60 protein-coding genes and 1 riboswitch (2 of these 61 only partly in view) are annotated in these 55,971 nt (G+C 68.1%); of the genes, 32 read left to right on the forward strand and 28 right to left on the reverse strand.

Features of this window, described 5'->3' with window-relative positions; translation table 11 throughout:
- The 4 genes from ACFYRU_RS38555 to ACFYRU_RS38570 form a co-directional block, all read right to left on the reverse strand.
- Positions 1–177 carry the start of a DUF4395 domain-containing protein gene (locus ACFYRU_RS38555; protein WP_387668658.1) on the reverse strand. It extends 270 nt beyond the left edge of the window, so only the first 177 of its 447 coding nucleotides appear in the window; it begins with the start codon at positions 175–177; the stop codon falls past the left edge of the window.
- Between the two features lie 269 nt (positions 178–446).
- Positions 447–1,367, reverse strand: coding sequence for an RDD family protein (locus tag ACFYRU_RS38560; RefSeq protein ID WP_387668660.1), 921 nt, complete (start codon positions 1,365–1,367; stop codon positions 447–449).
- Positions 1,368–1,427: 60 nt separating this feature from the next.
- A complete protein-coding gene (locus ACFYRU_RS38565) occupies positions 1,428–1,859 on the reverse strand; it encodes a thioredoxin family protein (RefSeq protein ID WP_387668662.1) in 432 nt (143 codons plus the stop codon).
- Positions 1,860–1,904: 45 nt separating this feature from the next.
- The gene (locus tag ACFYRU_RS38570; protein ID WP_387668663.1) at positions 1,905–2,318 is read right to left on the reverse strand and encodes an HIT family protein; all 414 of its coding nucleotides are present in this window, start codon (positions 2,316–2,318) and stop codon (positions 1,905–1,907) included.
- Between the two features lie 42 nt (positions 2,319–2,360).
- Here ACFYRU_RS38570 and arfB point away from each other — a divergent pair, with 42 nt between their 5' ends.
- The 4 genes from arfB to ACFYRU_RS38590 are packed head-to-tail and all read left to right on the forward strand — an operon-like array spanning position 2,361 to position 4,600.
- Positions 2,361–2,774 carry an alternative ribosome rescue aminoacyl-tRNA hydrolase ArfB gene (gene arfB, locus ACFYRU_RS38575; protein WP_387668665.1) on the forward strand — a complete coding sequence of 138 codons (414 nt, stop codon included), beginning with the start codon at positions 2,361–2,363 and terminating at the stop codon, positions 2,772–2,774.
- A 31-nt stretch (positions 2,775–2,805) separates the two neighbouring features.
- Complete coding sequence (locus ACFYRU_RS38580; protein ID WP_387668667.1) at positions 2,806–3,429, forward strand: hypothetical protein; 624 nt, start codon at positions 2,806–2,808, stop codon at positions 3,427–3,429.
- The gene (locus tag ACFYRU_RS38585) at positions 3,426–3,992 is read left to right on the forward strand and encodes a hypothetical protein (protein WP_387668669.1); all 567 of its coding nucleotides are present in this window, start codon (positions 3,426–3,428) and stop codon (positions 3,990–3,992) included. The genes ACFYRU_RS38580 and ACFYRU_RS38585 overlap by 4 nt, the downstream gene beginning before the upstream one ends.
- Complete coding sequence (locus ACFYRU_RS38590; RefSeq protein WP_387668671.1) at positions 3,989–4,600, forward strand: hypothetical protein; 612 nt, start codon at positions 3,989–3,991, stop codon at positions 4,598–4,600. Before ACFYRU_RS38585 ends, ACFYRU_RS38590 begins: the two co-directional genes overlap by 4 nt.
- Here ACFYRU_RS38590 and ACFYRU_RS38595 read toward each other — a convergent pair.
- Together ACFYRU_RS38595 and ACFYRU_RS38600 are read right to left on the reverse strand one after the other, a co-directional pair.
- On the reverse strand, positions 4,563–5,927 hold the full coding sequence (locus ACFYRU_RS38595) for a hypothetical protein (protein ID WP_387668908.1): 1,365 nt from the start codon (positions 5,925–5,927) through the stop codon (positions 4,563–4,565). The two genes, ACFYRU_RS38590 and ACFYRU_RS38595, sit on opposite strands and share 38 nt — an antisense overlap.
- A 36-nt stretch (positions 5,928–5,963) precedes the next feature.
- Complete coding sequence (locus tag ACFYRU_RS38600; protein ID WP_387668674.1) at positions 5,964–6,203, reverse strand: MoaD/ThiS family protein; 240 nt, start codon at positions 6,201–6,203, stop codon at positions 5,964–5,966.
- A gap of 132 nt (positions 6,204–6,335) precedes the next feature.
- Between ACFYRU_RS38600 and ACFYRU_RS38605 the strand changes: the two genes are divergently transcribed.
- Positions 6,336–7,049 (forward strand): winged helix-turn-helix domain-containing protein, encoded by a 714-nt coding sequence (locus tag ACFYRU_RS38605; RefSeq protein WP_387668677.1) that lies wholly within the window; start codon positions 6,336–6,338, stop codon positions 7,047–7,049.
- Here the strand turns inward: ACFYRU_RS38605 and ACFYRU_RS38610 are convergent.
- Entirely contained in the window at positions 7,046–7,357 is a 312-nt protein-coding gene (locus ACFYRU_RS38610; protein WP_387668679.1) for a hypothetical protein, read from the reverse strand. The two genes, ACFYRU_RS38605 and ACFYRU_RS38610, sit on opposite strands and share 4 nt — an antisense overlap.
- Before the next feature lie 93 nt (positions 7,358–7,450).
- Positions 7,451–9,280 carry a bifunctional metallophosphatase/5'-nucleotidase gene (locus tag ACFYRU_RS38615; RefSeq protein WP_387668681.1) on the reverse strand — a complete coding sequence of 610 codons (1,830 nt, stop codon included), beginning with the start codon at positions 9,278–9,280 and terminating at the stop codon, positions 7,451–7,453.
- A 107-nt stretch (positions 9,281–9,387) separates the two neighbouring features.
- Between ACFYRU_RS38615 and mshD the strand changes: the two genes are divergently transcribed.
- From mshD to ACFYRU_RS38635, 4 genes are all read left to right on the forward strand, one after another.
- Positions 9,388–10,305, forward strand: coding sequence for a mycothiol synthase (gene mshD, locus ACFYRU_RS38620; protein ID WP_387668683.1), 918 nt, complete (start codon positions 9,388–9,390; stop codon positions 10,303–10,305).
- A 354-nt stretch (positions 10,306–10,659) separates the two neighbouring features.
- Positions 10,660–11,142, forward strand: a complete 483-nt coding sequence (locus ACFYRU_RS38625) for a DUF6318 family protein (RefSeq protein WP_387668685.1) — start codon at positions 10,660–10,662, stop codon at positions 11,140–11,142.
- Between the two features lie 539 nt (positions 11,143–11,681).
- On the forward strand, positions 11,682–12,035 hold the full coding sequence (locus tag ACFYRU_RS38630; protein WP_387668687.1) for a PKD domain-containing protein: 354 nt from the start codon (positions 11,682–11,684) through the stop codon (positions 12,033–12,035).
- A 296-nt stretch (positions 12,036–12,331) separates the two neighbouring features.
- On the forward strand, positions 12,332–15,094 hold the full coding sequence (locus tag ACFYRU_RS38635; protein ID WP_387668689.1) for a TIGR03767 family metallophosphoesterase: 2,763 nt from the start codon (positions 12,332–12,334) through the stop codon (positions 15,092–15,094).
- A 7-nt stretch (positions 15,095–15,101) separates the two neighbouring features.
- Here the strand turns inward: ACFYRU_RS38635 and ACFYRU_RS38640 are convergent, their stop codons facing one another.
- Complete coding sequence (locus ACFYRU_RS38640; protein WP_387668691.1) at positions 15,102–16,163, reverse strand: alpha/beta hydrolase; 1,062 nt, start codon at positions 16,161–16,163, stop codon at positions 15,102–15,104.
- Positions 16,164–16,269: 106 nt separating this feature from the next.
- On the opposite strand from ACFYRU_RS38640, the gene ACFYRU_RS38645 reads away from it, so the two are divergent.
- From ACFYRU_RS38645 to pstB, 7 genes are all read left to right on the forward strand, one after another.
- Entirely contained in the window at positions 16,270–18,429 is a 2,160-nt protein-coding gene (locus ACFYRU_RS38645; protein WP_387668693.1) for an RNA degradosome polyphosphate kinase, read from the forward strand.
- Positions 18,430–18,459: 30 nt separating this feature from the next.
- Positions 18,460–19,338: an NUDIX domain-containing protein gene (locus tag ACFYRU_RS38650; protein ID WP_387668696.1), complete on the forward strand. Its 879-nt coding sequence runs from the start codon at positions 18,460–18,462 to the stop codon at positions 19,336–19,338.
- A 141-nt stretch (positions 19,339–19,479) separates the two neighbouring features.
- Positions 19,480–19,944 carry a bifunctional nuclease family protein gene (locus ACFYRU_RS38655; RefSeq protein WP_387668698.1) on the forward strand — a complete coding sequence of 155 codons (465 nt, stop codon included), beginning with the start codon at positions 19,480–19,482 and terminating at the stop codon, positions 19,942–19,944.
- A 356-nt stretch (positions 19,945–20,300) separates the two neighbouring features.
- Complete coding sequence (pstS, locus tag ACFYRU_RS38660; protein WP_387668700.1) at positions 20,301–21,416, forward strand: phosphate ABC transporter substrate-binding protein PstS; 1,116 nt, start codon at positions 20,301–20,303, stop codon at positions 21,414–21,416.
- Between the two features lie 305 nt (positions 21,417–21,721).
- A complete protein-coding gene (pstC, locus tag ACFYRU_RS38665) occupies positions 21,722–22,777 on the forward strand; it encodes a phosphate ABC transporter permease subunit PstC (protein ID WP_387668910.1) in 1,056 nt (351 codons plus the stop codon).
- Positions 22,774–23,694 (forward strand): phosphate ABC transporter permease PstA, encoded by a 921-nt coding sequence (pstA, locus tag ACFYRU_RS38670; RefSeq protein ID WP_387668703.1) that lies wholly within the window; start codon positions 22,774–22,776, stop codon positions 23,692–23,694. The genes pstC and pstA overlap by 4 nt, the downstream gene beginning before the upstream one ends.
- 20 nt (positions 23,695–23,714) lie before the next feature.
- Complete coding sequence (gene pstB, locus ACFYRU_RS38675) at positions 23,715–24,491, forward strand: phosphate ABC transporter ATP-binding protein PstB (protein ID WP_387668705.1); 777 nt, start codon at positions 23,715–23,717, stop codon at positions 24,489–24,491.
- A gap of 69 nt (positions 24,492–24,560) precedes the next feature.
- Here the strand turns inward: pstB and ACFYRU_RS38680 are convergent, their stop codons facing one another.
- Complete coding sequence (locus tag ACFYRU_RS38680) at positions 24,561–25,121, reverse strand: hypothetical protein (protein WP_387668707.1); 561 nt, start codon at positions 25,119–25,121, stop codon at positions 24,561–24,563.
- 105 nt (positions 25,122–25,226) lie between these two features.
- On the opposite strand from ACFYRU_RS38680, the gene ACFYRU_RS38685 reads away from it, so the two are divergent.
- Positions 25,227–25,715 carry a hypothetical protein gene (locus tag ACFYRU_RS38685; RefSeq protein WP_387668710.1) on the forward strand — a complete coding sequence of 163 codons (489 nt, stop codon included), beginning with the start codon at positions 25,227–25,229 and terminating at the stop codon, positions 25,713–25,715.
- 42 nt (positions 25,716–25,757) lie between these two features.
- On the opposite strand, the gene ACFYRU_RS38690 is transcribed toward ACFYRU_RS38685, so the two are convergent.
- A complete protein-coding gene (locus ACFYRU_RS38690; RefSeq protein ID WP_387668712.1) occupies positions 25,758–26,198 on the reverse strand; it encodes a DUF2752 domain-containing protein in 441 nt (146 codons plus the stop codon).
- Between the two features lie 105 nt (positions 26,199–26,303).
- Here ACFYRU_RS38690 and ACFYRU_RS38695 point away from each other — a divergent pair, with 105 nt between their 5' ends.
- On the forward strand, positions 26,304–26,996 hold the full coding sequence (locus ACFYRU_RS38695) for an RDD family protein (RefSeq protein ID WP_387668715.1): 693 nt from the start codon (positions 26,304–26,306) through the stop codon (positions 26,994–26,996).
- Between the two features lie 3 nt (positions 26,997–26,999).
- Here the strand turns inward: ACFYRU_RS38695 and ACFYRU_RS38700 are convergent, their stop codons facing one another.
- From ACFYRU_RS38700 to thiC, 3 genes are all read right to left on the reverse strand, one after another.
- Positions 27,000–27,554, reverse strand: coding sequence for a hypothetical protein (locus ACFYRU_RS38700; protein ID WP_387668717.1), 555 nt, complete (start codon positions 27,552–27,554; stop codon positions 27,000–27,002).
- Positions 27,551–28,150: a transposase gene (locus ACFYRU_RS38705; RefSeq protein ID WP_387668913.1), complete on the reverse strand. Its 600-nt coding sequence runs from the start codon at positions 28,148–28,150 to the stop codon at positions 27,551–27,553. The genes ACFYRU_RS38700 and ACFYRU_RS38705 overlap by 4 nt, the downstream gene beginning before the upstream one ends.
- Before the next feature lie 140 nt (positions 28,151–28,290).
- Positions 28,291–29,892 carry a phosphomethylpyrimidine synthase ThiC gene (gene thiC, locus ACFYRU_RS38710; RefSeq protein WP_387668719.1) on the reverse strand — a complete coding sequence of 534 codons (1,602 nt, stop codon included), beginning with the start codon at positions 29,890–29,892 and terminating at the stop codon, positions 28,291–28,293.
- A riboswitch (TPP riboswitch) is annotated at positions 29,883–30,016 on the reverse strand. It overlaps the preceding gene by 10 nt.
- Positions 30,017–30,041: 25 nt before the next feature.
- Between thiC and ACFYRU_RS38715 the strand changes: the two genes are divergently transcribed.
- Together ACFYRU_RS38715 and ACFYRU_RS38720 are read left to right on the forward strand one after the other, a co-directional pair.
- Positions 30,042–30,794, forward strand: a complete 753-nt coding sequence (locus tag ACFYRU_RS38715) for a lysophospholipid acyltransferase family protein (RefSeq protein ID WP_387668721.1) — start codon at positions 30,042–30,044, stop codon at positions 30,792–30,794.
- 101 nt (positions 30,795–30,895) lie between these two features.
- Entirely contained in the window at positions 30,896–31,420 is a 525-nt protein-coding gene (locus ACFYRU_RS38720; protein WP_387668723.1) for a hypothetical protein, read from the forward strand.
- Between the two features lie 7 nt (positions 31,421–31,427).
- Here ACFYRU_RS38720 and ACFYRU_RS38725 read toward each other — a convergent pair whose 3' ends face one another.
- The 9 genes from ACFYRU_RS38725 to ACFYRU_RS38765 form a co-directional block, all read right to left on the reverse strand.
- Positions 31,428–31,661 (reverse strand): hypothetical protein, encoded by a 234-nt coding sequence (locus ACFYRU_RS38725; protein WP_387668726.1) that lies wholly within the window; start codon positions 31,659–31,661, stop codon positions 31,428–31,430.
- Positions 31,662–31,674: 13 nt separating this feature from the next.
- Entirely contained in the window at positions 31,675–32,808 is a 1,134-nt protein-coding gene (locus ACFYRU_RS38730) for an anion permease (RefSeq protein ID WP_387668728.1), read from the reverse strand.
- Positions 32,809–32,896: 88 nt separating this feature from the next.
- Positions 32,897–33,895: an anion permease gene (locus ACFYRU_RS38735; protein WP_387668730.1), complete on the reverse strand. Its 999-nt coding sequence runs from the start codon at positions 33,893–33,895 to the stop codon at positions 32,897–32,899.
- Between the two features lie 2 nt (positions 33,896–33,897).
- Positions 33,898–34,530 (reverse strand): DUF47 domain-containing protein, encoded by a 633-nt coding sequence (locus ACFYRU_RS38740; protein WP_387668733.1) that lies wholly within the window; start codon positions 34,528–34,530, stop codon positions 33,898–33,900.
- Between the two features lie 140 nt (positions 34,531–34,670).
- Positions 34,671–34,979 (reverse strand): DUF202 domain-containing protein, encoded by a 309-nt coding sequence (locus ACFYRU_RS38745; RefSeq protein WP_387668735.1) that lies wholly within the window; start codon positions 34,977–34,979, stop codon positions 34,671–34,673.
- Positions 34,976–35,311, reverse strand: a complete 336-nt coding sequence (locus ACFYRU_RS38750) for a YidH family protein (RefSeq protein WP_387668738.1) — start codon at positions 35,309–35,311, stop codon at positions 34,976–34,978. Before ACFYRU_RS38750 ends, ACFYRU_RS38745 begins: the two co-directional genes overlap by 4 nt.
- Positions 35,312–35,322: 11 nt before the next feature.
- Positions 35,323–36,558: a glycoside hydrolase family 3 N-terminal domain-containing protein gene (locus ACFYRU_RS38755; protein ID WP_387668741.1), complete on the reverse strand. Its 1,236-nt coding sequence runs from the start codon at positions 36,556–36,558 to the stop codon at positions 35,323–35,325.
- A gap of 1 nt (position 36,559) precedes the next feature.
- Positions 36,560–36,973: a MarR family winged helix-turn-helix transcriptional regulator gene (locus tag ACFYRU_RS38760; RefSeq protein ID WP_387668743.1), complete on the reverse strand. Its 414-nt coding sequence runs from the start codon at positions 36,971–36,973 to the stop codon at positions 36,560–36,562.
- Positions 36,861–37,910, reverse strand: a complete 1,050-nt coding sequence (locus ACFYRU_RS38765) for a DMT family transporter (RefSeq protein ID WP_387668746.1) — start codon at positions 37,908–37,910, stop codon at positions 36,861–36,863. The genes ACFYRU_RS38760 and ACFYRU_RS38765 overlap by 113 nt, the downstream gene beginning before the upstream one ends.
- A gap of 53 nt (positions 37,911–37,963) precedes the next feature.
- Here ACFYRU_RS38765 and ACFYRU_RS38770 point away from each other — a divergent pair, with 53 nt between their 5' ends.
- A complete protein-coding gene (locus tag ACFYRU_RS38770) occupies positions 37,964–38,569 on the forward strand; it encodes a TetR/AcrR family transcriptional regulator (protein ID WP_387668748.1) in 606 nt (201 codons plus the stop codon).
- A 21-nt stretch (positions 38,570–38,590) separates the two neighbouring features.
- Here the strand turns inward: ACFYRU_RS38770 and ACFYRU_RS38775 are convergent, their stop codons facing one another.
- Positions 38,591–39,100, reverse strand: coding sequence for an acyl-CoA thioesterase (locus tag ACFYRU_RS38775; RefSeq protein ID WP_387668751.1), 510 nt, complete (start codon positions 39,098–39,100; stop codon positions 38,591–38,593).
- Between the two features lie 152 nt (positions 39,101–39,252).
- Here ACFYRU_RS38775 and ACFYRU_RS38780 point away from each other — a divergent pair, with 152 nt between their 5' ends.
- Complete coding sequence (locus ACFYRU_RS38780) at positions 39,253–40,215, forward strand: hypothetical protein (protein WP_387668753.1); 963 nt, start codon at positions 39,253–39,255, stop codon at positions 40,213–40,215.
- Here ACFYRU_RS38780 and ACFYRU_RS38785 read toward each other — a convergent pair.
- A complete protein-coding gene (locus ACFYRU_RS38785; protein WP_387668756.1) occupies positions 40,196–40,819 on the reverse strand; it encodes a flavin reductase family protein in 624 nt (207 codons plus the stop codon). The two genes, ACFYRU_RS38780 and ACFYRU_RS38785, sit on opposite strands and share 20 nt — an antisense overlap.
- 25 nt (positions 40,820–40,844) lie before the next feature.
- On the opposite strand from ACFYRU_RS38785, the gene ACFYRU_RS38790 reads away from it, so the two are divergent.
- From ACFYRU_RS38790 to ACFYRU_RS38820, 7 genes are all read left to right on the forward strand, one after another.
- Positions 40,845–41,768: a phosphotransferase family protein gene (locus ACFYRU_RS38790; RefSeq protein ID WP_387668758.1), complete on the forward strand. Its 924-nt coding sequence runs from the start codon at positions 40,845–40,847 to the stop codon at positions 41,766–41,768.
- Positions 41,769–41,811: 43 nt separating this feature from the next.
- The gene (locus ACFYRU_RS38795) at positions 41,812–42,525 is read left to right on the forward strand and encodes a DUF433 domain-containing protein (protein WP_387668759.1); all 714 of its coding nucleotides are present in this window, start codon (positions 41,812–41,814) and stop codon (positions 42,523–42,525) included.
- A 19-nt stretch (positions 42,526–42,544) separates the two neighbouring features.
- A complete protein-coding gene (locus tag ACFYRU_RS38800; protein ID WP_387668762.1) occupies positions 42,545–42,979 on the forward strand; it encodes a hypothetical protein in 435 nt (144 codons plus the stop codon).
- A 116-nt stretch (positions 42,980–43,095) separates the two neighbouring features.
- Positions 43,096–44,130, forward strand: a complete 1,035-nt coding sequence (gene mgrA / locus ACFYRU_RS38805) for an L-glyceraldehyde 3-phosphate reductase (protein ID WP_387668765.1) — start codon at positions 43,096–43,098, stop codon at positions 44,128–44,130.
- A gap of 217 nt (positions 44,131–44,347) precedes the next feature.
- Positions 44,348–45,001 (forward strand): hypothetical protein, encoded by a 654-nt coding sequence (locus tag ACFYRU_RS38810; RefSeq protein ID WP_387668767.1) that lies wholly within the window; start codon positions 44,348–44,350, stop codon positions 44,999–45,001.
- A gap of 674 nt (positions 45,002–45,675) precedes the next feature.
- Complete coding sequence (locus ACFYRU_RS38815) at positions 45,676–46,341, forward strand: response regulator transcription factor (protein ID WP_012918592.1); 666 nt, start codon at positions 45,676–45,678, stop codon at positions 46,339–46,341.
- Positions 46,342–46,377: 36 nt separating this feature from the next.
- A complete protein-coding gene (locus tag ACFYRU_RS38820) occupies positions 46,378–47,721 on the forward strand; it encodes a sensor histidine kinase (protein ID WP_387668769.1) in 1,344 nt (447 codons plus the stop codon).
- Between the two features lie 4 nt (positions 47,722–47,725).
- Here ACFYRU_RS38820 and ACFYRU_RS38825 read toward each other — a convergent pair whose 3' ends face one another.
- Complete coding sequence (locus ACFYRU_RS38825) at positions 47,726–48,841, reverse strand: TAXI family TRAP transporter solute-binding subunit (protein WP_387668772.1); 1,116 nt, start codon at positions 48,839–48,841, stop codon at positions 47,726–47,728.
- 191 nt (positions 48,842–49,032) lie between these two features.
- Between ACFYRU_RS38825 and ACFYRU_RS38830 the strand changes: the two genes are divergently transcribed.
- On the forward strand, positions 49,033–52,047 hold the full coding sequence (locus ACFYRU_RS38830; RefSeq protein ID WP_387668775.1) for an alpha-mannosidase: 3,015 nt from the start codon (positions 49,033–49,035) through the stop codon (positions 52,045–52,047).
- A gap of 79 nt (positions 52,048–52,126) precedes the next feature.
- Here the strand turns inward: ACFYRU_RS38830 and ACFYRU_RS38835 are convergent, their stop codons facing one another.
- Positions 52,127–52,960: an SGNH/GDSL hydrolase family protein gene (locus tag ACFYRU_RS38835; protein WP_387668778.1), complete on the reverse strand. Its 834-nt coding sequence runs from the start codon at positions 52,958–52,960 to the stop codon at positions 52,127–52,129.
- Between the two features lie 109 nt (positions 52,961–53,069).
- Between ACFYRU_RS38835 and ACFYRU_RS38840 the strand changes: the two genes are divergently transcribed.
- Together ACFYRU_RS38840 and ACFYRU_RS38845 are read left to right on the forward strand one after the other, a co-directional pair.
- Positions 53,070–54,278: a PucR family transcriptional regulator gene (locus ACFYRU_RS38840; protein ID WP_387668781.1), complete on the forward strand. Its 1,209-nt coding sequence runs from the start codon at positions 53,070–53,072 to the stop codon at positions 54,276–54,278.
- A 14-nt stretch (positions 54,279–54,292) separates the two neighbouring features.
- Positions 54,293–55,618, forward strand: coding sequence for a cytochrome P450 (locus tag ACFYRU_RS38845; RefSeq protein ID WP_387668784.1), 1,326 nt, complete (start codon positions 54,293–54,295; stop codon positions 55,616–55,618).
- A 3-nt stretch (positions 55,619–55,621) separates the two neighbouring features.
- On the opposite strand, the gene ACFYRU_RS38850 is transcribed toward ACFYRU_RS38845, so the two are convergent.
- Positions 55,622–55,971 carry the 3' portion of a DUF5709 domain-containing protein gene (locus ACFYRU_RS38850; RefSeq protein WP_387668786.1) on the reverse strand. The gene runs 151 nt beyond the window's last position, so the window shows 350 of its 501 coding nt (coding positions 152–501); the start codon falls outside the window, past its right edge — the gene reads right to left on this strand; it ends in the stop codon at positions 55,622–55,624.

Raw genomic sequence — 55,971 nt, forward strand, 5'->3', positions numbered from 1 at the left:
GCCGTACGGCGAGGCCTGGACGCCGAACGCGACCGAGATCGCGAACACCACGGCCTGCACCGCGAGCGGCCAGGCGCTGTTCAGCACGAGCGTCAGCGCCAGGACCACCGTGGTGATGGCGGCCGCGAACCGCAGACCACGTGGATCGACCTGCTTCGCCACCTGTTGTTCGGACATGACGACTCCCGGTGAAGGAGGTTGTCGAGCCGGAACCCGCCCGAGTGTGCGGGAGACGACGTACGCGGAACCGTGCTCAGCGACCGGTTCCGCAGCGCTCGGGACGCCGCCTGGTCAGCGGCGTCGACACAGCGACGAGCGCACCCGGCAGTTGTCCACTGCCCTGCGCTTGGTCAGCCATGTCGTGTAAACCACGCAACGAGACTACGGAATCCGGGCGGGCCCATCCGCCCTGGTCCCATGATTTGAGACAACTGATCACATGGTGGTCAGACGCGGACGACGTAGGTGTCCGCGACCTTGTCGTGCAGCGCCTGGTGCTTGCTGTCCCACAGCGGCCAGAGGTAGTCGAACAGCGCGGCGAAACTGGCGAACGTCCCGACCACCGGGATCACTCCGAGCACACTCAGCCCGACCTGGAACCCGTACCGCTTGGCGACGGCGCTCCCGGGCGGCGGTCCACCCGCGTACTGACCGGGCACCGGGATGTGCCGGACCGCGATTCCGAGCGCCATCTTGCCCGGCGTCGCGCCCTTCTTCGTGAGGAACAGGTACTCGTAGACGAACGCGACGAGCATCCCGAGCAACGCGCCGGGGATCAGCCATTTGTAGAACTCCGGCGGCAGACCCACCATCGGCGTCGTCCTCGTACCGGCCTCCGCGTCGCGCACAGCGTTGTGCAGGTAGTCCATCAGGACCTGGGAGTACTGGTAGTAGAAGTAGCCGGTCAGGGGCAGGCTGACAATCCCCACGATGATGTTGTCGATGATCTTCGCGGCCACCCGCCGCCACCAGCCGGACAGCGGCTGCCCGTCCGGAGCAGCCTTCGCCCCGTGACCCGCATACCCGTAGCCCTGTGGGTGGCCCTGGTTCGGGTATTGCGGGTACTGGCCGTACTGCTGTTGGCCCGGGTGCTGCTGCTGGCCGTACTGACCGTACTGGGCGTGCTGCGGCTGCTGGTACTGCGGGAGCCGCTGGCCGTACCGCGGTTCGCTCTGTGGCTGTGGCTGCACCGGCGGCTGGCCGCCGAACACCTGGCCGTGCTGGACAGGCTGACCGTACCGAGGCATGTCAGCCGGGCGTGTTCCCTGCTGCGGGCGACGATGATCCGTCCAGGCGTTGCCGTCCCAGTAACGCTGCTGGGAGGGGTCCTCGGGGTCGTCGTACCAACCTGCTGCTTGAGAGCTCACCGGGAGAGTCTCGCCTACGCCGAGGGGCGTGCGCCATCCGGTGGCACGTACCGGACGGAGTCAGCTCGGCTGACGCTCGATCGCGACGGCCAGCGCGGCGATCACGTCCGGCTTCCGGGGTGCTCCACTGGCCCGCTTCACGACCGCACCGGTGCCGTCCAGGATCAGCGTCGTCGGCGTCCGCAGGATGTCCAGCCGCCGTACCAGCTCGAGATGGGACTCGGCGTCGAGCTCGACGTGCCGTACGCCGTCGACCATGCCCTCGACCTCGGCCAGTGTCCGCCGGGTGGCCCGGCAGGGCGCGCAGAACGCCGACGAGAACTGCAGCAACGTCGCCCGTTCACCGAGCTCGCCACCGACCTCCGCGGCCGTCACCCGCTCCACGTCGTCCTCGCTCTTCCCGCGAAAGCGTCCGTCGACCCAGGCCTTGAGCACACTGAGCACCACACCGGCGACCACTGCGCCGGCCAGTACCCACAGTCCAAGACTCACAGTTACCCACGGTACGACGCTCCGTTCAGGATTCAACCGCCCGTTTCACGTACTGAGAACGACCTGCGGGTCGACCGCGAGCCGATGACGCGACCGGCCCGCCGGCCACGGGAGGGTGTCGTCGCTGTCGCCCGGGTAGCGCGGGACCACGTGCAGATGCAGGTGGTCCACGCTGCGCCCGGAGCCGGGCCCGCTGGCGTTCAGTAGACAGACCCCGGCCGCTCCCAGCTTCGCCACCATCTTCTGCGCGATCCGCTGCGCAAGGTCCATCACCTGGGCCAGGTCGAGCGGCGCTACGTCCAGGACACCGGCCGTGGTGTGACGCCGCGGCACGACGAGCGTGTGCCCTGGCGCGATCTCCTCACCCGGCAGCGGGAGGAAGGCCACGGCGGCGCTCTCCTTGGCGATCCAGCGGGCCGAGTCGGCGGAGATGAGGCCGCAGAAGACGCAGGCATCCATCTGGCGATTGTGCTCCGGTCTAATGGACCTGTGGAGAGTGGAGTGACCGTGCGATCCGGGGTGGTGGTTCCGGAGGCCGAGCTGATGTGGCGGTTCTCCCGGTCCGGCGGGCCGGGCGGGCAGTCCGTGAACACCACGGACAGCCGCGTGGAGCTGAGTTTCGACGTGGCCGGTACGACGGCGTTGAGCGACGTACTGAAGACGCGCGCGCTGGAGCGGCTGCAGTCGCGGCTGGTGGACGGAGTAGTGACGATCGCGGCCTCGGAGTACAAGTCGCAGTGGCGGAACCGGGAGGCCGCACGGGAGCGGCTGGCGGTACTGCTGCGGGAGGCGATCGCACCACCGCCCAGGAAGCGGCGGCCGACCAAACCGAGCAAGGCGTCGGTACGGCGCCGGCTCGACGACAAGAAGCGCCGCGGCGAGACCAAGCGGCTCCGGGGCCGCCCGGACAGCTGAACCGCCCCTCTTGCTGGTTAGGCTTTCCGCTGTGCAGGAAACGGGGAGCGGGGAGGAACCGGAGGAACTTCCGGAACTCAAGGACCTGAAGGTGCGGGGGCGGTCGCTCCGCACCTGGACGCTCAGCGCGGGCGTCGTGCTGCTGGCGATCTCCGCGGCGTTCGGCGGGCTGAAGAAGGCCGGCGACGAGACTCCGCACGTGGACCCCGGTACGGCGATCGACGCCGGCCAGTTCGAGGTGACCGTCGAGCGCGCGGTGATCGTGGCGGACCTGAAGCCGCTGTTCACCCCCGACCCAGGCGGCGTACTGATCGCGGTCGTGACCAAGCTGAAGGTGACCGACGACACCGGTACGACGCCGTCGCTGGACCTGATCCGGCTGATCGGCGTGCCCGGGGTGAAGGACACCGCCGGCCCGATCGGCTCGACCAACCTCCGGGACGCGACCATGAACCCGGTGCTCACCCCGGACGCCACCGAGGACGTCGCGTTCGTCTGGCAACTGCCGAAGGGCACCAAGCTGCCGGCCGAGATCAACCTGACCGTGCAGGGCTACGAGCACGAGGACGAGTCGATCCTGGACCACCACGAGAAATGGCTGCCGGACAAGATCGTCGCCGACAGCACGGTCCCGGTGAAGGACAAGCGAAAGTGACGGCCCGCAAGCTGGCGAACATCGGTCTCACGGTCGCCGTGCTGGTCGCGATCGTCGCGCTGTACCGGTGGACGCCGACGCAGAAGGACATCCAGGACCCGACTCCGGTGAAGGGCATCGTCGGGCGGGTGGTGACGACGCCGCGGTTCGACCTGACCGTGGACGACGTCCGGGTCGGCAAGAAGCTCCGGATCCCGAACTCGTCGCCGGACCGCGACAGCCTGACCGACTTCGTGGTCGTCGACGCGACCGTCGTGGCGACGCGGGAGCCGATGCACATCTTCGGCGTGAAGATCCGGGCCGCGGACGGCGTCACGTACCTGGGTTCGAACCGCAGCGGCCTCGACGAGGTCGACCTGACCGGCGCCGAGTTCTCACCGGACATCCCGGTGCGCGGCTCGTTCGTGGTCGAGATGCCGGCCGAAAAGGTGCCTGGGGCAACGTTCCTGGTGATGGAGAAGTCGATCCTGAACGACCTCGAACCGCAGGTCACGGTCCCGCTCGGCAACGAAACCCCCAAGGTCGAGGACGTCGTCAAGCTGACGAATGCGAGCGACACGTGAGCGGGGCACGCCGGGCCCGCCGCGGCTGGTTCCGGAAGAACACGGCAGCGCTCGCGGCGCTCGTCGTCGCGATCCCGTTCACCGGCTGGTGGACCACGCACAGCGACTACAAGTCCTGGTACGACGCGGAGCCCCGCAAGCCCGTAGAGGTGTCGGCAGGCGGTACGTCGTACAACGGCGCCACCTGGTACGGCGCAAGCCTCGAGCAGGACCCACAGCCCGTCGACGGCGGGCACAGCTTCGAGGACAAGCTGCCGCCCAACACCACGCGGATCCGTGTGTACTTCCGGCTGCAGGTGGACAAGCTCTCCGCGCTCGACGGGCTCGGCGGCTGCACGCTGCACCTCCGCGCGCCGGACGGGCGTACGTGGGACGAGACCGTGGTCGCTGACGACTACCAGGACCGTCCGACCGGTTGTACCGGCGGTACGGACGACAAGCCGCAGAGCTGGCGTGGTCCGGCCGCGCAGTACTACCTCAAACCCACAGCAGGGAAGCCGTTCGAGACGGTCGCGGTCTTCGTCGTACCGTCGTCGGTGGCCGGTAGCGTCCGGCCGATGATCACCTGGGCTACGAAACTTCCTCAGTACTTGGCATTCCCGAAGTAGCCGCGCTCAGGTCGGTGACCCCGTGGTCGCCGGCGGGCTGCTCGTGGACCGCACGGGTGCGCTGGCTGAGGTAGCCGGCCAGGCCGCCGATCATCCGGTCGTACGCCGCGGCGAGCAGGCTGACCTGCAGCATGATCTTCAAGCCGTCGGTGAGCAGGCTGAGCGGCTCGTCGATGACCTCCCAGAACTGCAGCGTGTGCGGGCCGAGCACCCAGAGCTTCAGCGCGATCCACACGCCGCTCGCGGCGAACGTGACGACCGCCCAGGCCAGGAAGTACCCGAGCATCGGCCGCAGGCCCGAGCGGACGACCAGCCGGAACGCCTCCACCACCGGGGTCCAGCGGTCCTTCCAGTCCGCGACCACCGAGTTCCCCGCGACCCGGACGATCCGCGGCGTCTGCTGCCAGCGGTGCGTGAGCCGATCGAACCGCCAGCGCGGTTTGTCGAGCTTCTGGACGACGCGGCCGTAGATAACCGCGGTCATCGTGATCCACATCAGCGGGAGTACCGCCGCGCTCCACAGATCGCCGATGCCGGCCGCGATGAACCCGGTGACCGAGTCCCACACCTCGCGTACCTGGTTCACGCCGAGTACGTGGTCGAGCACCCAGGTGTACCCGTCGTGCAGCCACTGCCAGACGACGCGCTGCTTCAGCCACGTCATCGGGGGCGGGATCACGGACGTGGCCTGGTAGACGACCACGAAGATCCACAGCGCCTCGAGGTACGTGACGAACAGCTTCCGTACCGGGCCTTCCTTCTCCTTCTTCCACTTCTTGAACACGAAACGGAGCAGGTACGCCGTGACGCCCAGGCCGATGGACAACCAGGTGGACAGCGACTGCAGGCCCTCTGACTGCTGTGGCGCCGTACCGCCGGTAAGAACGGTGGCCGCGACGTCGTTGACCTTCTTGACGGCCAGTTGGTACTCGTAGTTGAGCGCCTCGGTCTCGAGGAACTTGTAGGCCGCGTAGAACGCCAGGAACGGCAACAACGCCGCGGCGATCGCGTCGAGCGGCTTGTGCTCGTTACCGGCTTCCATGCCGTCCGGAGCGAGCATGCCCTCGGCCACAGCCCGCCGGTGGAACGGGAGCTCGCTACGGAGCACCAAGAACATGGTCACGTACATCGCGAGCGACACGACCACCAGGAGCGCCAGTACGGCGATACCGGCTGCCTCTGCCTTGGCCCCGGCTTGCACCGCGACCCACTGCAGACCCCGGTGCGCCAGCTGCGCCACCAGGAAGACCGCCAGCAGACGCGGCCAGGCCTTACCGAACAGGACCCCCGCCCGCCCCACCGTAGTGAGTAGCGTCCCCGACTCCATCGCCACGGCGACGAATGTACCCCGCGAAGAGCTCGGTCAGCCGCCGGCGAACGGGGGCAGGGCGTCGACCAGTGCGCCCGCGCGCAGCGGCGTGCCCGGCTCGGCGCGCTCACCGTCCAGGAGGAACGTACAGATCGACAGCACCCGGGCCAGCTCCGGCCGGTCGGTCGACACGGTGCTGACCAGATCGCGGATCGAGCCCGCGTCCGCGGTCGCTGTCGACGTCCCCGCGGCCGAACGTGCGGCAGCGAAGTACCTGATGGTCACTTCCGGCATCTGATCGGCGCCTCACTGGTCGAGTAGGTCTTCCGGTATTATGTCAGCTTGCTGCTAAGAACCAGTGTGTCTCAGGCCCCAGGCAACGACGCCGTCGGGGCCTGACGTGCACGTTCAGCACAAGGAGACGGCGTGAGCACGTTACTTCTGCTGACGAACGCGTTGCAGGCCTCCACCGAGGTCCTGCCGTCGCTCGCCCTGCTCCCGCACCAGATCCGGATCCTGCCGGCCGAGGTCGCCGCGCTCGTGGACGCCCCGGACGCCGACGCGGTGCTGCTGGACGCCCGCCGCGACCTGGTCGCGGTCCGGAGCGCCTCGCGGCTGATCCGCACGACCGGGATCGACGTACCGCTGATCCTGGTCGTCACCGAGGGCGGACTGACCGCGGTGAACGCCGACTGGGGCGCGGACGACGTACTGCTCGACACCGCCGGCCCGGCCGAGATCGAGGCCCGGCTGCGGCTCGTCATCGGCCGCCTCGCCGCGACCCGGAACGACGAGCCCGAGTCGACCCTGATCCGCAGTGGCGACGTGATCATCGACGAGGCGTCGTACACCGCGAAGCTGAACGGGCGCGCGCTCGACCTGACGTACAAGGAGTTCGAGCTGTTCAAGTTCCTCGCGCAGCACCCGGGCCGGGTGTTCACGCGCGAACAGCTCCTCCAGGAGGTCTGGGGCTACGACTACTTCGGCGGCACCCGTACGGTCGACGTGCACGTACGGCGGCTGCGCGCGAAGCTCGGCCCGGAGCACGAGGCCCTGATCGGTACGGTCCGCAACGTCGGGTACCGCTTCGTCGTGCCGCCCACGCCGACCGCCCGCGAGACGGCCGACGTGGCGGGCTAGAGGAAGAACTTCAGCAGTGTGAAGGCGAGCCCGGCCGTCGCGAGCAGGGCCGCCTTCCAGGACCCGAACCCCTGCCGGAACGCGGTCACCAGCGTCCCGATCGTGACCGGCACGAGCATCACCAGCAACGTCACTCCCGCCGCGTGAACACCGACATGCGACTGCCAGGTCAGCACCCACCCGACGGCGAACGCGAAGGTCAACCCCAGCCAGCTGCTCGTCTGGATCGACCCGTCACCAGTGCTTCGATGCCCGCGGTGCGAGGCCCGGGAGGCCCGCCGGTGCGAGGTCGGAGCAACGTGCGCCATCGCTCACCTTCCGTAAATACCTGAGTACGCAAGGTACCAGGATCCCCGGGAGGATACGAAAAAGGCCGGTGCGTACCGGCCTTTTCGCTGGCGTCAGGAACCGACGGAGATCCGGTCGGTGGCGACCGGGGTGTACGGGTCGTGCGCGGTCAGGTAGTTCGCGAACGCGTCGATGTCCAGCCCGCCGAACACCTTGTTCGTCGCGGTGGTGAAGGCCGGGAAGCCGTCGCCGCCGTCGGAGAGGAAGTTGTTCGTGACGATCCGGTACGACGTACCGTCGACCAGCGGCTGCCCGCCGATCTTGATCGAACCGGCCACGATCTTCGAACCCGCCGCCGCGGCCGGGTTCCAGGTGTAGGTGATGCCCGCGACCTGGAGCACCTTGTACTTCGCCGCCTCCGGCCCGTTCACGCCGGAGAACTGCTGCTCGAGCAGGGCCTTGAGCTGCGTCCCGGTCATGTCCATCGAGACCAGGAAGTTGTTGAACGGTTGCACGGTGAACGCCTGCCCGAAGGTGACCTCACCGTTGTTCGAGGCCAGGTCGGCGCGGATACCGCCCGGGTTCATGAACGCCGCGACCGGTGCCTTGCCGCCGGACACCACCGACGGGTCCGCGAGCTGCGCGTCCGCGATCAGGTTGCCCAGCGGCGACTCCAGCGAGTCGTCGTTCGTCCGGACCACCGACGGGGTGGTGAGGTGGCCGATCACCTTGTTCGAGATCGGGGCGACCAGCGCCTTGTACTTCGCGATCAGGTTGGCCGTCCGCTGGTCCGGGACCACGTCCTGGGTGACGATCTCGTTCTGCGCCAGCGTGTTCGTCCGGTCCACGTCACCGGTCGCGTTGTCGATGCTCAGCCGGACGTCGGTGACGATCCGGCCGAACGAGGACGCGCTGGTGACGAGGCGCGGATTGCCCGCACTGTCCTTCAGCGAGCAGTTGTACGCCTGGTGGGTGTGCCCCGAGATGATCGCGTCGATCTCCGGGTCCAGGCCGGCGTTGATGTCCACGATCGGGCCGGAGATCCCCGGGCAGCTGTTGTACGCCTTCGGGTCGGCCGGGAAACCACCCTCGTGCAGCAGCACGACGATCGACTTCACGCCCTTCTTGTGCAGTTCCGGGACCAGCGCGTTCGCGGTCTCCACCTCGTCCTTGAAGGTCAGGCCCTCGACGCCGGACTTGGTCACGATGTTCGGCGTGTTCTCCAGCGTCATACCGATGAATGCGACCTTCTTGCCGTCCTTGAAGGTCTTGATCGTGTAGGGCGCGAACAGCGTCTTCTTCGTGTTGGTGAAGAACACGTTGGCGCTCAGGTACTTGTACTTCGCGCCGGTGAACGGGTGCTCCGGGTCCGGGCAGGAGTTCTGGTTGTTCTGCCCGTCGCCGTCCGGCAGACAGCCACCGGTCTGCATCCGGAGCAGCTCGTGCCAGCCCTCGTCGAACTCGTGGTTGCCCACCGACGCAGCCTCGAGTCCCATCCCGTTCAGCGCCTCGACCGTCGGCTCGTCGTGGAACGCGGCCGACAGCAGCGGCGACGCGCCGATCAGGTCACCGGCCGCGACCGTCACCGAGTCCGCGCCCTTCGCCGCCGCGGCGGCGCGGAGCTGCTTCAGGTGCGTGGCCAGGTACACCGCACCGCCGGCCGGGATGCCGTTGATGTTGCCGCCGGACCCGGTGGCCGGCTCCAGGTTGCCGTGGAAGTCGTTGATCGCCAGCAGGTCGATCTGCGAATGGGTCGGCTTCGGCTTCTTCGCCTGGGCGGCGGCGTCGGTCTGGGCGGCGGTCTGGGCGGCGGTGTCGGGCTGGGTCGCAGCCCCGGCCTGGCTCAGGGATCCCCCGGCAGCCAAGGCGAGCGCGACGGCCGTCCCGGCGGCGAGCAGACCAGCCACCCGCCGTCCCCCCAACCGTGCTCTGTCTCGTGCCATCTCAATCTCCGTGTTCTTCGTCGATGAATCCGCTGAAGCTACCTGAGCAGCAAACCCTCTTTCCAGAACCTGAGAATGAACTCAGCTGAACCTTTTACTGTGTTCCGGTGACTCTCGAAGCCGTTCCCGCACCGTTGCCCCCAGCCACCGCCGCCGCCGTCACGGAACTCGCCCGCGCCGCAGCAGACAGCGACGGCGTCCACCCGCTCTCCGAACGCACCCTGCTGCACCTGGACGGCGAGCATCCCGGCGACGTCCACGTCCTCGCCTACGTCGGCGAGCCCGGCACGATCGAGGTCAGCGGACTGCAGAGCGCCCGCAACCTGGTCGGGTACGCCGCCCTCTCCCCCGACGGCTCCGCCGAACTGGTCGTCGCCCCGTCGTACCGGCGGCAGGGCTACGGTACGGCGCTCCTCCGCATGCTCCTGGACCACGGCGGCTCCCGTACCCGTGTCTGGGCGCACGGCCGGCTACCTGGCGCCGACGAACTCGCCCACCGGTTGGGGCTGGAGGTATCACGCGAGCTGTACTTCCTCCGCCGCCGTCAAGCTCCGCTACCTGACCCGGTGTGGCCCGACGGGATATCCGTACGCACGTTTGCCCCCGGCGCAGACAACACAGCCTGGCTGAAGGTCAACGCCGAGGCCTTCGCCGACCACCCGGAGCAGGGCAGCTGGACCGCTGCGGACCTGGCCGAACGCCTGCAACAGCCGTGGTTCGACCCCGACGGTTTCTTCCTGGCCGTCTCGTCGACCGGCGAACTGGCCGGCTTCCACTGGACCAAGGTCGAAGACGGCGTTGGCGAGGTCTACGTAGTAGGAGTCTCCCCGTCCTTCCAAGGCCAAGGCCTAGGCAAGTCCCTGACCCTCCAGGGCCTCCACCACCTCCAGGACTCCCGCAACCTCGACGAGATCGTCCTCTACGTAGACGGCACCAACACCGCCGCCCGAGCCCTGTACACAGCGTTGGGCTTCACCACCGCGGCCCTGGACGTCCAGTACGCCCCCACCAATCACAGCCAGTGACCGGCATCACAACCCCAAGTCGCGTCATAAACCCCCGCCCCCACCCGTCCCCCCATCAACCAGGAGCCGTCCGAGCCTCTAACCCCCCAGCCGGGCGGCTCCTGGCCCCCATCCCCGGTTATCCACAACTGCACCTTTTGACATCGAACCCCGCCCCACCACCCCGTTACGATCTGTGTCAACTACGGAGGGCTGACACACGTGACACACCGCAACAGGCCAACCCAATCCATCCTGGCCTGCCTAGCCACCACCACCCTGCTAACCGCCTGCACCCAAGGCAGCCCCGAAGCAGGCCACCCCAACACGTCCCCACCACCAGCTTCCACGAGCGGACCGACGACCTCCACACGAGTGACGCCGTCGCCAAGCGGCACGGCAAGCACGCCTGAGACAGCTCTTCCGTCCACACCGCCCGCGCGCCCGCAGGCTGCCGTTGGCTCAAGTCTGGCTGCCGGCGAAGCCTTCATCGGCTACTACGTCGATCTGATGAACTACTCCTACACGACCGGAGACCCGGCGGCGCTTCTCGCAGCGAGTGACAAGGGCTGCGAGGGCTGCAAGGGCATCGCCGACTACGTGCGGAAGGTCAACGCGACGAACGGGGGGCTTCAGGGCGACTACAAGGACCACCTGGTAGACGTCAAGGAGATCTATCGTGGCGAGACTGGCAGGCTGGGTGGTTCGGCTGCACTGAAGGGCGGGAAGTACGTCGAGCGCAGTACGCCCGGGGCCTCGCCTGTGTCGCAGGAAGGCAGCACCGGCACGATGGAGTTCTCACTGCTGGCAACGGGCGGCAATTGGGTGATGTTCGAGATGCAGATCAACGAATCATGAGCAAATTTGCCCACGCCGCTGCCACAACGCTTACATTTGCGATGGTGACGGCTACCGCCATCGCGATCGACCTGCGCCCGGATTACGCCGAGGCCGCCTCGTCTACCCCCACTCCAAAACCGAGCGTCAAGGGAACGCGATCGACCTGGGGCAGCACCCTCTCGGGAACCTCCGGCAAGAAGGCGCGACTGAACTCGCAGCGTCCCGGCACCACGTCGAAGTCGCACCCCAAGACGAAGCCCGTTGCTTCGAAGCCCTCGGCAACCAAACCGCCGGCCGGCCCGTCCGGCGACCGGCGAAACCTGCGGATCAACATCGGCATCTGTGGACGCATGCAGCCGGACGGGACTGTTCCTGGGCCGACCCGGTGCCAGCCCGGACGGGAGAGGGGCCGGGTCATTCGGCCTACTGTGCCGCCGAAGGTGGTGCCTCCGCGGCCGGAGGCTATTACTTGGGAGGAGGTGCGGTCGGAGACTAAGAATGTTGTGTTTCCGGGGCTTTCGGTGAAGGTTCAGCCGAGTGGGCGGACGTTGGTGAACATGGCGACGATCGTTTACACCGACGACAGCAAGGTGTCCACGACGACTGTGACGTTGCTCGGGTTCCCCGTGGTGGTCGAGGCGACGCCGATCAGCTACACGTGGGACTTCGGCGACGGCAGCCCGACGGTCACCACCAGCACCCCCGGCAAGCCATACCCGGCTGCCGACATCACCCACAAGTACAAGAAGCGTGAAGGCGTCGGCATCACCGTGACCACGAACTACGCCGCCCGCTTCAACGTCGCCGACACCGGCTGGCAGTACATCGAAGGCACCGTCCCCATCACCGGCCCTGCCACCCTCCTGCAGGTCCGCGAAGCCGTGCCTGTGCTGGTTGATCCTGGGCGGTGAGCTGCGGTGTGCACGCCCGGATGGGGGTAGCGGATCAGCGCTGCGTCAGCGGGTGATCAGGTTCGGTTGCGATTTTCGCTCGTAGGGGGCTATCTGCGAGCGGAAGGCGGATCAGCATGGGGCAAGGTAATGAGCGGGATGGTGGGAAGCTCTCGCGGCGGGATGCCATCCGGATCGGCGGGTTGTCGGCGGCGGCCATCAGTTTAGGGACTGCGGCGCCGAGCAAGGCTGCTGCAAAGGTGGCGAACGCGGCATCTCAGGCGGCCGGTGGCGCCGTAGGCCGCACAGCTGCGAGCGTGTCACCGACGGTCGCCGGCACGACCTTGGAGTCGACTGTCCGGGCGCCCGATGTCTTGCAGGGGCGGTACGGAAAGGTCATCGTCGGTCCACCAGAGCCGCATATCGTGCGTCGGGACCTGTTCACAACAGCCGCCGTCGCGGTGAACCGGCCGCTGATCGCGTTTGCACAGATGTCGGATCTGCACATCATCGACGACCAGTCCCCGGCTCGGCTCGAGTACACCGATCAGCTGGCCGACCGCGACCGGCCCGACCCGTACCCGTTCGATTCCGCATACCGTCCGCAGGAGTTTCTCACCACGCAGCTGGTGGACGCGGTGTGCCGATCAATCGCGCGGGTTGCTTCGGGCCCGGTTACGCACTTGCCTCTGTCGCTGACTCTCGTTACCGGCGACGCGAGCGACAATTGTCAGTACAACGAGACCCGTTGGTACATCGACCTGCTCGATGGAAACGTCGTCACACCAGACTCCGGAACGACGCCGTGGGACGAGAGCGTTTCCGGGGACCAGGTAGGCATCGGCCTGCATTATTGGCATCCCGAGCTCAAACAGTGGGAGCTCACTCACCGTGGTCTCGACAAATATTTCAGCGCGGGCTTCCCCGCAGTTCCGGGTCTCCTGGGGGCAGCCCGGCGATCCTTCGACGCTCACGGACTCGGCATGCCTTGGTATGCGGCCTTCGGCAACCACGACAGGAATGTCCAAGGAACGATCGGGCAAGGCACATTGGCCGGCAGCCAACTCCGGCAATGGGCCACTGGAGACTTCAAACCATCGAGCACCACGCATCAGTTCCCCGAAAACTACAGCGACTGGGGTTTTTGGGATCAAGTGACTGAAGGACTGGACTCGATCGTTCTGGGCAGCCCTCCTGGAGTCGTCGTGTCGGCCGACCCGAATCGTCGGATTCTGTCCCGAACGGAGTTCGTCCAGGAGCACTTCAAAACATCGGGCATACCAGCGGGACATGGCTTCCGAACAACCAGCCAGACCTACTACACGGTTCCCTCGGATCCGGCCGACCTGGTGCAGTTCATCTGTCTCGACACCACGATGGACGACAACTCCGACGGACATCTCGAGAGCGCTCAGCTGTCGTGGCTGGAGACCCAGCTGCGGTCGAACAGCTCACGCTTCTTCTCCACCAGTTGGAGCGTCCAGTCGCAGCCAGACGTCCACGACAAGCTCATCGTGCTCTACGCCCACCACAACCTCGACTCGATCGACAACGGTGCGGCTCTCCGGACACTGATGCTTCGCTATCCGAACGTAGTCATGTTCGTGAACGGCCACACTCACCGCAATCACATCGTGCCGTACGGGCGCCCTGCGAACACCTCGCCCGGCGGATTCTGGGAGATCACCTCCGCCTCGCATGTCGATTGGCCGATTCAGAGCCGGATCATCGAGGTGGCCGAGGGCGACGGCGTGCTGTCGATCTTCACGACAATGCTCGACATCGATGCTCCGCTTGACTATGCAGGCAACCTCGCAACGCCTCAGTCACTGGCGGCGCTGGGCCGCGAGTTGGCCGCCAACGACATCCAGGAGCGAATGCGCGCCACCGGCGTCGACCAACGCAGCGGCCAGCCGGCCGACCGGAACGCTCAGTTGTTGTTGCCGATGCCGTTCGAGATTCCGATCCAACCGGCGCGGGTCGCCATCTCCCGCGACTCGTCAGGCTGGAACAACCTTTTTGTTCTCGACAGCGCGGGCTACATCTTCGGGACCCAGGAACAGGGCCTGCTAGGCGACGGTTGGGGCGTCGGCAGCTTCGGTCAAAACTACCTTCAGCTCGATTGGCCGCAGACAAGTCTCGCGGCCGAAACCAATCCTGACGGCACCATCGAACTGTTGACAACCGAGAGCACTGGCCGTCTTGCGTACCGGCAAGGAAGCGGCGCAGCGACGTTCATTGAGCCGACGTGGTCGGCTGCCCTGACGATGGATGGTTCGCTGCACTCGGTCGGACTGGCTCGCGATTCCTCGGGAGCCATGGCCCTGTACGGCGCGAATGCAGCGGGCGCGCTGTTCAGCCGCCGGCGCCCAGCCGACGCCTGGCTCAGCTGGACACCGCTGGACGGTTCCATGCGAGTGATGGCCGCAGAGACGGGCAGCAACGGAACCGTCTGGCTCTTGGGGATCAGTCCGCAAGGGCGGGTGTTCCAACGCAGTCAGCCTGCAGGAGGAACGTTCGGTCCATGGTTACCGATCGGCGGACTCTTTCTGACCTCTATCGCTACAGCGACAGGGCAGGACGGTCGTCTGCTGCTTGTCGGTGGGGATCACCGGGGACACCTGATCCGCATGCAGCAGCTCGCAGCCGGCGGGCAAACCTGGACGACGCCCGTCGAATTCGACACGTCCGCGGTCGGACGAGTCTGGTCGGTTGCCGCTGAGCGCGGGTACGGCGACCGGATTCATGTCGCCGTACAGAACACGGCCGGCGCTGTGTACTCGACCAAGCAGACCGTGATGAACGATGTCAGCCAGTGGGGCTCATGGATCCGCCTACCCGCACTGACACGGTCGAGGTATGCAGTGCCCGACGTCCGTCACATGAGTCCGGCCACCGCCGACAGCTACTTGCGGACTCATACAGGCTACTTCCACGTCGGCACGCAGACGGCCGAGTCGACCACGGATCTGGACCTCGTTGGGAAGGTCGTCTCGCAGGCACCAGCTGCCGGCACGCTCGCTGCAGTCGGCAGCGCAGTCAACGTGCAGGTCGGCCAGAAAGCGCCTGGCCATCTCTGAGGAGCGGTCAGTGGAGGGCTGACTTCAAGTGGTCGGTGAGGTGAGCCAAGGCTTGGCGGGTGGTGCCGGGGACTGTTAGGAGGTTGGCGTGGCCGTGGGGGAGGGTCGGGTGGTGGATGTGGGTCAGGGGGTTGCCTGCGGTGGTCAGGGCCGCGGCGTACTCGAGGGCCTCGTCGCGGAGGGGGTCGAAGCCGGCGGTGGAGAGGTAGGTCGGGGGGAGGTTGCGCAGGTCGGGGGCGCGGAGGGGGGAGACGATGGGGTCGGTGCGGAGGGTGGGGTCGGGGGTGTACATGTCGCGGTACCAGATGATGTCTTCTTCGGTGAGGATGAAGCCTTCGGAGAAGAGGTCTCGGCTGGGGCGGCGGGCTACCAGGTCGAGGCCTGGGTAGAGGAGGACCTGGAGGGCCGGCTGCGGGAGGCCGCGGAGGACGGTCTGCTGGGCTACTACCGCGGCCAGGTTGCCACCGGCGCTGTCGCCTCCGACTGCTACCAGTGACGGGTCGGCGCCGAGGTCTTCGGCGTGGTCGGCTGCCCAGGTGAAGGCGGCGATCGCGTCTTCGGCGGCGGTCGGGGCCGGCGCCTCTGGGGCGAGGCGGTAGTCGACGGACAGGACCCGGATCCCGGCGTCGGCGGCGATCACCCGGCAGAGGGCGTCGTGGGTGTCGAGGTCCCCCACCACCCACCCCCCGCCGTGAAAGAACACCAGCAGACCACCCCGGGCCGCTGTTGCGTTGGGAGCGTAGAGGCGGGCGCCTAGTTGGCCGGTGGCGCCGCGGACTGTCAGGTCGGTTACTCGTTGTACTTCGACCGGCTTGCCCGGCAGGAGGCGGCAGAGCGCGCGGAAGTGGGCGCGGGCGGTGGGCGCGTCGGTCTTGGTTGTGCGCGGCAACAGGTTGTCGAGGCGGAGCAGGAACTGGATGTCCGGGTCCAGCGTGTTGCCGTCGATCTGGATCGGGGCGCCGGCGATCCGGCGGCGGACGGCGGCCGGGAGTGCGTACAGCGGGGTGAGGACGTTCGCCTGTACGGCGGTCACCGTGTCGCGCAGTACCGAGTCCAGTCGTAGGTTCACAAGACGTGACGCTAGCAACTGGAGTTCCAGGCAACGCTCCGCAGGCAACGAAAACGTCACATTGGGCAACGCGCGAACGGCTACCCGTTGTTCACGAAAGAATGGGATGCTAGGGCGCGTGGCTGGAGACTTGCTGGCATCCCACAACCGGGAGTACGACGTCGAACCGCCGTACGACATCAACGCGGCCGGCGACCTCCCGGTGGACCGGTTCTCGGACCGGGAGCTGAGCTGGCTGACGTTCAACCAGCGGGTCCTCGAACTGGCCGAGAACGACCAGATCCCGCTGCTCGAGCGGGCCAAGTTCCTCGCGATCTTCGCCAGCAACCTGGACGAGTTCTACATGGTCCGGATCGCCGGTCTGAAGCGCCGCATCGCGGCCGGGGTCGCGGTCAAGGCGGCCAGCGGCCTGCTGCCCCGTGAGGTGCTGGACCGGAGCCTGGCGAAGAGCCGGGAGCTGATGGACCGGCACGCCGAGACGTGGCGGAAGTCGGTGCAGCCCGCGCTGACCGAGCAGGGCATCGACATCCTGCGCTGGGACGAGTTGGAGCACAACGAGCGCGAGGACATGACCCGGTTCTTCCGGGACCGGATCTTCCCCGTACTGACCCCGCTGGCGGTCGACCCGTCGCACCCGTTCCCGTACATCTCCGGCCTGAGCCTGAACCTGGCGGTCGTGGTCCGGAACCCCGACACCGGCGGCGAGCACTTCGCCCGGGTCAAGGTGCCGCCGCTGCTGCCCCGGTTCGTGAAGGTCGCCGAGGGCCGGTTCGTACCGCTCGAGGACGTCATCGCCACGCACCTCGGCCAGCTGTTCCCGGGGATGGAGGTGATCCAGCAGCACACCTTCCGGGTCACCCGGAACGAGGACCTCGAGGTCGAGGAGGACGACGCGGAGAACCTGCTGGCGGCCCTGGAGAAGGAGCTGCTGCGCAGGAGGTTCGGCCCGCCGGTCCGGCTCGAGGTGGAGGAGTCGATCGACCCGCAGGTGAAGGCGCTGCTGCTGTCGGAGCTGGGCGTCACCGAGGCGGAGGTGTTCGAGCTCCCCGGTCCGCTGGACCTGCGGGGCCTGTTCACGATCGCCGGTCTGGACCGGGCCGAGCTGAAGTACCCGGCGTTCGTACCGTCGACGCACCCGCACCTGGCCGAGGTGGAGACGTCCAACCCGGCGGACATGTTCCACGCGCTCAAGCAGCGTGACGTACTGGTCCACCACCCGTACGACTCGTTCAGTACGAGCGTCCAGCGGTTCATCGAGCAGGCCGCGGCAGACCCGCACGTGCTGGCGATCAAGCAGACGCTGTACCGGACCAGTGGTGACTCTCCGATCGTCGACGCGCTCATCGACGCGGCCGAGGCCGGCAAGCAGGTCCTGGTGCTGGTGGAGATCCAGGCGCGGTTCGACGAGCAGGCGAACATCAAGTGGGCCCGTCAGCTCGAGCACGCCGGCTGCCATGTGGTGTACGGCGTGATCGGTCTGAAGACACACAGCAAGCTGTCGATGGTCGTACGCGACGAACCGGACGGTCTGCGCCGCTATGCGCATATCGGTACCGGTAACTACCACCCGAAGACAGCCAGGCTCTACGAAGACCTGGGACTGCTCACGAGTGACCGTGTCGTCACAGAGGACGTAGCGCTGCTCTTCAACCACCTGTCCGGTTTCGGTCGCAGTGCGGGCTACCGGCGGATCCTGGTTGCACCACAGTCCGTACGGCGTGGTCTGGTCGAGCGGATCGACCGTGAGATCCAGCACCACCACGCAGGCCGTCCCGCGCGGATCCGGATCAAGGTGAACAGTCTGGTCGACGAGGCCTTGTGCGACGCGCTTTACCGGGCGTCGCAGGCCGGTGTGCCGGTGGACCTGTGGATCCGTGGCATCTGCACGCTCCGTCCTGGCATACCGGGGTTGTCGGAGAACATCCAGGTCCGCAGCATCCTGGGCCGGTTCCTCGAGCACAGCCGGGTGTTCCTGTTCGAGAACGGTGGCGAGCCGGAGGTGTGGATCGGCTCGGCCGACCTCATGCACCGGAACCTTGACCGCCGCGTCGAGGTGCTCGTGCAGCTGAAGGAGCCGGATCACGTCACGGAGCTGAGCGACATGTTCGACCTGGCGATGGACGAAGGCACCGGCTCGTGGTGGCTGCAGCCGGACGACAACTGGCAGGCCAGGCTGCACGGCCCGGACGGCGAACCGCTGCGGGACCTGCAGGAACGGTTGATCCGCACCCGTGGCCGCCGCCGCGCGATCGACCCCGTCAGCTGACCGCCGGAGACCGTTTCTTAGGGTGAGGGTATGAGCAACCCGGCGACAGTTATCGCCGCGGGTGGTGTCGTCTGGCGGGAACGCGACGGCACCCGGCAGGTGCTGCTGGTGCACCGTCCCCGGTACGACGACTGGTCCCTCCCCAAGGGCAAGCTGACCATGCACGAGCACGTACTGCTCGGCGCGCAGCGCGAGATCGAGGAGGAGACCGGCCAGCACGTGGTGTTCGGTCCACCGCTCGGCGTGCAGCGGTACGCGATCCGCAAGAACGGCGGTACGGCGGAGAAGCTCGTGCACTACTGGTCCGCCGTACCGGTCGACGATGGCTCGTTCGAGCCGAACGACGAGGTCGACGAGATCAGCTGGCTCCCGGTGGACAAGGCCCGCGCCAAGCTGAGCTACCCGCGCGACGTGGACATCCTCGACGCACTGGATCGGGTAGTACCCGTCGTGGCGACCGTGGTCGTCGTACGGCATGCAGACGCCGTGAAGCGTAAGGACTGGGACGGGAAGGACACGCTCCGTCCGCTGACCAGCACGGGTACCGAGGTAGCGAAGCGACTCAGCGGCGTGCTGGCGGCGCTGGGCGTCAACAGGATCATCAGCAGCGACGCGGAGCGCTGTGTCGCGACAGTCGCGCCGTACGCCGCCACGATCGACCGCCACATCCACCTGTGGCCGGAGATCTCCGAACGTGGGTACGACGCCGACCCCGACGGGCTGCGCGGTCTGGCGGACCGGGTTTGGCGCCCGGGCAAGGTCACGGTCATCTGCTCACACCGGCCCGTACTGCCTGCGCTGTGCCGGGAACTGGGCCTGAAAGTCGGCAAGTTCGCCACCGGTTCGTTCCTGGTCGCGCACCGGCTGGCGGACGGCAAAGTGGTGACGGAGCGGTTCGGAGCACCCTAGCGACACGGCTCGGTGACGATCCAGGTACGGACGACGGGGCGGCCGGGAGACACTGGAGGTGACGGGTATGTTCCTACCCGAGGAACCGGCGCCCCACCGGGTGCCGGTCTGAGGAGAGGTTCGGGGCGCACCATGACGATGATGCGAGAACTGACACTGATCGGGATCCGGATGGAATCGCCCAACCGGGCCCCGGTGATGATGCTGCGCGAGACCGAGGGCTACCGCTACCTGCCGATCTCGATCGGCTCGGTCGAGGCGACCGCGATCGCCTACGAGGAGCAGGGCCTGCGGCCGTCGCGGCCGCTCACCCACGACCTGATGCGGGACCTGATCCAGGCCTTCGACGTGCACATCGAGGCGGTCGAGATCGTCGAGCTGCGGGACGCGGTGTTCTTCGCCGAACTGGTGCTCGCCAACGGCGCCCGGGTGTCGGCCAGACCGAGCGACTCGGTCGCGCTCGCGGTCCGTCTGGGTACGCCGATCCGCTGCACCGAACAGGTACTGCGCGAGGCCGGCGTCGCCACCCCCGAAGAAGAACAGGCCGAACTCGAACGCTTCCGCCAGTTCCTCGACGGCGTCGCCCCGGAGGACTTCTCCAGCTGACGCACCGCGCATTGGTGCGACCAATAAGTTACGAACTGTACGCCGGACCTGGCACGGCGGCGTACTACCGTGTGCCTGTGGCGGCAACCTCTGCCGTGGGGTGCGGGGATTCGATCGTTCACGTCGTCGTTGCGCTGAGCGTTACCGGAACGTGAGAAAGTTGCCGTTTACATCGACGCAGAGTGACGGCTCTTAACTCAGTTCACCTATTGGCTGCCTGTCGGCACGCCAAGCGTCGTGCACGCTACCGGAACCGTTCACCGCTCGTTCACCGGCGACGGACCGCCGCGTCACCTGGTCTCCCTACCGTCTGTGGAAGTTCAGAAGTCTGATTCCCGCAGAAGGGCAACACTCTCGTGTCCGTCAATCGCCTGTTCCGCGTCGGCTCCGTCGCCGTGGCATCCCTCGGCGTCCTCGCGCTCAGCGCGTGTGGCAGCGACCCGCAGCCGTCCGGCTCCTCGAGCCCCGACTCGTCGTCGTCGTCCGCCGGTGCCGACTGCCCGAAGGGCACCCTGAACGCAGAGGGTTCGTCGGCGCAGAAGAACGCCATCGAAGAGGTCATCAGCAAGTACAACGACAAGTGCGCCGACGTCACGGTGAACTACAACCCGACCGGTTCCGGCGCGGGTATCAAGCAGTTCAACGCGAACCAGGTGGACTTCGCCGGCTCCGACTCGGCCCTGAAGCCGGACGAGCAGACCGCCGCCACGAAGCGCTGCGCGGGCAACCCGGCGATCGACCTGCCGATGGTGATCGGCCCGATCGCGATCGCCTACAACATCGACGGCGTCTCCAAGCTGACGCTCGACGGCCCGACCGCCGCGAAGATCTTCAGCGGCGCGATCAAGACCTGGAACGACCCGGCGATCGCCAAGCTGAACGCCGGCGTCACGCTGCCGTCGCAGCCGATCTCGGTCTTCTTCCGTTCCGACGACTCCGGCACCACGGAGAACTTCACCAAGTACCTGAAGGCCGCCGGCGGTGGCGTCTGGACCAAGGACCCGGCCAAGAAGTGGACCGGCACCGGCTCCGGCAAGGAGAAGTCCGCGGGTGTCGCCGAGGGCGTGAAGAGCACCAAGAACTCGATCACGTACGTCGAGTGGTCGTACGCCGTCGACAACAAGCTCGGCGTCGCGCTGATCGACAACGGCTCCGGCACCCCGGTCGAGCTGTCCACCGACTCCGCCGGTAAGGCACTGAGCGCGGCCACCCCGGCCGACGCGTCCGGCAAGGACCTGGCCCTGAAGCTGGACTACGCGACCAAGGCCCCGGGTGCGTACCCGATCATCCTGGTCACCTACGAGATCGCCTGCACCAAGGGCCTCCCGGCCGAGAAGACCGCGATGGTGAAGAGCTTCCTGAGCTACTTCGTCAGCAAGGACGGCCAGTCGTCGCTGACCGACCTCAACTACGCGCCGCTCCCGGCCGAGATCCAGACCAAGGTCGACGCCGCGATCCAGGCGATCAGCTGATCGCGAAGCAGTACTGATGCGAGCCCCGGCCGGTCCGAGTCATCGGAGGCGGCCGGGGCTCGCACCAATGACGGCCTCGTGACAGACCAGACGTCAAACACCATGAAACTCAGGCGCTTGGAGCACCATCGATGAGTAGTCCAGACGGCACGGCACCGCCAGACCGGCCGGACGGCACGGCCCCGAACCAAGCAGATCCCGCGATCGAGGATCTGGTCCACGAGGACGCCGGCCCCACTCCGAAGTTCGGCGGCCTGGCCGCCGAGCACGCGGAGCACGAGGCGGCGCAACATTCCACCGAGGTGATGACCGAGGCCGGCGTCGAAGCCGGGAACGGTACGCCCGCCAAGGCCGAGAAAGACGGTGAGCTCGCGCTCGGTCCGGTCGGGCACCTCGGCGACCGGTTGTTCGGCGGGCTCGCCCGCGGCTCCGGCGGCCTGGTGGTCCTGATCGTCGCGTTCGTCGGCGTCTTCCTGCTGGCACTGGCGATCCCGGCACTGGCCGACGACAAGGCCAACTTCCTGTTCTCCCGGGTCTGGAGCCCTGGTGGCACCGACCCGCAGTTCGGTATCGCCGCGCTCTTCTACACCACCGTCGTCAGCTCGATCATCGCGATGCTGATCGCGGTACCGATCGCGATCGGCGTCGCGCTGTTCGTCACGTACTACGCCCCGAAGCGGCTGGCCTCGCCGGTCGCGCACGCGGTCGACCTGCTGGCCGCCGTACCGTCGATCGTCTACGGCCTGTGGGGTCTGCTGTTCTTCGCGCCGATCGTGCTGCCGGTGATCAACGGGATCTCGGCCGCGCTCGGCTGGATCCCCGTGTTCAAGAAGCCGGTCGGCGACAACGTCGGCGTGGTCTTCACGGTCTCGGTGATCCTGGCGATCATGATCCTGCCGGTGGTCACCGCGATCAGCCGGGAGATCTTCGCGCAGACCCCGATCGCGCACCGCGAGGGCGCGCTCGCGCTCGGCGCCACCAAGTGGGAGATGATCCGGATGGCGGTCCTGCCGTACGGGCGCTCCGGTGTGGTCAGCGCCTCGATGCTCGGCCTCGGCCGCGCACTCGGTGAGACCGTCGCGGTGATGATCATCCTGACCGTGCCGAACGGCAACGACCCGTGGAACTCGTCGATCTTCGCCGGTGGCGAGACGTTCGCGTCGAAGATCGCCAACAACGCCGCCGAGTTCGACTCGCCGGAGAAGACCGGCGCGTACATCGCGGCCGGCCTGGTGCTGTTCGTGGTCACGTTCCTGGTCAACTCCGCGGCCCGGATCATCGTCGACCGCAGCGCCCCGGGCGCGAAGAAGCGGCCGCGCCGCAACCGCCGCGCCGCTGCAGCCGAAGGAGCGAGCGCATGACCGCCATTGCAGAGAACAAGCCCGCGTACGAGGGGCACGCGCTCGACCTGACCGGCCGCTCGGGCGCTCGGGCGTTCAAGAACACGCTGGCCACAGTGCTGATCGTGCTGGCCTTCGTGATCGCGCTGATCCCGCTGGCCTGGATCCTGATCACCGTGATCGGCAAGGGTTACCACCTGCTGCTGAACGCCGACTGGTGGAGCCAGTCGCAGCGCGGTATCACCGTCCGCCGGGCCGGCGGCGGCGCGTACCACGCGATCATGGGCACGCTGATCATGGCGCTGATCACCGCGGTGATCGCGGTCCCGATCGCCGTCCTCGGCGCGGTCTACCTGGTCGAGTACGGCAAGGGCACCAGAGCCGCGCGGGTGGTCAGCTTCATGATCGACATCCTCACCGGTGTCCCGTCGATCGTCGCGGCGCTGTTCATCTACGCGATCTGGATCACGGTGTTCGGCTTCAACCGGGTCGGTTTCGCGGTGTCGCTGTCGCTGGTGTTGCTGATGCTCCCGGTGGTACTGCGGTCCACCGAGGAGATGCTGAAGCTCGTACCGGACGAGCTGCGGGAGGCGTCGTACGCACTCGGCGTGCCGAAGTGGAAGACGATCCTGAAGGTCGTCGTACCGACGGCGTTCGGCGGCATCGTCACCGGCGTGATGCTCGGTCTGGCCCGGGTGATGGGTGAGACCGCGCCGCTGCTGATCCTGGTCGGCTACTCGAAGAACATCAACCTGAACCCGTTCAGCGGATTCATGGGCGCACTCCCGACGATGATCAACCAGGACCGTACCGAGCTGGCCCTGCCGAACGCGGCGGACCGGGTCTGGGCGGCGGCCCTGACGCTGATCCTGCTGGTCCTCGTCCTCAACCTGCTGGCCCGGCTGATCGCCCGGTTCAGCGCCGTCAAGTCGAAATAGCGAGAGGTTTCCGATCCGATATGGCTAAGCGCATCGAGGTCAGCGGCCTCAACGTCTACTACGGCGACTTCAAGGCCGTCGAGGACGTGTCGATGACGATCGAGCCCCGCTCGGTCACCGCGTTCATCGGCCCGTCCGGCTGCGGCAAGTCCACCTTCCTGCGGACCCTGAACCGGATGCACGAGGTGATCCCGGGCGCCCGCGTCGAGGGCAAGGTGACGCTGGACCAGCAGGACCTGTACGGCAACGGGGTCGACCCGGTCGCGGTCCGGCGCGTCGTCGGCATGGTGTTCCAGCGGCCGAACCCGTTCCCGACCATGTCGATCTTCGACAACGTCGCGTCCGGGCTGAAGCTGAACGGCGTCAAGGACAAGAAGAAACTCACCCAGGTGGTCGAGGAGTCCCTCAAGGGCGCCAACCTCTGGAACGAGGTGAAGGACCGGCTGGACAAGCCCGGCGCGGGCCTGTCCGGTGGTCAGCAGCAGCGGCTCTGCATCGCCCGGGCGATCGCGGTCGAGCCCGAGGTGATCCTGATGGACGAGCCCTGCTCGGCCCTGGACCCGATCTCCACGCTGGCGATCGAGGACCTGATCGAGAAGCTGAAGGACAGGTTCACGGTCGTCATCGTCACGCACAACATGCAGCAGGCGGCGCGTGTGTCCGACCAGACCGCGTTCTTCAACCTCGCCGCGACCGGCAAGCCGGGCCGGCTGATCGAGATGGCCCCGACCAAGCAGATCTTCTCCAACCCGACCGAGAAGGCCACCGAGGACTACATCACCGGCCGCTTCGGCTGATCCACCGCTTTACCGCAACGGCCGCCGCGACGTCACGTCGTGGCGGCCGTCCTGCGTTCGGAAACCCCTTTAAACGCAGAGCGTCCGGGCATAGTTGACCCGGGCAAGCACATCGGCCACCTGGTCCGGCGAGCTGACGCCGACGTGGGTGTTGTGCGTACGGTTGCCGTACTGCACCGTGACCTGGACGAACCCGGTGGTCTTGCGTTCCTTGACCAGCAGGAACAGCAGACCGAGCAGGCAGAGCAGGAAGAAGATGATCGCCAGCACGATCGCCCAGGCCGGGATCTTCTCCTCGGTCCGGGACATGTCCATCGCCGACCAGTTCGCACCGTGGGTCGGCATCACGCCGGCCGGGGTGACGATCCGCTGCTGCTCGACGGAGATGTCGCCGATCGTCACCAGGACCGGACCGGTCGGCAGGTTCTGCGCCGGCAGCTGCTGGCCGTACTGGCCCTGGTGAGGTGGCTGCTGTCCTTGGTGGAACTGGCCACCCACCGGCGGCGGGAACGCTCCCGGCGGCGGGCCGTACGGTCCCGGCTGCTGCTGCGGCTGGGCCGGCAGGTTCGGTGCGGAGTCGGCGCCCGGGTTGTTCTGGCCCGGTGCGGGCGATTGAGGTGTCTCGGTCACGGCAGAGACCCTACGGGGTTCGTGGGCCGGAGTGGGAGCATGACGACGAACCTGTGGAAAAGATAGGCTGCGCTGATTCCACGACGTTCTCAGAAGGGAACCGCGGTGAGCACACCGACGCCACCACCCGGCGACGACCAGAACAACCCGAACGGACCGCAGGGCTACCCGGGTCAGCAGCCGGGCCAGTACGGCCAGCCTGGCCAGCCTGGGTACGGCCAGCAGCCCGGCGGCTACGGCCAGCCCGGCCAGGAGCAGCCCGGCTACGGCCAGCAGCAGCCTGGTGGGTACGGGCAGCAGCCCGGCGGGTACGGCCAGCAGCCAGGCGGCTATGCGGCGTACCCCGGGGGCGGTAACGCCGGCTACGGAGCCGCAGCGCCGCAGAGCAACACCCCGAAGATCCTGTCGATCATCGGGATCGTCTGCATCTTCTGCTGCTCCCCGGCCGCGATCGTCCTCGGTCTGATCGGCCAGAGCAAGTACCGCGAGCAGGGCCAGCCCGACACGCTCGCGAAGATCGCCTGGATCGGCGGCATCGTCGCCCTGGTCCTGGGGATCATCGGCTACGCCTCCGGCCTCACCCGGCCGAACTAGTGCTGGTTCCGGCCGGGCGGCGGTGGTTCGCCCGGCCGGTGGTCAGAACAGGTTGCGCGCGACGCCGTACACGATGAACAGTGCGACGATCGCGTTCGTCAGGCGGTCGACGGTGCGCCGGCTCAGGTGCAGCCGTGGCAGTCTGACCAGCCGGAGCGATTCGAGTGCCCAGGCAAGCACCTGGTAGCCGATGGCAACGGCACCCAGCGGGCCGAGCACGAACACCACGGGGTTGAAGTGCCACGCCCCGCCGAAGTCCCCGCGGAGCATGGCCGCGGCCATCCGCGTCGACCCGCACAGCGGGCAGTTCAGGCCGGTGGTCGCGTGCAGGATGCACGGTAGGCCGATCCGCCCGCCGGACAGCTGGTAGGCGCCTGCCAGTACGAATCCCCCGACGCCGACGGCGGTCAGGCCCCAGACGCGGCGGTCCAGCGGTTGAACCGGGCCGGTGGGGCGGAGTACGACGCTCTGCGAGACGCTCACCGGACAACGGTAACTCGCCGCGGGTGGGATCTGTCCGCGACTCTGGCACGTCGGAGCACTAGCCTGCAATTACTCCTCATTTGCACTTCGCCAGAAGGGATCGTCGTGAGCACTCCGACGCCACCACCGGGCTACGGCCCCCAGGACCCGCAGCAGCCGGGTCAGTACGGTCAGCAGCCCGGCTACGGGCAGCAGCAGCCGGGCTATGGCCAGCAGCCCGGGTACGGGCAGCAGCCGGGCTACGGGCAGGGCTACGGGCAGGGTTACGGGCAGCAGCCTGGGTACGGGCAGGCTCCTGGGCAGCCCGGACAGTACGGGTATCCCCAGCAGCCCGGGTACGGGTACGGCGGGCCGCAGGCACCGTTGGCGGACTGGCTTCCGCGGGTCGGGGCGTCCTTGATCGACGGTCTGATCAGCACTGTGCCGGTCCTGATCGGCTACGGCGTCTTCATCGCGGACGTCTTCACCAGGCAGAACCGCTACGACAACGGCCCATCGGCCTTCGCGGTCATCCTGCTCATCGTCGGAGCGCTGGCCAGCTTCGGGCTCGGCCTGTGGAACCGGGTGTTCCGGCAGGGGTCGACCGGGCAGAGCGTCGGCAAAAGCGTGCTGCACATCAAGTTGGTCGACTCCAGGACCGGCCAGACGGTCGGAGCCGGCCGGGCGTTCCTGCGCGAGATCCTCAGCGGCATCTTCAACAACGCCTGCTTCCTGGACTCGCTCTGGCCGTTGTGGGACGAGCAGAAGCAGACCTGGCACGACAAGGTCTGCAACACCTTCGTGGTGCGCACCAACTGACATTCAGTGCGAGCGCAGTAGCCCTGCGCACGTAACAGCCCACAGGACGCTGGTGAACGTGCCGATGATGAAGCGTTCGGCAACAGCCTGTGGGGTGACGGACGCCGGCTGGTCAGGACTACGGAGTTCCGGGTACCTGGCCAGCCCTTTGATCGCCAGCACGATCGCGATGCCTTCCGGCCAGCCCGCGACCAGTGCGGCGTAGATGGCCATCCGTTCGAGCGCACCGATCAGTGCGCCGCCACGTAGTACCTCACCGGCCTTCTGCGTCGACTGGGCACGGGTGTTCCCTCTGTCGGCCAAGGCCAGCACAGAGGTCGTCAGCGGGCCGCCGCCGGTCACCGCAAGCCCTCCCGCGAGCAGGAGCAGCACGTTCCACCAGCGCTCGGCCCAGCCGTCCACACCGTGGCCGGCGAGCAACAGGACGCCAACCGCAGCTAAACAGGCCAGCATGACACCGCTGATGACGATCTCGAGGTTGGATCCGGACTTGGGCACCCACGCCAGTACGGCGAGGACGAGGGCGGCTGCGGTGAGCGAAAGTACCAGCGCCGTCACGCAGCGACCCCGTGGTCGAGGAGGTCGGCCGCAAGTGCCCGTCCGCGTTGTTCCTCGGCGACACCGGCCGCTTGGGCCCGCTGGGTCACTGCCGACTGGCTGATGCCGAGTTTCACGCCGATCTCCCGCCTGGTGAGTCCATCGCCCAACAGATCCGCCACGGCCCAACCGCGTTCGCTCCGTCGTCGCAGTACGGACGCCATCAGCCAGAGCACCGTCTCCACCTGCTCGGCGCTCCGCGGGTTGGATCCCACCACGTTCACGTGGTGCGGGCTCGACTTGGCCCGGGTGACCGCCTCCCGGGCGAACACGAACGCGTCACCGCTACCGGCGCGCGTACTCCGGGGCAGCGGTTCGGTGACGTCGCCGACGCCGAGTCCGACGTACCAACTGTCGGTCCGGAGCAGCTCGACGATCACGTCGACGGTCGTCCGGGCCTCGGACAACACGCCCTGCACCTCGTCGCCGGCGGTCCGCTCGAACCGCCGCAACAGCCCGCCGCGCCGCGGCCGCCGGTTCAGGGAGCTCAGCAACTCGGGTACGAGATCACTCGTGCTTCGGCTACCCCGCTGATCTACCGTGAGAACGAAGACCATCACCAGCACCTCCTTCCGACGCCCATAAGGCTACAACCTTATTAACGCAGAGTGAAGGCCAAAACCTGAACCGCTTCACCCGGTCACTCCCCGTATCCGGCCCGGAGCGTCGCACACGCCGGGCCGGACCGGAAACCGACTCAGTCGGTGACAGGCAGGTACAACTTCTGGTCCGTGGACCTGAAGGTCTCGGACATTTCGGCGAAGCCGGCTTCGATGGCTTCGGTGGAGGTCAGGCCTCGTTCTTCGGCGTAGGCGCGGATGTCGGCGGTGATCCGCATCGAGCAGAACTTCGGACCGCACATCGAGCAGAAGTGGGCGGTCTTGGCGGGCTCGGCGGGCAGTGTCTCGTCATGGAACGAACGTGCGGTGTCGGGATCCAGCGAGAGGTTGAACTGGTCCTCCCAGCGGAACTCGAACCTTGCCTTGGACAACGTGTCGTCCCAGGCCTGCGCACCCGGATGCCCCTTGGCCAGATCGGCTGCGTGGGCGGCGATCTTGTACGTGATCACCCCGGTCTTCACGTCGTCGCGATCCGGCAGCCCGAGGTGTTCCTTGGGCGTGACGTAGCAGAGCATCGCCGTACCCAGCCAGCCGATCTGCGCCGCCCCGATCGCCGACGTGATGTGGTCGTAGGCCGGCGCCACATCAGTTGCCAACGGCCCCAATGTGTAGAACGGCGCCTCGCCGCAGAGCTCCTCCTCGAGCCGTACGTTCTCGGCGATCTTGTGCATCGGCACATGTCCCGGCCCCTCGATCATCACCTGTACGTCGTGCTCCCAGGCGATCCGGGTCAGCTCCCCCAACGTCCGCAGCTCCGCGAACTGCGCCTCGTCGTTCGCGTCCGCGATGCACCCGGGCCGCAGCCCGTCGCCGAGCGAGAACGTCACGTCGTACTCACGCAGGATGGAGCACAGCTCCGCGAAATGCGTGTACAGGAAGGACTCCTGGTGATGCGCGAGGCACCACGCGGCCATGATCGACCCACCGCGCGACACGATCCCCGTGATCCGCCGCGCGGTCAGCGGCACGTACCGCAGCAGTACGCCCGCGTGCACCGTCATGTAGTCGACGCCCTGCTCGCACTGCTCGATCACGGTGTCGCGGTAGACCTCCCACGACAGCGCGGCCGGATCGCCCTTCACCTTCTCCAGCGCCTGGTACAGCGGGACCGTACCGATCGGCACCGGCGAGTTCCGCAGGATCCATTCCCGCGTCTCGTGGATGTTCTTCCCGGTCGACAGGTCCATCACGGTGTCCGCGCCCCACCTGGTCGCCCAGACGAGTTTCTCGACCTCCTCCTCGATCGAGCTGCTGACCGCCGAGTTGCCGATGTTGGCGTTCACCTTCACCAGGAACTTCTTGCCGATGATCATCGGCTCGCTCTCCGGGTGGCAGCGGTTCGCCGGGATCACCGCCCGGCCGCGCGCCACCTCGTCCCGGACGAATTCCGGGTCGAGCCCTTCCCGGAGCGCGACGTACCTCATCTCCTCGGTGATCGTCCCGGCCCGCGCGTGCCCGAGCTGGGTCCGCGGCTCGCGGCCGGCGATCCAGTCCCGCCGCAGCGGCGGCAGACCGGCCTGTATGTCGATCTGCGCGGACGCGTCGGTGTACGGACCCGACGTGTCGTAGAGGTCGAAGTACTCACCGTTGGTGAGATTGACCCGGCGCGCCGGTACGCCGAGCTCGCCGCGATAGATCTTCTCCGACCCCGAGATCGGGCCGGTGCTGACATTGACCATCTTGCTGCTCCCTACGCCGGAATTACCCGGACAGGTTCTGCGGTCGGCGGCACCGGCCAGGGTCAGATTCCTGGTCCAGCCGCCCTCTCAGCCCACTACGGTGCGAGCTCCCGCGGTCTCTAGTTGTCAGCGCCCACCATAATCGGGTCATGAGAGACCTCGTGTACCCGCCCGTCGTCGCCTTCGCGAAGACTGCCTTCACGGTGCTGGACCTCAAGATCCGCCGCACCGGGACGGAGCACGTCCCGCGCACGGGCGGAGCACTGGTCGCGATCAACCACATCAGCTACGTCGACTTCGTCCTCGGCGGGTTCGGCGCCCTGCCGGCCAAGCGGCTGGTCCGCTTCATGGCCAAGGAGGTGCTGTTCCGGAACCGGTACTCCGGTCCGCTGATGCGCGGCATGCACCACATCCCGGTGGACCGGGAGGCGGGCGCGGCGTCGTACCGGACCGCCGTGGAGTACCTGCGGAACGGCGAACTGGTCGGAGTGTTCCCGGAGGCGACGATCAGCCGCTCGTTCGAGCTCAAGGAGTTCAAGTCCGGCACGGTCCGGATGGCCGCCGAGGCCGGCGTACCGATCCTGCCGATGATCCTGTGGGGCACCCAGCGGATGTTCACCAAGGACCACCCGCGGGACTTCACCCGGCACCGCCCGATCTCGATCAGCATCGGCGCCCCGCTCACCGTGACGGCCGCCGACGACCCCGCGGAGGCGACCGCGCGGCTGCGGACGACGATGGCCGGGATGCTGGACGAGAGCATCCGTTCCTACCCTGAGCAGCCGGCCGGTGCCTGGTGGTTGCCGGCCGCGTACGGCGGCAGCGCGCCGACCCCGGAGGAGGCCGAGCGGCTGGATCGCGAGGAGCTCGCGGAGCGGGCCGAACGGCGGAGGAGACCTTGACCCTGAGGGGCGATCAAGGGTACGAAGGCACTCGTTGACGTAGCAGGTACCTGGGGGGTCCCTGTGGTAGCTGGTTTACCAAAGCAGGCGGGGGCAGGTCCTTGTTCGATTCACCGGAAGAGCTGCATCTTTTCGAGCCCGGTGCGCTGACGCCGGCGCCGCATGTCGCTGAGCACATCCCGGACGCCGGCGCCTACTTCGTCGACTGGGCGACCCGCGGCCTGACGGTGGACCGTGCCCGCGAGGTGGAGTCCGCGGTGAACGGCCGGCGCAACCAGAACGGCTGGTTCCCGCTGGAGACGCTGGACAGCATCGGCAGCAAGGGTTTCTGGCGCGGCCCGCTGACTTACCTGGCCCGGATGACGGCCGACGACCCACGGTTGCTGCAGGAGTGGGCCACGGACGGCCTGGACAGCGAGCAGAAAGCCCGTATCGAAGCGACCGTCGACCACCTGCTCCACCAGCAGGGGCACGCTGTAGCGGCCACCTGGGCCGTCGCCGTACGCCCCCGTACGTTCTTGGACGCAGAGGTGCTCGGCGACCGCCTGCTGGCCGCATGGGAGTACAACCTCGGCTCCATCCGTACGAAGGACGTCGCCAAGGCTGTACGCCGTTGGAACCGTTAGCCGGGTACTAGTGGAACTGCGGGATGATCAGGTACAGCCCGTAGAGCACGGCGGCCAGGCAGGCCGCGAAACACAGTGCAGCGACACCCGTGTCCACCACGGACGGCTGCCGCTTGTCGTCGATCGCTACGGCACGCCGCGCCATCGCGGTGACTCCGAGCGCGAACAGCACCGCCAGACCGACACCGAAGAGCAGGCTGGCCAGTGCGACCTCACCGAGGGCATCCCACTTGATGTGCATCGTCGTACTCCTCTCAGGCCGCGGCGGGCGTGGTGGCGGGGGTCGAGCTCGGGTACTCGTTGACGTTCTCCGACGTCACCGGGCGGCGCCGGGACGCGGCGTAGATGGCGCCACCGGCCGCGACCGCGAGTACGGCGATGATCGCGACACCGAGGTTGCCGGAGTCCGCGACCTCACCGGCGAGTGCGCCGACGATCGCCGCCGCGGGCAGCGTCAGCAGCCAGGCGACGGCCATCCGGCCGGCCACAGTCCAGCGCACCTCGGCCAGCCGCTTGCCGAGGCCGGCGCCGAGGATGCTGCCCGAGCAGACCTGGGTGGTGGACAGCGGGAAGCCCAGGTGCGACGACGCCAGCAACACGGCTGTCGAGCTCGTCTCCGCGGAGAAGCCCTGCGGCGACTCGATCTCGGCCAGGCCCTTGCCCATCGTCCGGATGATCCGCCAGCCGCCCAGGTAGGTGCCGGCGGCGATCGCGAGACCGGCCGCCAGGATCACCCAGACCGGCGGCTTGGCACCGGAGTGCAGGCTGCCGGAGGTGATCAGCACCAGCGTGATCACACCCATAGTCTTCTGCGCGTCACCGGTGCCGTGCGCCAGCGAGACCAGCGAGGCCGACGCGATCTGGCCGACCCGGAACCCTTCGGTGACGGTCTTCTGCCGGGACCGTTGGGTGATCTTGTACGCCAGGAACGTACCGAGCAGCGCGACCAGACCGGCGACGACCGGGGCCGCGACGGCGGGGATGATGATCTTCTGCACGACGGTGGTGAAATGTACGGCGCTACTCCCGGACGCGATCCAGGTGGCGCCGATCAGGCCGCCGAAGAGCGCGTGCGACGAGGAGCTCGGGAGGCCGACGTACCAGGTCAGCAGGTTCCACAGGATGGCTCCGACCAGGCCGCCGAAGATCACCGGCACGGTCACCTTGGCGTCGTCGACGATGCCGCTGGAGATCGTCTTGGCCACCTCGGTGGAGATGAACGCACCGACCAGGTTCAGGACGGCCGAGATCGCGACCGCGACCTTCGGTTTCAGTGCACCGGTGGCGATCGACGTCGCCATCGCATTGGCTGTGTCGTGGAACCCGTTGGTGAAGTCGAACACCAACGCGGTGACGATCACCACGACGACGAGGAACGACAGGTCCATCGAGATCACTTCCCCTAGGCGGACGATCTGCAGCGTCGATCGACCGTAGGCTCGGTGAGTGAATTCTGAATGAACCGGTCCAGTGGAATTACTCCAAGATCAGGTGGACCAGGCCGTAGACCGCTGCGGCGACGATGCCGGCGGCGGGGATGGTCAGGATCCAGGCGGTGACGATGCCCTTCGCGACGCCCCAGCGGACCGCGGACAGGCGTTTGGTCGCACCGGCACCCATCACCGCGGAGGTGATCGTGTGCGTGGTCGAGACCGGGGCGTGCAGGCCGATCGCCATCACGTACAGGACCAGCGCCGACACCGTCTCGGAGGCGAAGCCGCGGGCCGGGTCGAGGTGGATGATCCGCCGCCCGAGGGTCCGCATGATCCGCCAGCCACCCGAGTACGTCCCGAGCGAGATCGCGGTCGCCGCGGCGATCTTGACCCACAGCGGAACGCCGTCGCTCTGCTTGGCATGGCCGGTGGTGACGAGGGCCAGGAAGATGACGCCCATCGTCTTCTGGGCGTCCTGCAGACCGTGGCCGAGCGCCATCGCGGCTGCCGACACCGACTGCGCCATCCGGAAGCCGCGCGTGGTCTTGCCCGGATTGCTGCGCCGGAACGCCCAGAGGATCGCGACCATCAGCAGGAACGCACCGAGGAAGCCGACGGCCGGCGACAGCACCATCGGGATCACGACCTTGTCGACGATGCCGGACCACAGAATCGTGCTGGTCGAGGCCAGGCCGGCACCGACCAGCCCGCCGATCAGCGCGTGTGTCGAGGAACTGGGCAGGCCGAAGTACCAGGTGATCAGGTTCCAGGTAATGGCACCGACCAGGGCCGCAATCACGATCACCAGGCCGTGTTTGCCGGTCGGCGCGGAGATGATGCCCTTGCCGATGGTCTGGGCCACCTCAGTGCCGACCAGGGCGCCGAGGAAGTTGAAGGCCGCCGCCATCGCCAGCGCCACCCGCGGGGTCAGCGCCCGGGTGGAGACCGAGGTCGCGATCGCGTTGGCGGCGTCGTGGAAGCCGTTGGTGTAGTCGAACGCAAGCGCGATGACGACGACGGCGATGACGAGCGTGAGCTCCACGCTCAGCTCTCCTTGACGGCGATCTGCTCGACCGTGTTCGCGACGTGCTCGAAGGCGTCGATCGCGGCCTCCAGCAAGTCGACCACGGTCTTCAGCTTCATCACGGTCAGCGCCTCGTACTCACCACTGAACAGCTTGGCGATCACCCGGCGATGAACCGCGTCACCGGTGTTCTCCAGCCGGTTGATCTCGATCCAGTACTCGGCCAGGTCCTTCATCGTGCGCAGCCGCGGCATCGTCTCGGCGGTCAGCTGGGCGGCCCGCTGCAGGACCTCGATCTGCTCGGCGACCTCCTCCGGCAGCTTCTCCAGGTTGAAGAGGTGGATGGTGTCCACCGCCTCCTCCATGAAGTCCATGACGTCGTCGAGGTCGGAGGCCAGCCGGTAGATGTCCTCCCGGTCGAACGGCGTGACGAAGGTCGTGTTGACCCGCCGGATGATCGAGTGGGTGGTCTCGTCGGCCGCGTGCTCCGCGTCCTTCATCTGGGCGGCGATCTGGTGGCTGGAGGCCAGCCCGGTTCCCGCCGTACTGCCGAGCAGTTCCGCGAGAATCCGGGATCCGTCCACGAGGTGGTTGGCGGACTCGGTGAAAAGGTCGTAGAACGTCGGGTCGTTCGGACGCAGACGTAACGGCACTTCAAGCTCCGGGTGAACGAGGGACAAACCGTGAACATGCTAGGGGGAACGGACCGCTGACGTGGCATCCGGCCTGGTCAACGTATCGCGTTGTTATGAACTCACCGGCGGAACCGACCACGACCGGTGACCGATCGGTTTCACTTGGTGATCACGGCGTACAGGTCGAAGAGGCCGACGACGAGCACCAGACCGGCAGCGACCCGCAGTACGTGCTGGTGGCCGAGGGCATGGATCGCACCACCTCTGGTACGGCGGTAGACGGCGCTCACGGCGGTCCAGCAGCCCAGGGACAGCACCAGAACGACGATTCCGAGGCCCGTACGGACCTGTGAGGAGCCGTGGCCGGAGGCGAGCAACAGGGTGCCGTTGGCAATCAGGCCGAGGGCGGTACGGCGCCACGCGAGCAGGGTGCGCTCCGGCTGGCGGCCCGGATCCGGTGTGCTCATCGCCACACTGAAAACACCAGGCCGATCAGGCCCACGGTCGCGATCGTTGCTCCGAGCATCAGCGGCAGCCGGCTCGCGGGGAGGGCGCCGCCGCGCCGCATCGCGGTCAGGTTGAGCTGCCAGCGGCGGAACGCGCCGGCCGTGGTGACGATTCCGGTCAGGACCAGCACGATGCCGATCACCCGGGCCGGCCAGCGGTCCGGGCCGAGGTCGAGGAACTGCACGGCGGACAGACCGCCGGCGTAGCAGGCCAGCGAGGTCCGCAGGTACGCCAGGTAAGTGCGCTCGTTCGCGAGGGTGAACCGGTAGTCGGGCTCTTCCTCCTCACTCATCCCCAGCTCACTCATCCGCAGCTCACGAGGCCGTGGTCCTGTTTGAGGGTCAGCACACGCCGCACGCTACTCGTCAGCTTCGCGGCGAAGAACTTGTCCTGCTGCGCCTTGGTCACCAGCGCGTTCACCATGGTCGCGGTCAGCCCGGACTCGGCGTTGATGACGATGTCGCCACCGGCCGCGACGAACCGGGTCGCCCGCTCGCCGACCGGTACCGACTTCACCTCGGCGGCCGAGCCGACGTCGTCGGTGATCACGACGCCGCGCCAGCCGAGGTCGCCGCGGACCATGCCCTGGATGACGGTCGGCGAGAACACGGCCCGGTTCTTCGGGTCGATCCTGGTGTACGTCACGGTCGAGATCATCACCATCGACGTACCGGCGGCGATCCCGTCCGCGAACGGCTGCAGGTCGGCGTCGCCGCGGACCGTGACGTTGTCGACCACACCGGCCGCGAAGTCGGTGTTGCCGCGTACGCGCCCGAGTCCCGGGAAGTGCTTGACCGAGGTCGCGATGCCGGCGTTCCGCATCCCTTGGACGAACGCCTTCACGCCTTGGCCGGCCTGCTCAGGGGTGTTGCCGTACTCGCGGTCCAGCTGGCCGATCGGTGCGTTCTGCGCCTTGAGTGACTCGGGTACTACGTCGGCGACGGGCGCAAGGTCGACGTTGACGCCCGCCTGCTTCAGCTGGCTGCCCCACTGCTGCGCCTGCGCCGTGAGCTTCGAACTCGACCAGGTGCCCTGCACCGTCGCGGCGGGGATACGGTCGAACCCGGAACCCTTGAGCCGCTGGATCTTTCCGCCTTCCTGGTCCGCAGCGATCAACGGGCGTACGCCAGCCACAGTGGCTGCGTCGTTCACGGCCGCCGTCGCGGCGCGCGTCGCGGACACGCTGCCGCCGGTGCCGACCAGGAACACTCCGCCGGAGTTCTGCTGCCGTACGACGGTCCGCTGGGCGGAGGTCATCCCGGCGGCGTCGATGCCGGTCATGATCAGCTGACCGGCCTGCTCGCGGAGTGTGAGCGTGTTGAGCTTCTGGTCGACGCAGTTCGGTGCAGTCGTCGGAGACGGTGTTTCCGACGGTGTGTCGGATGGTGTTCCGGCCGGTGTGGTCGAGCTGGGCTCCTCGGTCGTGGGGACTGTCGAGGACGGGATGGTGCTGGGCCCTGCTGTCGTTTGCGAACCGTTGCCACCGCAGCCGGTGACGGCGAGGGCAGTCAGCGCGAGCAGCGCGACCGGGCGCCTCACCTCAGCTCCGCTCCCAGGCCGCACGATCGACGGTGTCCCCGGAGTGCCGGGCCAGCGTTGCGCAGACGTCGTACAGGTGCTCGACCTGCTCGGGGGTGAGCGCGTCGAAGATCGCCCTGCGCACTTCCTCGACGTGGCCGGGGGCGGTGTCGATCAGCTTCTGCCGGCCGAGCTCGGTCAGGATCGCGACCTGGCCGCGGCGGTCGGACTCGATCCCCTCGCGCTTCACCCAGCCGTTCTGCTCGAGGCGGTTCACCGCGTGCGAGAGCCGGCTGCGCGAGCCGAGGGTGGCAACGGCGAGTTCACTCATCCGCAGCCGGTTGCCCGGCGCCTCGGACAGCCGGACGAGAATCTCGTAGTAGGTGTGCGGGATGCCCGCGTCGCGCTGCAACTGCTGCTCGATCCGGCTGCTCACTACGCGCTGTGCCGCGATGTACGCGCGCCAGGCCTGGGCTTCTGTCTGGTTCAGCCACCGGGGTTCCGCCATCCCCGCAGCGTACTTGTTCACCGAGCCGGATCCGCAGTACGGCGGCCGCACAGATCAGCATGCCGACAACGGCGAGCGTTCCGATGGTCTCGTGGAACAGGAGGAACGCGAACACCATTGTCGTCGGCGGGACGAGGTACAGCAGAGAACTGATGCGCGTGGCGCCGGAGAGCTTGAGGTTGACGAGGTACAGACCCCAGCCGCCACCGGTCGCCAACAGCACCAGCCAGAGGACCGCGCCGTAGAACGCCGGCTGGTCGGGCACTGTCAACCGATGGGTCGACGCCGCGAGTGCAGTGAAGAGGACAGCAGATGTGAGGCTCTGCACGGCCAGTGCGTCGAGGGAGCTTGTACTCGGCGTCCTGCGGCGTTCGAGGACCGTACCTGCCACCAGCCCGAGCAGGCCGCCGAACGGGAGCAGGAACAGCAATGGTGAGCGTGCATGGAGGTCGTCGGCCACGACGAGACCAACCCCCACGAGTCCGACGAACAGTCCGAGCCACTGACTCCGACTGACCCGTTCGCCGAGCAGCGGACCGGCGACGGTCGCGATCAGGATCGGCTGCAGCGAACCGATCAGCGCAGTGACGCCGGCAGTGATGCCGTGGTCGATCCCGGTGAAGATCAGGCCGAGGTAGACGAACTGGGTCAGGAACGCCATCGACACCTGGGTCACCAGGTCCCGCCGGGAGATCCGCGGTCGCCGAATTGCCAACACCGCTGTGGCGAGCGCGCCCGCGACGAGGAACCGCCAGGCGAGCAGGTCGAAGGCTGTCGCGTACTCCGTTCCCCATCGCGCGCCGATGAAGCCGCAACTCCAGAACACGACGAAACCGGTGCCGGCGGCCAAGCTGAGTGCCTTCATGCTCCGACAGTAACCACACCGGTCGGTATACTGTCAGTATGCTCGACCAGCAGATGAGACTCCTCGTGGACCGCCGGGTGCCGGCGGCGCCGCGGCTGACCCCGGCCGGTGAGCGGATCCTGGCCGCCGCGTCGACGCTGTTCTACGAACAGGGGATCCGGACGGTCGGCGTCGACGCGATCGCCTTGGCGGCGGACGTCACGAAGAAGACGCTGTACGACCGCTTCGGGTCGAAGGACCGGCTGATCGCGGCGTACCTGGAGGAACGGGACCGCGCCTGGCACCGGTTCCTCGACGAGCAGCTGGCGTCGCGGCAGCCGGAGACGCCCGAGGCAGTGATCCTCGCGCTGTTCGGCGCGCTGACCGACTGGCTGGCCGGGTCCCGCAACGGGTGCGGATTCATCAACGCGAGCGTCGAGCTGGCCGCGCCGGACCATCCCGCGATGCCGGTGATCGTCGGCCAGAAACAGTGGATGCGCGCCGAGTTCGAGGCCCAGGCCCGGGCCGCCGGCTTCACCGCCCCGAACGAACTCGCCGACCGCCTGCTCCTACTCCACGAAGGCGCCCTCATCACCTACCGAGTAGCCGCGATGCCCTCAGCCCCCGAGGTAGCAACCCGAGCCGCCCAAGACCTACTGACCACCTGGCCCCGAACCTGACCGACCCCCTCCACGCTTCCTTCAGCGGTCGTGCTCGCGGGAGGCGATGATCGCCGCCCGCCGGGCGAGCCGGTGACTGCGCCGGATCTCGGCTTCCCGGAGCCGCCGCCGGTCCTCGTCGGTCACCGGTTCCACCTGCGGCACCTTGCGCGGCTGCCCGTTCTCGTCCACCGCGACGAACACCAGGTACGCCGACGCGACATGCACCTGCGGACCGACCGCGTCCCACCGATCGGCGGTGATCCGTACGCCGACCTCCATCGAACTGCGGCCGGTCCAGTTCACCTGGGCGCTGAAGTGCACGACGTCGCCGACCCGGACCGGGACCAGGAACACCATCTCGTCCATCGACGCCGTGACCGCAGGCCCGCCGGAGTGCCGCGCGGCGACCACGCCCGCGGCCGAGTCGACCAGCGTCATGATCACGCCGCCGTGCACGGTCCCGAGCAGGTTGGTCTCGTTCTGCGCGGTGATGTGCGACAGCGAGAGCCGCGTCTCCGAGGTCGGCCGCGACGACGGGCTGCTGGACATTGGCGCTCCTCCGGTGGATCTGTCGGCTTCCGGTTCGCCGCAGGGTATCCGGACAGTTGTCCACAGGTCCGGATCGACGGGTTCGGCGAGGCCCGATCCTCGTACCTTCTCTGCCGACTTCCCCAGCCGCTGCACCGATCCGGAGGCCCGCGATGCCTGTCGACACCACAGAACATGCCCACGGCAACGACTACTTCCTGCCCGACCAAGTGCTGCCGCCGCTGTCCCGGCAGCAGGTGGATCGGCTCGTGCACCTGGCGCTCCGCACTGCCGCCGATCTTGGTCTCGCAGTCACCTACCAAGGCGGTGCCGCACTCGTGCCCGTCGACGGATCCTCGGACGAGCCTGTGGTCGGGCTGAGCAATCTCGCCCGGAGCGTGGCCCGGGTCGAGGAGGATCAATGGCCTGCATGCGTCGAGGAGCACCTCAAGCAGGTCATGGCGCAGCTCCGGGCCGGCCCGCCGCGGCCACCGGCCGACCCCGAGCGCGAGCTGATCCAGCGGCTCGTCCCGCGCGCGGCGCTGCCGCCCGACTGGGCGATCGATCTCGCGGACTTCCTGCCGGGCCTGCTCTCGGTCCCGTCCACGAACGACGACGGGATCATCTCGCTGTTCGTGGATCCCACCGACCTGGACCTCACCTGGTCCGACGCCGACCGCTTCGGCCTCGCGAACCTCCGCCGCCTCGAGGACCACGCCGTGACCATCGACGAAGGCGACGTACGGATCACCTTCGTCGGCGGCAATGGGTACGCCGCCTCGCGTGCCCTGGTCCTCGACACCGTGCTCCGCGAGACCCTGCACCTGGAGCACACGCCGTACGGCGTCCTCGCCGCCCTGCCGGCTCGCGACACCCTGATCCTGCACGTCATCGAGGACCTGCGCATGATCCCCGCACTCGGGCTGATGATGCGCCTCGCAGCCCGCTGCTACACCCGCGACCCCGGCCCACTGTCACCCGACGTCTTCCTCGTGCCACCGGACTTCACCTGGCACCCCGCCACCATCGCCTCCACCGGCCACGACCCCCTGCGCCTGTCCCCCCAACTCGAGTCCGTCGCCCAGCTCCTCGCGGTCCGGGAGCGGGCCAGGACCCTCAACGAGCCGGAGGCGTGAAGTGTCCGGGCCAGTCGGCGTAACGGATGCGGGAGATCTCGCGAACCTCGCCGAGGGTGCTCCACTCGTCCTTGCCCAGCCGGCCGAGCGGGCGGAGCCGACGGACCTCAGGGTGGTCGCCGTCCAGCACGGCGGCATCGATCGCGAGGTGGCGGACCTGCCCGATCACCAGCGTGCAGTCGCCGACCGGGAGCGTGGTGTGCAGGGTGCACTCGATCGCCACCGGCGACTCGGCTACCCGCGGCACGGCGACCGTCCGGGACGGCTCGGCCGTGACGCCGATCGCCTCGAACTCGGAGACCTCAGGCGGGAAGTTCGTCCCGGACGCGTTCACCTGTTCGTAGAGCGGCTCGGCGGCGAAGTTCACCACGAACTCACCCGTCGCCTCGACGTTGTTCAGGCTGTCCTTGCGCCCCACCGAGGTGAACTGCACCATCGGGGGCTGCACGGACGCCACCGTGAAGAACGAATGCGGCGCCAGGTTCAGCACGCCGCCGGCCGACCGGCTCGACACCCACGCGATCGGCCGCGGCACGACCACCGAGTTCAGCAGTGCATAGAACTCGCGCCGCCCGGCTGTCTCCGGATCCACATCGACACGCACGCCCGCAGTACATCAAACTCGGTGGATGCCGCCGTACCCAGACGCCCAACTGGCCGCCGTAGCCAGGCAACACGGCGTCGACCCCAGCGAACTCCGGGAGGTCCCCGGCGGCGTAGCCAACCGAGCCTTCACCCTCGGCGACGCCCTGTTCCTCCGCATCAGCCGCCCCGGCTACGAATCCGACCTGCACAAGGAATTCCTGGTCGTACCCACCGCCCGCGCAGCCGGCGTCCTCACCCCCGAGATCATCACCTACGACCCCACCCGGACCGTCCTGGACACCCCCTACCTCATCACCCGAAGAATCCACGGCACCGAACCCACCACCCTCCCCAAGACCCTCGCCCAACAACTAGCAACCCTCCACCACCTACACCAACCACCTGCACAGCCCGCCAACGCAACGCAGGCGGTTTGCTCGGTAGGCGTGGATGGGTTGGGCGGCTTGCCGGAGGACGGATGGGGGGACCCTTGGGGGACGGTCGAGGAGTTGGTGGATCGGGGGTACATCGATCCGGGGACTGCGACCTGGTTGAGCGGCTGGTTCACCCGGCTGGCCGAACAGATCGAGGTCGACGGGCCGAAGGTGCTGATCCACGGAGACGTTGCCGCCCACAACCTACTCGTCGGCCCGACCAACGACCTCCGCGCGCTGATCGACTGGGGCGACGCCGCCTGGGCCCCACCCGCGACGGACTTCGCCAAACTCCCGCTGACCCAGGTGGCAGACCTCATCCCCGACTACCTCAACCACACCCATTCCCCAACCACCGAACACGAACTGGCCGCCGCCACCCTCTGGTTCCACCTCTCCTGGGCCCTGTCCAAACTCCCCGCCACCCCCTGGCCCAACCAACGCCACTGGACCGCCCCCACCACCAGCCGCCTCCTCAACCTCCTCCACTTCTTCACCACCACCCCACCACCCCCGTGGTCCGACCTGGTCTGAGGCAGGTCCGCAATCCACCACCTGCCGACTCGAAGGAGACCGCATGAGCCTGGAAACTTCTGGCAAGCTTGAGGTCGTGACGAACGTTCCGACGATGCTCGACCGCGAGCTGTACTCCGTGCCCGAAGCGGCACGGCTGCTCGGGCTATCGTCGTCGACACTCCACTACTGGCTGGAGGGCGGCGAACGCCGAGGAGTGCGGTACGAGCCGATCATCCGGCCCGAACCGGTCGGCCGACGGTCGTTGACCTGGGCCGAGTTCATCGAGGCCGGCTGGCTCAGCACGTACCGGCGGCGCCGGCAGATCCCGATGTCGCAGCTGCGCGCATTCATCTCGGTTCTCCGCGCGGAGCTGGGCATTCCGTACCCGTTGGCACACAGCAAGTCCTGGGTCAGTGGCCGCACGCTGGTCCTGCAGGCGCAGGAGGCGGTCAGCCTCGCTCCCGAGTTCCAGGTGGTCAGCCGCGTCGGAACGCAACTGATGCTCACGTATGCGGGTGAGACGTTCATGGAGCGCGTGGTGTGGGACGGCGACGTCGCAGCGGGCTGGAAACCTCACACGTCGGAGTCTCCGGTGGAGGTCCGGCCCGGCGTACGGTTCGGACGGCCGGCAGTCGCGGGTATCAGCACTGCCGGGCTCTTCGACGAGGCGGAAGAAGGCGCGTCCGCCGAGGAAATCGCGGACGATTTCAGCCTCTCCGTCGCCGAAGTGCGGTGGGCGCTCTCATACGAGGAGCAGCGGCGCGCCGCGGCCTGATCGGGCCTAGGGACCACCCGTGCGTGAATCCGTGGTTCGCTACTACCTCGATGCCGACATCCTCGGCCTGGCCAAAGTCCTGTGCTCACTACGCAACGACATGACATGTCCCGGCGATCCTGGGGCGGTCCTGCACAAGAGGCGACGTCCGCCGTCGCCAATAGCCGATCCGGGTACGCCGGACGCTGCCTGGCTACCGGTCATCGCGGCGCAGGGGTGGCTGATCATCTCGCGGGACGGCAACATCCGGGAGAACTCCGCCGAACGGCGAGCCGTCCGGGAGAGCGGCGCGAAACTGATCGCGCTGGCAGGTGCCGATGCCCGGACCAAGTGGGGGCAGCTCGAAGTTGTGATGACACGTTGGCGCCGGCTCGAGGACCTGGCCGACCAGCCGGGGCCGTTCATCTATCTGGCGACCAGGAATCGACTGACCGCACTGGAGCTCGACGACTGAGTCCGCGGTTCGCGTCGCCCTATCAAGAAGCCGGGGTTCTCGGTGTTATTTGTGGGGTTTCTGCTTGAAAACAAGGGGGTTTGCACTTGTTGTTACATGGGGCAGACTGGGGTTCCGTGACTGACTACGTGGCGGCTGAGGGCCGGTATGACGACCAGATGAGTTACCGGCGGACGGGACGGAGTGGGCTGCAGTTGCCGGCGATCTCGCTGGGGTTGTGGCACAACTTCGGTGACGACAAGCCGTTCGCGACGCAGCGGGACATCCTGCGGCGGGCGTTCGACCTCGGCGTCACGCACTTCGACCTGGCGAACAACTACGGCCCGCCGTACGGGTCGGCCGAGACGAACTTCGGGACGCACTACGCGCGGGACTTCAAGAAGTACCGCGACGAGCTGATCCTGTCGACCAAGGCCGGGTACGACATGTGGCCGGGGCCGTACGGTCAGGGTGGTGGCTCGCGGAAGTACCTGCTCGCCTCGCTGGACCAGTCGCTGAGCCGGATGGGCCTGGACTACGTCGACATCTTCTACTCGCACCGGTTCGACCCGGACACGCCGCTCGAGGAGACGATGGGCGCGCTGGACGCGGCCGTGCGCTCGGGCAAGGCGCTGTACGCCGGTATCTCGTCGTACTCCGCGGAGCGGACGCGCGAGGCGGCGCGGATCCTGGGGGAGCTCGGTACGCCGCTGCTCATCCACCAGCCGTCGTACTCGATGCTGAACCGGTGGATCGAGGAGGACCTGCTGGACGCCGTCGGTGAGCTCGGGGTCGGGGTGATCGCGTTCTCGCCGCTGGCGCAGGGCGTGCTCACCAACCGGTACCTGGACGGGATCCCGACCGATTCGCGGGCCGCGCAGGGGAAGTCGCTGAACCCGGACTCGCTGACCGAGGACACCCTCAAGCACGTTCGCGCGCTGGCCGAGATCGCCGAGCAGCGCGGTCAGTCCGTGGCGCAACTCGCGCTCGCCTGGACGCTGCGCGACGACCGCGTCACCAGCGCGCTCATCGGTGCGTCGAGCGTCGCCCAGCTCGAGGACAACCTCGCGACCGTCCGCAACCTCAAGTTCTCCCCCGAGGAACTCGAGGCCATCGACGCCGACGCCGTCGAGGCCGGCATCAACCTCTGGAAGAAAAGCTCAGACGCCTGACCTGCTTCCGAGCCAACCGAACGCCCGCCGCGGGACAAGCGGCGGGCGTTCGCACGTGCAGACTGGCCAAGCAGCAGCCGGACCGGTCACGCAGCCGGACCGGTCACGCAGCGGGACGTGTCACGCAGCGGGTGGGGGGTTACGGAGCGGTTAGGGGTGGTTGCGGTTGGGGGAGGATGGGCACACGCTGGGAGGTAACCCTCTGGAGGTGGTTTTTGTGACCGCTTCGACGCTCGAAATGGCCCTGACCTACGAACATGCGCGGATCCGGGAGCTGGCCGAACCGGCTCATCATCCGGATGCGGCGCATCCTGAGCACCGGCATCAGACGGACTGGTTCTACGCGATCGCGGCGCAGCATCTGGCCGCGGCCGAGGACGTGCTCCTCCCGCACGTGCGCCGGCTCCCCGACGGCGCCGGACTGGTCACCAGGTACGTCGGCAACGCGAAGGAACTGGAGCGCTCACTGCGCTACCTGAAGGGACGGCAGTACGGTGACAGCCGGTTCCTGCATCTCCAGCACGGCGACCTGTGGCGGCACATCGACCGGCTGCTCGACGAGCACGAGGCGATGGAGGCGACGTACACCCGGCAGATCGCCGAGCAGCTCGACGACCCGGACGTGAACGCGCTGACCGAGGACCTACTGGAGGCCGAGGAGATCGCCCCGACCAGGGCGCACCCGGCGTCACCGCACACCGGGATGGCCGGCCGGCTGGCGCACCGGATGTGGCGGATGGCCGACACCGCGTGGGACAGCGCCGAGGGACGCGTGGTCCCGACCAAGTACCACGCCCACCCGAAGCGCGACTCGGCGCTCTCGCACTACCTGTACGGCACACCGATGCCGAGCGAGCAGGAGCCACAGTAGGACCGCGGCAACAAGGGCCAAGTAAGAGGAGTGGCCCGGCCCCGGCGGATGCCTCCGCCGGAACCGGGCCGGGTTCGGCCGGCTCTCACTGCGCCTGGTTGTGGGAGCCGGCCTGCGTCCTCCCCCGCTGCGCCTGGTGTGCGAGGGAGGACGGTCCGTGGGCTGGGACGGTTGCAACACCACCCGGTACCCAGCAAGTAGTCACCGCAAGCCGTCGATCGCCTTCTTCGCCGACGACGGCAACAAGTAGCAAACAGATTCCGGCCGTGATGGTTACGGGCGCGAGGTCTGGGTCGCGACTGCACGGAAAACCTCGGTAACACAGCAGAGTGATCGGCAGAATCGCTGCGAGAAAGATCACCAAGTAGAACCGCGTGCCTTGTGGTAAACGGAAGAAGACCTGTGCAAGGACGCCGACGCTGATCATTGCGCACCAGACCGAAACCACCGGATTCAGGGCAGCGCGGAGCCGCCGAGCGGGGCGTTCCTGCTCGTACTCGGCCAGTTCCTCCGCGGAGGACGTGGCTCGGCCCTCGGCATCAACACCGACAGTCATGAAGCGATTCCCTCCTGTGTCCGGAAGGTTAGTGTTGCCGAACACTGCGCGGAGTCGCGTGATTACGTCTTTACCAAGATCTGACACATCGGGCCGTGACCTGGCCTACGATCACCGCATGAGTGGCGCGGTCCGGATTCTGCTGGTCGAGGACGATCTCGATATCGCCAATGCCCTGATACCCGCCTTGCGGCGCTACGGCCTGATGGTGACGCACGTGCGGACGGCCGCGGACGCCCTGGCGGCGGATCCTGGCGACCTGGTCCTGCTGGACCTCGGGCTGCCGGACGGGGACGGCATCAACGTGTGCCGGCAGATCCGTACGGTCTCCGACGTGCCGGTGATTGCGGTGACCGCCCGGGGTGAGGCGGCCGACCGGGTCCGCGGGCTGCGCAGCGGCGCCGACGACTACGTGGTGAAACCGTTTGCGATTTCCGAGCTACTGGCCCGCATCGATGCTGTACTTCGTCGTACCGGTCTCTTGCAGCCCCGCCCCCGGGTGACTGTCGGCGACCTGACCGTCGACATCGAGGCCCGGACGGTGCAGGTGGCGGACAAGCCCATCAGCCTGACCCGCAAGGAGTTCGACGTGCTCGCAGTACTGGCCGCGCACCACGGCCGGGTGGTCCCCCGGGAACAGGTCGCGCTGTACGCCTGGCAGTCGGTGTTCGAGGCGTCCTCGCGCACCATGGACGTACACGTGGCCAGCCTGCGCGCCAAGCTCGGCCGGCCGGAGTTGGTACAGACCATCCGCGGCGTGGGTTACCGCCTGGGTTCGGACTGACCGTTGCGCCGTCGACTACTGCAGTCCCTCGTCCCGATGGTCGTCGCCTTGGCGATCGTCGCGGTGATCCCGCTGGCGAACTTCATCGCCACGAGTACCTCGCGCACGCTGTTCCTGTCCCGGAGCAACGACGCGGACTGGTTCGCCGCGATGGCGGAGTCTCCGCTGCAGACCGGCGACATCGCGAACCTGCGTGAGCTCGCGGTGCGGTACCAGGAGCTCTACAACACGCCGGTTTTCGTCGTCGACGTCGACTCCCGCGTGATCGCCACGTCGGTGTCCGGCGTGGACGTCAAGGAGGAGGACATCGCGGCCGCGCTGCACAGCACGCTGGCTGGCCGCCTGCCACCGGAGCCGCCGGCGCTGTGGCCGTGGCGCTCCGGCGAGATGATCGTGTCCCGTCCGGTCGTCAACAACGGCAGCGTGCTCGGTGCCGCCGTACTGCGGGTTCCGACCGAGAAGGCCCGCGACCAGGTGCAGAGCGGGCTGCTGCTGCTCCTCGGTGGGCTGCTGATCAGCATCGGCGCGATCATCGTCGGTATCGTCCGGCCGATCACCCGCTGGGTGCTGCGGCCGCTGCAGGACCTCGACAACGCGACCCACCAGATCACCCGCGGCGCCCTCGACACGCGCGTGTCGACCGACGGTCGGGCACCGGAACTGAGACGGCTGGGTGACAGCTTCAACTCGATGGCGTTGAGCCTGCACCAGGCCCGGCAACGGGAGCGCGAGTTCGTCGCGGACGCGTCGCACCAGCTCCGTACGCCGCTGACGTCGGCCCGGATCCACATCGAGGGCCTGTCCCGGCTGTCGCCGACCGCCCGGTTCGCGCTCAGCGACATCGACCGGCTCGGCCGGATCGTCCAGCGGCTGTCCCGGCTGGCCGGCTCCGACCGGCCGTCGGCGGCCGATGCCGAGGGCAACGAAGAGCCGCTGGACCTGGCCCAGGCGGTGAAGGAGCGGCTGGTCGGCTGGAAGGCTGTGTACGCCGCCGACGACATGGAGCTGATCGTCGGCGAGATGGTCCCGGGCGGGGTCGCGCCCGAGCTCGAGGTCGACGACATCCTCGACGTACTGCTCGACAACGCCTCGAAGTACGGCGCACCGCCGGTGGAGGTCTCGGTCACCCGGGACGGCACCGAGGTCGTGATGTCGGTCCGCGACCACGGTCTCGGCCTCGGCTCGCGCGACCTGAAGAAGGTCGGCGAACGGTTCTGGCGCAGCGCCCACCACCGGGAGATGCCCGGTACCGGTCTGGGCCTGGCGATCGTCCGCTCCGAGGCGGCCCGGGTCGGCGGCCGGGTGGTCGCCCGGCCACCGATCGGCGGCGGCCTCGTGATCGAGGTCCGCGTCCCCCTGATCGAGGACTACGACGTCTGACGGGTCAGATGTGGTTCTGCCGGTACCAGCGCTCGGCCGCGGGGTGCAGCGGGACCGGCATGGTGGCGATCGCGGAGCGGGGGTCCAGGGCGCCCGCCTCGGGATGACCGCCGGTGCCGGGGCTGGCGCCGGGTGACGGGGTGCCCTTGATCAGGTCGTTCTGCCGGCGGAACAGGGTGTTGACCGTCCACCAGGCCCACGAGTCCGACAGGTCTGGCTTCGCGATCAGGTAGTTCGGTACCGCCAGCGTCGGCACCGAACTGGCCAGCCCGTACTGCGACGGCGGGATCGCCGACACCAGGAACCCGCCGAACTTCTGCAGCGCGATCTCCTCGGCGACGGCGCCGATGTCCAGCAGCCGGAACCCGATGCCCTTCTGCAGGTTCGCGATCGGGTCGGTCGGTACGCCGCCGCTCCAGATGAAGGCGTCCAGCGCGCCGTGGGTGGCCTTGCCCTGCGGCTGGATGGCCGCGACCATCTGCTCCAGCGTCATGTTCCGCCGGACCACGTCGACCTTGGCCGGGTTCAGCGTCGGGTTCTTCGCGATCAGGTCGCGCCGGGCGTTGTCCAGGATCATGTCGGCGACGATCTCGGTGCCGGAGCCCTTCGGGCCGACCCCGACGACCATCTTGCGATCCGGGTTCGCCTTGCTCGGGAACAGGTCGTCCAGGCTGGTCGCCTTCGACGACATCGGTACGACGACGTGTACGTAGTTGTCGTACACCCGGGCCAGTGCGTAGAACCGGCGCCGCCCCTCGCTGAACGCGCCGGTGCCCTCGTACGCCGCGAGCGCCGAGTCCGACGTACAGAACCCGAGGTGCGCCTTGCGGGTGGCGACGAGGTTGAGGTTCTCCACCGACCCGTCCGTCACGAGCGGCGTCAGTTCCACGCCTGTGACCTCGCTGGTCAGGGCGCTGAGCGCCGTACCGAACGAGTAGTAGACGCCGCCCTTGTTGCCGGTGGCGAACACGCCCGGCTCCGACGGCGCGGGCTCGTCCGCGCGGCCGCGGGAGCAGCCGGGCAGCAGCAGGCCCGACGCTGCGGCGGCACCGAGTCCGAGCACGCTGCGGCGGGTCAACCCAGTCGGCCGGGCGGGGGTCAGCAGGCGGGGGCGATCCATGCAGAACAACCTAGACAACAATGAGGCCGTGCGGGTAGCGGTGCCGGCGGCCGCAACCCAACCGCTACGCTCCGAGATTCCACACAGCGAGAGACAAACTGCGTCTGGACGCACCCGGGGTCGGTGTGACAGCGTTGTCATCCGTGCGGCCGCGGCGGCCGCGTGAGGACCCTTCCCCGGAGGCTGATTTCGTGCACGACGACCGTCAACTCATCGAGGAGCGGCTCAGTCGCGCCCTGCGGGAGCGGCTCCGCCCCGCCATCTACGGCGCGGCCGTCCCGCTGGACATCCAGGTGTGGCACGCACCGGGTGAGCCCGTGTCCCCCGCCGAGGCGCTGGCACAGACCTACGACAAGGCCGAGATCGGTCAGCCGTGGGGTCCGTCCTGGGGTACCGCCTGGTTCAAGTTCAGCGGCCAGGTGCCCGCGGAGTGGGCCGGCAGCGAGATCGAGGCCGTGATCGACCTCGGCTTCAGCGGCGGCCCCGGCTTCTCCGCCGAAGGCCTGGTGCACACCACCTCCGGCAGGCCGCTGAAGGGCCTGCACCCGCGGCAGACGTACGCACCACTGTCGATCCTCGGCCCTGACGGTACCGCGGCCTCCGCCGGTGACCACATCGAGTTCTACGTCGAAGCAGCCGCGAACCCGGAGATCCCGCTCGACAACGCGTACGCGAAGACCGACATCGGCGCCGGGCTCGGCGATCACCCGATCTACCACCTGACCCGTGCGGACCTGGCGATCTTCAACGCCGAGGTCTGGGACCTGATCCTCGACCTCGAGGCGCTGGACAGCCTGCAGAGGGAGCTGTCGATCCAGGAGCCGCGGCGCAAGGAGATCCTGCGCGCGCTGAGCCGCTCACTGGACGCCCTGGACTACGAGGACGTCGCCGGCACCGCCACGGCTGCCCGCGCCGAGCTGGCCGAGGTACTGAGCCGTCCGGCGCACGCGAGCGCCCACCAGCTGTCCGCGGTCGGCCACGCGCACATCGACTCCGCCTGGCTCTGGCCGCTCCGGGAGACCCGCCGCAAGGTGGCCCGGACCGTGTCCAACGTTGCCACGCTCGCCGAGGAGTACCCGGAGCTCGTCTTCGCGTTCTCGCAGGCGCAGCAGCACGCCTGGGTGAAGGAGAACTACCCGGAGGTCTGGGAGCGGCTGAAGAAGGCCGTGGCCGAGGGCCACATCGTCCCGGTCGGCGGGATGTGGGTCGAGTCCGACACCAACCTGCCCGGCAGCGAGGCGCTCGCCCGGCAGTTCGTGCACGGCAAGCGGTTCTTCCTGGACGAGTACGGGATCGACACCCAGGAGGTCTGGCTGCCGGACTCGTTCGGCTACACCGCGGCGCTGCCGCAACTGGTGAAGCTGTCCGGCTCGAAGTGGTTCCTGACCCAGAAGATCTCCTGGAACAAGGAGAACAAGTTCCCGCACCACACCTTCTGGTGGGAGGGCCTCGACGGCACCCGGGTGTTCACGCACTTCCCGCCGATCGACACCTACAACTCCGACCTGTCCGGCCGCGAGCTCGCGCACGCGCAGCGGAACTTCGCCGAGAACGGTGCGGCGACGCGCTCGCTGGTCCCGTTCGGGTACGGCGACGGCGGTGGCGGACCGACCCGTGAGTTCGTCGCGACCGCGCGCCGGGTGGCGAACCTGGAGGCCTCACCGAAGGTGACGATCGAGTCGCCGACCGAGTTCTTCGCCGCGGCCGAGGAGGAGTACCGCGAGCACGCGCCGGTCTGGTCCGGCGAGCTCTACCTGGAGATCCACCGGGCGACGTACACCTCGCAGGCCAAGACCAAGCAGGGCAACCGGCGTACCGAGCACCTGCTCCGCGAGGCCGAGCTGTGGAGCGCCGCGGCGGTTGTCGCGGGCAAGCTCGACGCATACCCGTACGAGGACCTCGACCGGCTGTGGAAGGTCGCGCTGCTGCACCAGTTCCACGACATCCTGCCGGGTTCGTCGATCTCGTGGGTGCACCGCGAGGCCGAGGCGACGTACGCAGCCGTGGCCGAGGAACTGAACGCGATCATCGCGAAGGCCCAGCAGGCGCTGGCCGGCTCCGGCTCCTCGCCGATCGTGTTCAATGCGGCGCCGCACGCGCGCAACGGCGTCGCCGGCCTCGGTGCCGGTGTCGCGACTGTCGACGGCCAGGACGTGACGGTCGAGAACGGCGTGATCGACAACGGCCGGATCCGGGTCACCGTCGACGAGCGCGGCCTGATCACCTCGCTGTACGACGTGGAGGCCGGCCGCGAGGTCATCGCACCGGGTGCCGTAGGCAACCTTCTGCAGCTGCACGTGGACACCCCGAACCACTGGGACGCGTGGGACGTCGACTCGTTCTACAAGAACAACGTCCGGGACGTGACCGAGGTCGACAGCGTGGACTTCTCGGTGGCCGACGGCGTCGCGACGGTCGTCGTGAAGCGGTCCTTCAACCGGTCCACCGTGACCCAGACGCTGCGGGTCCGCCCGGGCACCAAGCGGGTCGACATCGAGACCGAGATGGACTGGCACGAGTCGGAGAAGTTCCTCAAGGCGGCGTACCCGGTCGACGTGCACGCGGACCGGTCCGCGTCCGAGACCCAGTTCGGGCACATCTTCCGACCGACCCACCAGAACACCTCGTGGGACGCGGCGAAGTTCGAGATCGCGGCGCACCGCTGGGTGCACGTCGGCGAGCCCGGGTACGGCGTTGCCGTGGTCAACGACTCGACGTACGGCCACGACATCAATCGGACCGCCCGCGAGGACGGCGGTACGACCACCACGATCCGTACGTCGCTGATCCGCGCGCCGCGGTTCCCCGACCCGAAGACCGACCAGGGTGTGCACGTCGTCAACCACGCGCTGGTGGTCGGCGCCGGGATCGGTGAGGCGATCGAGGAGGGCTACCGGATCAACCTGCCGGAGCGGATCGTCACCGGTAGCGGCAGCGTCGCGCCGATCGTTGCCGTTGACAACGACAACGTGATCGTCGAGGCGGTCAAGCTGGCCGACGACCAGTCCGGCGACGTCGTCGTCCGCCTGTACGAGTCCTCCGGCGGCCGTTCGCGCGCGACGGTCACCCCGTCGTTCGCGACCGCGTCCGTCGAGGAGGTCGACCTCCTCGAGCGCCCCCTGGCCGACCGCGACCTGAACGACAACGGAGTCAGCTTCGAACTCCGCCCGTTCCAGATCCTCACGCTCCGCTTCAAGCGCGCCTGACACGGAGGCCTTGAACACCTTCCGAGGGCCTGACACGGGTTATGTCCTGTGTCAGGCCTCCGGTGCTTGTCCCGGCCCCCTAGTGGGCCGCGGTTGCGACCAGCTCACCGAACGCCTCCATGCCCGCTGCGCTCGGGTGGAGTGGGGCGGCGGCGGAGGTGGGGATTAGGCCCTCCAGCCAGCGTTGGCTGATCGGGGCGCAGGCGTCGTGGCCGATGCTGGGGGTGCGGAGGTCTACGTAGTGGGCGCCGTGGGCCGCGGCCTGGGTGGCGAGCATGCTGTTGAGGCGGTCGATTGTGGCCTGCAGGTAGTTCGCGTCGACCGGCCACACGGGGATCTGCGGGTAGCAGCCGTTCGGGCGGATGTACGTGCCGTAACCAGTCACCAGGACACGGGCGTGCGGGCTCCGGCGGTGGATCTCGTCCAGAGCGGCGCCGAACGGTGCGGCCGTCGCCGCGATCCGGGCGGCCAGTTGATCGGTACCGCCTGCGGTGTACCGCTCCTTGCAGGATGCCCCGGCCGGTGGTGGCAGCAGGTTGATGCAGCTCAGCGCCGCCGCGACGAGCCCGGTGTCGTTCCCGCCGATCGCGACCGTCACGAGGTCGGTCGTCGGCTTCAGGGCGTCGTACTGCGGTGGCTCGAACCCGAACTGGTGCCCGCTGAAGTCCGGGATGGCCGCTCCGGAACAGGTGACGTCGGTCAGCTCCGCGCCGAGCTCCGCGGCAGCCACATGCGGATAGTTCAAACCGGACCGCAGACAGGGTACGTCGACCTGCGGCGGAATCAGCGGCCCCGCGGCCGAGGAGTCGCCGAGTGCGACGTACTCCACCGGCCCGGCCGCCTGTGCCGCGGCCGGACCGCTCATCACCCCGGCCAGCAGCACACCTACTGCCAGCAGAACGCCTCGTCCCATCGCCGTCACCCTTCGCCCTCGACTGATCACTACCTTCGAGTAGTAATGTTCGGCCCCAAAGCACCTGCCGGTCGCTGGGGCCAGGCCCAGACTTGGAAGGGTGATCGTTGTGACGGCTCACAAAGAGCTGCGGGCCGGCGGCGTCCCGGTGCACGAGATCCTGCGCACCGACCTGGGGCCGCTGGTGGACGACGTACTGCGCCGCCTGGTCGCGGACATCCCGCTCTACGCGCAGCTCCCGGACGAGGAGCTGCAAGGCGACATCCGGCGGATCACCGAGCGGACGCTGCGGGCCTTCAGCGAGACGTTCCGGACCGGCGTCGTACCGACCGGACCGGCGCTCGACCCGCTGCGGGAGTCGGCGACGCGGCGGGCGGAGGAGGGTGTGCCGCTGGAGGCGCTGCTCGCGGCGTACCACCTGGGCGGGCGGGTCTGCGCGGATCACGTCGCGGCCCGGTTCCGGCCCGGCGAACTGCCGGACGCGATCGCGCTCAACCGGCTGATCCTGGACTTCCTGCAACGCGTCACGGCGGTCGTGTCGGCCAGCTACTTCGCGGAGCGCCAGTCGATCGCGGGGGAGGACCAGGCCACCCGCCAGTCCGTGTTCGCCGCGTTGCTCGACGGCCGGCCCGTGGACGAGTCGGCGCTGCGAGCAGGGCTGCGGCTGCCGCCGGAGTACGTCGTCCTCGGCCTCGCGATCGGCCCGCATCCGGACGAGCAGCGGCCCGGCGTCGACGCGCAGATCGTCGGCCGCCGCAAGCTCCGCAGGATCCGGGTCGAGCTCGACCGCCTCCCGGGCAGCATGGCCGCCCTGTCGCCCGACGACGGCATCGCCCTGCTCCCCGCTCCGGCCGGCCAGTTGGCCGGGCTGCGGCGACGATTGGAGCAAGTTGCGGGGGTCGACGTCACGTTCGCGGTCGCCTGTGCGGCGCCGGCCGAGGTTCCCGCGAGCGTGAGCTTGGTACGGGAACTGCTCGACCTGGTACGGGTGCACCGGCGCCCGCGCGGTGTCTACGAGTTGGACGATCTTCTGCTGGAGTACCAGTTGAGTCGCCCCGGACCGGCGCGGGAGCGGTTGGCGGGGATGCTGGCGCCGCTGGACCAGCGTGACGACCTGCTGGCGACGCTGCGGTGCTACCTGGGCAACGCGCGCAACCGGCGGCAGACTGCGGCCGACCTGCACCTGCACGCGAACACCGTCGACTACCGGCTTCGCCAGGTCGGACGGTTGACCGGACTGGACCCCGGACGGGACGACCAACTGCCGCGCGTCGTCGCAGCCCTTGTCGCTTTCGACGCCCGGCGTTCACCAGGCTGACGTAGCGTGCCGGTATGGCTCCGACTCCGTTGCTCGGTTCCCGTACCCTCGACCGGCAGACGGCGCGTACGTTGCCGCCCGGGCCGAAACTGCCGACGCTGCTCCAGACGTGGCTGTTCGCGAGTCACCGCCGGACGTTCTTCCCGCGGATGCGCGACAAGTACGGCGACGTGTTCACGATCCGGCTGGTGCCGTCGAGCCGGGTGTGCGTGGTGCTGAGCCGGCCGGACCACATCCGCGAGGTGTTCGGCAGCCCGCCCGCGGTGATGCACGCCGGCGAGGGGAACACCGCGCTGGAGCCGATCATGGGCTCGCACTCGTTGCTGCTGCTCGACGACGAGGACCACGTCCGGATGCGTAAGCAGTTGATGCCGGCGTTCTCCGGTGCGGCGCTGCGCGGGTACGCGGCGATGGTGCTCGAACTGGCCCGCGCCGAGGTCGCGAAGTGGCCGGTCGGGACACCGTTCAAGATGCACCAGCGGATGCGGAACCTGACCCTGGAGATCATCCTGCAGGTGATCTTCGGCGTCAGCGACCAGGAGCGGCTGGACACCCTGCGCCCGCTGATGGACAAGATCGTCTCGGTGTCGCCGGTGATCATGCTCGGCTCGTTCTACCCGTCGCTGCTGCGGTTCCGGCCGTGGCGGACGTACCTCGACACCCAGCGCAAGGTCGACGAGATCCTGTACGACGAGATCGCGAAGCGGCGGGACACGTACGCCGGGCGGACCGACGTACTGTCCCGGCTGCTTGCCGCCGGCAACTGGTCGGACGTGGAGCTGCGCGACCAGCTGGTCACGTTGCTGCTGGCCGGGCACGAGACGACCGCGACCGCGCTGGCCTGGGCGTTCCACGAGCTCGCCCGGCGGCCGGAGGACCTGGCCTTCGGGCAGCGCGCCGCCGACGCCGGCGCGGACGACGAACTGGAGGCGATTGTCAAGGAGGCGCTGCGGCTGCATCCGGTGGTGTACCAGGTCGGCCGCCGGGTCACCGAGACGACCGATGTCGCGGGCTACCGGCTGCAGCGCGGTACGACGATCATGGCCGCGATCGGGCTGGTGCACCGCGACGGCGAGCACTTCCCGAACCCGAAGGACTTCCGCCCGCGGCGGTTCCTGTCCGACGACCCGCCCGCGCCCGGCACGTGGATCCCGTTCGGCGGCGGCGCGCGCCGCTGTATCGGTGCCGGCTTCTCGTTGATGGAGGGAACGGAGATCCTCCGCGCGGCCCTCACCGCGTACAACTTCCAGGCCCCGAACCCCGAGCCCGAGCCCGCCCAGCCGAAGAACGTGACCCTGGTCCCCCGCCACGGCGCGGAGGTCCAGGTCACTAAGCGTTAGGACTCAGTCCTCGAGATCCCCGACGTCGCCGAGGTCGACGTCGCGGTAGCTCTCGAGGTCCTCCTCGTCGTCGTCCTCGAGTTCGAAGTCGTCCTCGTCGACGACGTGCACGGCGGCCTCCTCGGCGCCGGCGGCCGCACCGTCGATGCCGACGTCCTCGGCGTACAGCTCGCTGTCGTCGTCACTGCGCGCGCCCTCGTCCGAGGAGACCAGCCGGCCGGAGCGGGCGTGGCCGACCTCCGGGCCGCCGACGTCCTCGCCGTCCTCGGCGTACGGGTCGACGTCCGGGACCTCCTGCGCGATCCGCTGGTCCAGCGTCTCGCCGCGCAGCGCCTCGTCGGCCGTCGTACCGA

Source organism: Kribbella sp. NPDC004536, from assembly GCF_042873835.1.
GTDB lineage: Bacteria > Actinomycetota > Actinomycetes > Propionibacteriales > Kribbellaceae > Kribbella.

Bases quoted from the DNA above. Each gene is read 5' to 3' on its own strand.
- ACFYRU_RS38570 (WP_387668663.1), bottom strand. From the start codon at position 2,318: ATGGATGCCTGCGTCTTCTGCGGCCTCATCTCCGCCGACTCGGCCCGC.
- ACFYRU_RS38595 (WP_387668908.1), bottom strand. From the start codon at position 5,927: ATGGAGTCGGGGACGCTACTCACTACGGTGGGGCGGGCGGGGGTCCTG.
- ACFYRU_RS38600 (WP_387668674.1), bottom strand. From the start codon at position 6,203: ATGCCGGAAGTGACCATCAGGTACTTCGCTGCCGCACGTTCGGCCGCG.
- ACFYRU_RS38610 (WP_387668679.1), bottom strand. From the start codon at position 7,357: ATGGCGCACGTTGCTCCGACCTCGCACCGGCGGGCCTCCCGGGCCTCG.
- ACFYRU_RS38615 (WP_387668681.1), bottom strand. From the start codon at position 9,280: ATGGCACGAGACAGAGCACGGTTGGGGGGACGGCGGGTGGCTGGTCTG.
- ACFYRU_RS38630 (WP_387668687.1), top strand. From the start codon at position 11,682: ATGGCGACGATCGTTTACACCGACGACAGCAAGGTGTCCACGACGACT.
- ACFYRU_RS38645 (WP_387668693.1), top strand. From the start codon at position 16,270: ATGCTAGGGCGCGTGGCTGGAGACTTGCTGGCATCCCACAACCGGGAG.
- ACFYRU_RS38650 (WP_387668696.1), top strand. From the start codon at position 18,460: ATGAGCAACCCGGCGACAGTTATCGCCGCGGGTGGTGTCGTCTGGCGG.
- ACFYRU_RS38655 (WP_387668698.1), top strand. From the start codon at position 19,480: ATGCGAGAACTGACACTGATCGGGATCCGGATGGAATCGCCCAACCGG.
- pstC (WP_387668910.1), top strand. From the start codon at position 21,722: ATGACCGAGGCCGGCGTCGAAGCCGGGAACGGTACGCCCGCCAAGGCC.
- pstA (WP_387668703.1), top strand. From the start codon at position 22,774: ATGACCGCCATTGCAGAGAACAAGCCCGCGTACGAGGGGCACGCGCTC.
- pstB (WP_387668705.1), top strand. From the start codon at position 23,715: ATGGCTAAGCGCATCGAGGTCAGCGGCCTCAACGTCTACTACGGCGAC.
- ACFYRU_RS38705 (WP_387668913.1), bottom strand. From the start codon at position 28,150: ATGGTCTTCGTTCTCACGGTAGATCAGCGGGGTAGCCGAAGCACGAGT.
- thiC (WP_387668719.1), bottom strand. From the start codon at position 29,892: ATGGTCAATGTCAGCACCGGCCCGATCTCGGGGTCGGAGAAGATCTAT.
- ACFYRU_RS38715 (WP_387668721.1), top strand. From the start codon at position 30,042: ATGAGAGACCTCGTGTACCCGCCCGTCGTCGCCTTCGCGAAGACTGCC.
- ACFYRU_RS38725 (WP_387668726.1), bottom strand. From the start codon at position 31,661: ATGCACATCAAGTGGGATGCCCTCGGTGAGGTCGCACTGGCCAGCCTG.
- ACFYRU_RS38730 (WP_387668728.1), bottom strand. From the start codon at position 32,808: ATGGACCTGTCGTTCCTCGTCGTCGTGGTGATCGTCACCGCGTTGGTG.
- ACFYRU_RS38745 (WP_387668735.1), bottom strand. From the start codon at position 34,979: ATGAGCACACCGGATCCGGGCCGCCAGCCGGAGCGCACCCTGCTCGCG.
- ACFYRU_RS38750 (WP_387668738.1), bottom strand. From the start codon at position 35,311: ATGAGTGAGGAGGAAGAGCCCGACTACCGGTTCACCCTCGCGAACGAG.
- ACFYRU_RS38765 (WP_387668746.1), bottom strand. From the start codon at position 37,910: ATGAAGGCACTCAGCTTGGCCGCCGGCACCGGTTTCGTCGTGTTCTGG.
- ACFYRU_RS38770 (WP_387668748.1), top strand. From the start codon at position 37,964: ATGAGACTCCTCGTGGACCGCCGGGTGCCGGCGGCGCCGCGGCTGACC.
- ACFYRU_RS38775 (WP_387668751.1), bottom strand. From the start codon at position 39,100: ATGTCCAGCAGCCCGTCGTCGCGGCCGACCTCGGAGACGCGGCTCTCG.
- ACFYRU_RS38780 (WP_387668753.1), top strand. From the start codon at position 39,253: ATGCCTGTCGACACCACAGAACATGCCCACGGCAACGACTACTTCCTG.
- ACFYRU_RS38790 (WP_387668758.1), top strand. From the start codon at position 40,845: ATGCCGCCGTACCCAGACGCCCAACTGGCCGCCGTAGCCAGGCAACAC.
- ACFYRU_RS38795 (WP_387668759.1), top strand. From the start codon at position 41,812: ATGAGCCTGGAAACTTCTGGCAAGCTTGAGGTCGTGACGAACGTTCCG.
- ACFYRU_RS38815 (WP_012918592.1), top strand. From the start codon at position 45,676: ATGAGTGGCGCGGTCCGGATTCTGCTGGTCGAGGACGATCTCGATATC.
- ACFYRU_RS38820 (WP_387668769.1), top strand. From the start codon at position 46,378: ATGGTCGTCGCCTTGGCGATCGTCGCGGTGATCCCGCTGGCGAACTTC.
- ACFYRU_RS38825 (WP_387668772.1), bottom strand. From the start codon at position 48,841: ATGGATCGCCCCCGCCTGCTGACCCCCGCCCGGCCGACTGGGTTGACC.
- ACFYRU_RS38835 (WP_387668778.1), bottom strand. From the start codon at position 52,960: ATGGGACGAGGCGTTCTGCTGGCAGTAGGTGTGCTGCTGGCCGGGGTG.
- ACFYRU_RS38845 (WP_387668784.1), top strand. From the start codon at position 54,293: ATGGCTCCGACTCCGTTGCTCGGTTCCCGTACCCTCGACCGGCAGACG.